This is a genomic window from Vibrio plantisponsor (assembly GCF_013041605.1).
Lineage (GTDB): Bacteria > Pseudomonadota > Gammaproteobacteria > Enterobacterales > Vibrionaceae > Vibrio > Vibrio plantisponsor.
In genome coordinates this window covers 1-57,671 of record NZ_JABEQC010000004.1, presented here as the reverse complement: position 1 = coordinate 57,671, position 57,671 = coordinate 1, and the positions used below count along the sequence as shown (strand labels likewise).

The following is a 57,671-nucleotide window of genomic DNA, read 5'->3' as shown; positions in this document are numbered from 1 at the left end:
CTTGAGGAAGAGCTTGAGCTTGAATTGATCACCAGAAGCCAACGTTTTGAAGGGTTTACCGAAGCAGGGAACCGAATTCTTGCTTGGGCGAAAACGGTATTAGCTGCGCATGACGGCTTACACGCTGAAGCGGCAAACTGCCGTGGTCAGTTAGTGGGCTCACTAAGATTGGGCATGGTTCCTTTAGCAAGTCAAAACCCAATGCAGCTTATTAAACCACTGTCAGAACTCTTTCCTGAATTGCGTTTTCAGATTATGTCTATGGCTTCTGAACAGATCATAGACCAGCTCAATCGTAACCAACTGGATTTGGGCATGTGTTATATCGATCAGGTCAATACCAGTTATTTTGACGTAGTCGAAATGAGTTCAACAGATTTAGGCGTGCTTTACGACCATCGTTATTTTGACTTTGCTGAAGACGTTGTGATGTGGGAATCCTTAAGCAGCATTCCATTGGGTTTGCTATCAAAAGGGATGCATTACCGCCACTCCATCGATTTGAGTTTTGGTAGTAAAGGACTTGTTCCGCAAACGGTGATTGAAAGTAATTCCACCTTTCACTTAATCCAAGCGGTCACCAGCGGACTTTGCTGTGCAATTATGCCGCTCAATTCTGGGTTAGCCGAACTCAACGAACAACTGCGTATCGTCCCGATTGAGAAAGCGGTGGTGCATTCACCTCTGGTTTTACTCAAACGTAAACAAGAACCCTCATCGGCGCTTGTTGATCAGTGCTTTGCTGAAGCGAAACATCTGTTTGCTAAGCCTAAATCACGCATGCAAGTGATGGAGGTGATTTGATGTCCTGCACGATAGATACTCAAACTTACAGTGAGCTGCATGATTTTAACCAAGCGCCAGCTGCACCGAGTGCGCATTACTACCGTGAGTTAACCGGTGAAAGTGAAATACTAGATGCTCCGTTAGCCAGCGAGTCTGCGTTAGCGATCAGTTACAACGGTATCAACCAAGCGGTGATGATGGTCACCCCCGGTCATCTTGAAGATTTCGTTCGCGGATTTAGCCTTAGTGCTGGCATTGTGAGTAGCTTTAGCGAAATTCGAGACATAGAAATTGGCGGGCAGGGCGACTCTCACTTCGCAGAAGTTGAAATCAGTAACCGCGCTTTTTGGAATCTGAAAAATCAACGTCGTCATATGGCAGGCACGACCGGTTGTGGTATCTGCGGAGTTGCTGCTCTTGAACAAGCTTTACCTGATTTGTCTCCACTGGATTCATCCTCAGCACCTAATCCGTTAGTCTTTGAAGGGTTGAGAGAGAGAATCGCTCAACATCAGCAAGCGGCAAAAATTTCCGGCGCGCTGCATGCCGCTTTATTTGCCAATGCAAAAGGGGAGATTGTGCTCTGCCGCGAGGACATTGGTCGTCACAATGCGCTGGATAAGCTGATTGGTGCAATGGCATCAGAGCGGCTCAATATCAAAAGCGGCTTTGCAATAGTGACCAGTCGTTGCAGTCTGGAGCTTATTCATAAAGCTGTAAGAGCAAAGCTTTCTACGTTGGTGTGTTTATCTGCCCCAACCGCATTAACTGTTGAATGGGCGAGAAGAAACAATCTGAACTTGATTCATTTGCCTCATTCGGGCTCGCCAAGGCTATATAGCCCTGCGCCATAAAATCGGTTCGGAAGTTAGATAGAAAAAGAGAAACGACTGTTAAAAGCGTTTCTCTTTTTTATGAATTGCCAATTAACTTCTAAATAAGCTTTGTTATTGCTGCGAAGTTTCAGCAGTTGCTTGAGGTACCAAATCATCTCCACCTAGGCTTCGATAAATCGTAGTGAGATTGACGAGTTGGTTGTATCGATTCTCTAACAGTGACGCTTTGGCACTGCGCTCATTGTCTTGAGCATCAAGCAAAGTGGTAATGCTAATTGCACCATACTTATACTGACTGGCGTAAATGCGAGCCGCTTCTGCTGCGCTGTCATACTGTTTCTGAAGTTTCTCTTCCTGATACTGATAGTTTTCACGAGCAGATAGGGCATTATCCACATCCTGAAACGCGGTATAGAGCGCTTTGCGGTATGAAATGATCGCAGATTCGTATTTCACTTGCGCGATATCTTGATTGATCTGCATGGTGTTCCAGTTGAGGAACGGCATCGTTAAATCAGCGCCAATTGAACCCAATGGGTCGCTCAGTAAGTTGCGAAGCTGTTCAGACGAGCCACCTAGCGCACCCGTTAAGGTTAACGTTGGAAAGTAAGCGGCATCGGCAGAATCTTTGGCTGCAAATGTAGCTTTCAGCTCATAGAGTGCTTGTTTGATGTCGGGACGACGGCTCAAAACATCTGCAGGTACACCTGATGCGATTTCTGGCAATGCTCCTTCTGGCAGTGCTTTAATCTCTTTCACCATTTGCTGTGGCGCTTGGTCAAACAAGATAGCGAAAGCGTTTTGTGCCTCTGTTAGCTGCTGCAAGTAATCACGATGTGTGGCTTCCAACCCTGCAAGGGAGCGCTCTGCTTCCAAAACATTAAGTCGAGTAACAGAGCCATTGTTGAACTGACTCTGGGCTTGCTTTAAGGTGTCCGTTGCATCGGAAATATCACTATTACTGAGTTCAATACGCTGGTTCAGATAACCGATTTGCCAATAGAGTTGCGCCGTAGTTGCAACTAAACTTTGGGCTGTCGCTTCACGTTCTTTTAAGCTCGCAAGCGCTGTCCATTCACTCTCATCTGCGGCAGCTGAAAGTTTGCCCCACAGGTCTACTTCGTAACTGACGGACAGCCCGGTTTGATAACTTTCACTTGAAACTCCGCTATCTAAATAGCGTGAGCCATCAGCGGAAACGCTGCCTGATAGGTCCGGGTAGAGATCTCTTCCGGCTAAATTAGCTTCTAAACGAGCTTGTTTTAATGTCAGCGTAGCGATGGCTAAATCGCTGTTGGTCGCAAGAACTTTCTCAACCAATTGATTGAGTTGTTCGTCGTTAAAACTTGTCCACCAATGACTGATTGCAGGAGATGCGTTTTTCGAAGACAGCTCTGAAGAAGATTGGTCATTCGACACTTGCGGTGAAGATTGCCAAGTTTGTGGTACTTGCACTTCCGGTTCAGGAAATTCTGAGCGAGTCACGCAGCCAGTGGCTAACACGACACACAGTGCAAGAGTGGAGTATTTGTATCGACGTAACATGGCTTACTCCCTAGATAACGCGTCAATTGGGTTTAGCTGTGCGGCATTCTTCGCAGGAAGATAGCCAAACAGTACGCCAATAAGGGTGGAGCACAAGAATGCAGAAACGATCGATGTTGTTGAATAAATCATAGTAAAACTACTGCCAAACGTGGCGAACGCAACGCCAATTAAATAAGCCATACCAATACCAATGGTGCCGCCACACAAACAAACTAATACCGCTTCAATCAAGAACTGGCGAAGAATGTCACTTTGTCTTGCACCAACCGCCATACGTACCCCAATCTCGCGGGTACGTTCTGTAACTGAAACCAACATGATGTTCATGACACCAATACCGCCAACGACTAGAGAAATGACCGCAATGGCAGAGATCAATAAGGTCATAGTCGCAGTGGTCTTAGTAATGTTCTGTTGAATGGTATCCGTGTTAATCGTGAAGAAATCTTCAGTGCCATGGCGCATTTTTAACAACTGAATAATTGCTTGTTCAGCGGCTTCACTAGGCGTGTTGTCATCAACACGTACTGAGATTCGGTTCAGATAGTTCTGCCCAACCATACGCGCACTGACCGTGGTGTAGGGAACCCAGATATTGAGTGAATCGCTATTACCAAATGCACTCTCTTTCGCTTTGGTAACACCTATGATACGGATCGGTAAATTACCGGCGAAAATCACTTCACCAATCGGGTTTTGATCAGGAAACAATGATTTGAGGGTATTGTTATCAATCACCGCTTCTTGAGCCATAGAAGACACGCTGGAATCATCCCAATATTGACCATTCGCCAGTTCATAGCCGCGCACACGGAAATAATCCGGTCCCACGCCTTGTACTGAAGCTGTCACGGCTTGGTTTCCATATTTCAAAGTCACAGACGTGCTCAGTGTGGGTGTAACGCTATCAATAAACTGTAAGTTCTTCAGCGCGTCAGCGTCGGCAGCGGTTAAGGTTCTCACTCGCCCTGAGCGTCGGTCACCAAAACCAGTCCCCGGCATAATGTCGATCGTGTTGGTACCCATTGCTGAGATGTTTTCGAGAATCGATTTCTGCGAACCATTCCCTAAGGCTACTACTGAAACAACCGATGCGATACCGATAATGATGCCTAGCATGGTCAGGAAAGTTCTGAGCCTGTGGTTAGACATGGCTACCAACGCCATTTTTAGCGCTTCCCACAAGTTATCGAATAGATTACGACCTTTTCCTAATACATCTGTAGCAGGAGAAGGTTTTACGCTATCGCTGTTCTGTGAAATCAGTTCTTTTTTAGTGACAGTGTCACTAATTATTTCACCATCTTTGATTTCAATAATTCGATCTGCGTGTTGAGCGACTTTCAAATCGTGGGTAACGATGATGATAGTGTGACCAAGCTGATGAAGCTCTTGCAGCAGGATCATCATCTCTTCGCCACTTTTACTATCAAGTGCACCTGTTGGTTCGTCAGCCAGTATCACATCGCCACCATTAACTAATGCGCGAGCAACGGAAACACGCTGCTGCTGACCACCACTTAATTGGTTCGGTTTGTGATCCAGACGGTCAGCAAGACCAAGGCGAGTAAGCAGTTTTTCCGCGCGTTCCTGACGTGCTTTCTTATCACTGCCCGCATAGATTGCGGGGATCTCAACGTTACCAACAGCGGTTAAATCACCAAGCAGATGGTAGCGCTGGAAGATAAAGCCAAAATGTTCACGGCGTAGCTCAGCCAGTTGGTCTGAGTTGAGTTGTGATGTATTTCGACCGTTAATCCAGTAATCACCGCTACTTGGTTGATCAAGGCAGCCAAGGATGTTCATTAATGTAGACTTACCAGAGCCAGATGTTCCGACGATAGCAACCATCTCACCACGTTCAATGGTGAGGTTAACGTCTTTAAGTACCGTTAACTCTTCGTCACCCGCGGCAAAGCTACGATAGATATGGGATATTTCAAGTAGTGGACGAGACATTAAAACATCCTCGGTGGACCCATACGGCTAGAACGCGTACCACCGGCACTTGGTGTTCCAACAATAATTTGATCGCCTTCTTCTAGTCCACTGGTGACTTCAGTAAAGATTTTGTTGTTGATACCAATGGTCACATCACGCATTTCCTGCTGACCATTGACCAATACTGGAACTTGATAACGCGGCGTTTTGCCCGGTTGTTTGAGAATGACTTGAGCTGGCACCAGTAGTGCGTTTTCAGCTTTGTTCAATACAATCGATACCTGCGCTGTCATACCGATGCGTAGCGTTCGGTCTGGGTTATCCACTTCAAATAGACCGTGGTAGTAGATGGCTTCATCGTTACTAACGGAAAGATCGCTGTCATCACCATCCATTAGTGTTGGACCCGGTTCAATCGCTCTTAAAGTTGCATGATATTGGTGGTTTGGTTTACCTAAGATTGTGAAGTAAACAGGTAGACCTGACTTAACGTTCACCACATCCGCTTCTGAAATCTGTGCTTTCACCGTCATGCGGTCAAGCTGTGCCAGTTCAATAATGGTTGGGGTAGTTTGGTTAGCGTTAACCGTTTGACCTTCTTCTACCGCGCTATAAACCACAGTGCCATCCATTGGTGCGTTGATCGTGGTGTAACCGAGGTCGATTTGTGCGCTGTCGACACTGATCTTCGCTTGCTCTAACTCTGCTTTGATCTGTTCAAGTTCCGCTTTGTAGATTGCTAGCGTTGCTTCTGCTGATTCATAGTCCGCTTGTGAGCTCGCTTTATCTGCAAGCATTGATTTTTGACGTGTATATTCAGACTGAGCTTGACGAATTTGAGCTTGCTTTGCACTTATTTGTGCTTTCAGGCTACTTAGTGACGCGTTAGCTTCTTTAAGGCTGTTTTGTTGTGTAAGGCTATCAATTTGAGCCACTAAGTCGCCTTGTTTGATCTCATCACCGAGCTTTACGCCAAGCTTTTCAATCTGACCGGAAACCTGAGCACCAACAGCAACCAGTTTAGACGCTTGCAACATACCAGTGGCAAGCACTGTGTTTTCTATGTTGCCTCTATGGACCGTTTCGGTTGCGAAACTTGGTGGCGCTTCTTTGGGATAAAAGTAGTAACCAGCACCACCGATACCAGCGATAAGCGCCAGCACGACGAAGACTTTTTTAGTTGTGATACGTATAGCCATGTGGATGAAATGATTCCGAATGATGAACAGCAGTAATGAGAACCATTTTTAAGCGAATCGCTTTTTTTAACAAGCGTTCAAAAAGTAAAACTAAGTAAAGGTAAGTCAAGAAAGGGTAGATTAGAAAAGAAAAAAGCCTGAAGAATCATCTTCAGGCTTTCATTTAACAGAGCAAAAACTCGCGATTAACAGATAACTTTAACGGCTAAACCACCTTGTGATGTTTCACGGTATTTTGCGTTCATGTCTTTACCGGTTTCCAGCATAGTTTCAATGACTTTATCAAGAGAAACGCGTGGCGCTGATGAACGGCGCATTGCCATACGGGTAGAGTTGATTGCTTTTACAGCAGCAATACCATTACGTTCAATACATGGTACTTGCACTTGTCCTGCAACAGGGTCACACGTTAGACCTAAGTTGTGTTCCATAGCAATTTCAGCTGCCATACACACTTGCTCTGGGCTACCGCCTAACAGAGCCGCAAGACCACCAGCAGCCATTGAACACGCTACGCCAACTTCACCTTGGCAACCTACTTCAGCGCCAGAGATAGATGCGTTTTGCTTGTACAAACCACCGATAGCGCCAGAAGCTGCGAAGTAACGAGTATAATCTTTCTCTGTTACTGTCTGGATGAACTTGTCGTAGTAAGCAAGTACCGCAGGGATAATGCCACACGCACCGTTCGTTGGAGCCGTAACCACACGACCACCCGCTGCGTTTTCTTCATTCACTGCGAATGCGTACATGTTTACCCAGTCAACAACGGCCATAGGATCGTTAGTGATTTTTTCAGAAGTCAAAAGCTGTTGGCGCAGAGCTGCAGCACGACGAGGCACACGCAGTGGACCTGGAAGAATACCTTCGGTGTTCATACCACGTTCCATACACTCTTGCATGGTTCGCCAAATGTTCGCGAAGTACTCTTTCACTTCAACATCAGTATGAAGGGCTTTCTCGTTCTCCATTACTAGAGTACTGATAGAAAGTCCGCTCTCTTTACACTGGTTAACCAACTCTTCTGCTGAGTTAAACGGGTAAGGAACTGATACTTCATTTTTTGCTTTTTGACCGAAATGCTCTTCATCAACAATAAAACCGCCGCCGATAGAGTAGTAGGTTTTACTGTAAACAACTTCGTCACCGTTCCACGCATGAATTGACATGCCGTTTTCGTGTAAAGACAAGAAGCTCTTATGGAAAACCATGCCACCTTCACGTGGAAAAGCAACGGTATGATTGTGCGTACCAACAGGAAGACGTTCAGTCTGCTGAACGCTTTCAATAAAACCTGGAATACTGTCGATATCAACATGCTCAGGAGTGTTACCTGCTAAGCCCATGATGATAGCAATATCTGTATGGTGACCTTTCCCTGTCAGCGATAATGATCCATAAACGTCCACGGTAATTTTGGTGATGTCTTGTAGCTTATCCATTGCGCTTAAGTCATCAACAAATTGTTTACCGGCTTTCATTGGTCCAACTGTATGTGAGCTCGAAGGACCGATGCCAATTTTATAGATATCAAACACACTAATCATAGCGATTACCTCAAACTAAGCCTCCTGTAAAAAGGAGGCTTACTACTATTATATTTTTAGTTTAATCGGACTTTACAAAGTTTGGGATTAAAACGCGCCGTAGATTACAGAACTAATCGCTGCAAGACCACAAATAACTGTGAAAATTTGCACTGGAACAGAAGTCTTGTACTTCGCCATAGCAGGAACTTTGTTCATCGCAAATACAGGCATCAAGAATAGGATAGCAGCAATCATTGGTGCGCCCATTGTCTCAATCATTCCAAGGATGCTTGGATTAATAATCGTAACAATCCAAGTTGTAACAACGATGAACAGTAGAGACGCTTTTTCAATCTTGTTTACAGGTGTTTGTGAACGCGATTTGATCAGACCAACTAGACCTTCATGCGCGCCTAAGAAGTGGCCGAAGTAGCTAGAAGTAATTGCAGCGAAAGCAACCAGAGGACCCATGTATGAGATCAATGGTGACTCATGGATGTTTGCTAGGTAAGAAAGTACCGAAATGTTCTGTGCTTTTGCTTCTGCTAGTTGCTCTGGCGACAGAGAAAGGACAACTGAGAACACGAAGAACATAACAAAGCCCATCAGCATCATAGCTGCGCCACCAGTGATTGAGTCAGTTTTCTCAACTGCGTTTTCACCGTGTTGCATACGTTGTTCTTTAGAGAACTGAGAAATGATAGGGCTGTGGTTGAAAGAGAACACAATAATTGGGATTGCTAGCCAAATAATAGAAGGCATAGACGACCAATCCGGTGCTACTTCGACCATTGAGCTGTTCCACTCTGGGATAAGGTAGAAAGACAGAGCCAGTAGGATTGCTACAAGTGGGTATACCATTGCTGAAGTTGCTTTCAGCATCAGTTCTTTACCAAACAAAACACCCGCAGTCATTGCTGCGATCAATAAGCCAGATAGTAACCAGCGAGGTATCGATTCCATACCTACTTGGTTTACTAGGAAAGAATCAACCGTGTTGGTGATACCAACGCCGTAAATAAGAACAATAGGGTAAATGGCAAAGAAGTAAGCGAAAGTAATAAGGTTTGCGCCAGTTTTACCGAAGTGTTCTTCTACAGTGTCAGTGATGTCCGCTTCAGGGTTCTTAGCCGAGAGTACAAAGCGAGCTAAGCTTTTGTGAGCGAACCATGTCATTGGGGCTGCGATCAATGCCAAAATAACTAATGGCCAAAAACCACCCGCACCCGCTTTAATGGGAAGGAAAAGTACACCTGCACCTACAGCCGTACCAAAAAGAGAGAGAGTCCATGCAAAATCTTGATAAGTCCATTTATTAGAAGATTGTTCTGATTTTTCGATAGCAATCGATGTGTTCATTTTTTATATCTCAATTTTTTATGGGAAAATAATTTCGTGCGCAATTCTCTTTGTTTGTGTTGCAAAAAAAGTTGATATAAATCACATCAACAGCGGAGTGAGCGAGTTGTTTGCTCAAAATAACAAGTAGATCACGGAAATTACGTGCCACACATGAGTTATTTTGAGTTTTTTGATTAGAAAAACTAATTCGAAAGAAGGGTTGCGTAAGTGCTGTATACTTGTGTTTAATTAATAACCAGTGTTTATGTTAATAAGTTTGATTTATTTGTGATGGATATTGATGTGACGTTGCAAAGCCTGAATGATTTGCGCCGTCATCCCCCATATGAAATGTCGTTGATAGGGGATAGCAAATATTCGATGAGGCTGACTTTTGACCTGAAAAATACCCGAATAGAGTTTGTTCTTGTCTAACAAATGATCCGCGGGCACTTCAAAGACTTCTTCTACTTCATTAGGATCAATCGTTGCCTGATAGTTAGGGTTAATAAAAGCCATGATAGGTGTGACTGAAAACTTGCTGATGGTAATGATTTCGGGCAACTGACCAAAGGTTTCTATGTCAGAGGCGTTAATACCTATTTCTTCTTCTGCCTCTCGTATCGCTGTTCTATAGAGGGTTTGATCGTCTTCTTCGTATTTTCCGCCCGGGAAACTGATTTGACCGGGATGATGTTTTAGATGTTCTGCGCGTTTGGTCAAAACAATGTTCAAACCATGCTCTCTTTGTACAAATCCAATCAGTACCGATGCTTTGCGTAGTGAATCTTTTGGGATTTTGTCGTAGCGACGCGTTGATTCAACGTGATAATCAACGGTTTGATGAAGTTGGAATCGCTGTATTAGTTCCGTTTTAGTGAGCGGTGTTGTTACTTTCATGCTGACCCAATAGTTGTTTCTATAACATTAGAAAGGCAGCCAGATAAGCAATTTCATGAAGAAGCTGCTTATCTGGCGTTCAACTTATCTTTCTAATATAGGCAAAATTCTGCTCAGTTTGTCCAATGTTTCCTGAAATTCTGAATCACATTGGCTGTCCGCAACCACACCTCCACCAGCCCAAGCATAAATTTTGTGATTGTGCGCAACTAGGGTGCGAATTGTAATGCTGGTGTCCATTTGCCCGTGTCGGCTAATGTAACCAATCGAACCACAGTAAGCGCTGCGACGATGAGGTTCGAGTTCTTCGATGATTTCCATTGCACGCACTTTCGGTGCCCCAGTAATGGATCCGCCCGGAAAGCCAGCTTTGAGTAGGTCACAGGCCGAATATTGGCTGTCTAGCTTGGCACGAATGGTACTAACAAGATGGTGAACCGCTGGGAAGCTCTCAATATGAAACAGTTTAGGAACGTGAACAGAGCCCGGCGCGGCGACACGACCAATGTCATTACGCAGTAAATCAACAATCATCAGGTTTTCGGCTTGGTCTTTCTCAGCATGAGCAAGCTCTGATGCAAAAGCGTCATCTAGTTCTTTGTCTTGGCTTCTTGGTCGGGTACCTTTGATCGGTTTGGTTTCGATCTCTTCTCCACGTAACTGTAAGAAACGCTCTGGTGAAACGCTTAAAATTGCCCCTTCTTCAGTACGAATAAATGCAGAGAAGGGCGCTAGGTTGTAGTTTTCTAACTTAAGATAGGCTTGCCATTCAGAGCCTTGATACTGAGCTTCAAAACGCTGTGCTAGGTTGATCTGATAACAATCTCCAGATTTCAAATACTCCTGAACCTTAGCAAATTTTTCAGCGTAGCTTTCCGGTGTCATGTTCGATTGCCAAGCCGTTGTAAGAGAGAATGCTTGTCTGGTTTTTTCGTCTTGGCAGTATCTGTCTTGCATTTCCAGCCACTGCTGCGCCTGATCTAAGTTAATGCCAACCCATTGAGCCGTTTTGCTGTGGTGATCGACCACAATTGCCCACTCATAAATACCCACTGCCATATCTGGCATATTGATATCGTGTTTGGCAAGGCTAGGCAGCTTCTCGACTCTACGACCTAAATCATATGAAAAATAGCCAACGGCACCGCCAACAAATGGCAGGCTCTCATTATAACTTTGCTTAGGCAGATACTGATTTTGCAAAGTGGCGAGCAATACAAATGGATCTGCTGAAGATGAAGTTACACCGGAGGGTTCAGTGATGATGGTTTCTTCACCAGTGGTTGTGAGAGTGGCTATTGGGTTCGCCACCAAAATGTCGTAGCGGCTGTCGATATGTGTCTCTGAAGCCGAGCGTAACAGCATGGCCCAAGGATGATTTTCTACCTTTGAAAAAAGCTGAGTTGCAATATCCGTATGATAGGTAAGTGCTTTTGACTGAATGATTTTTTGTTCGTATTTATTCATTTTAATAGATTGTCATTTTAGTAATTTGTGACAAAGAGACCGTTCACCGAATGGCGCGTTGAGGAAAGCAAGAGTATCATAAAGCCACTTGATGGGCTCACCAATTCCATGCAATTTCTGATTCAAAGGTAAGCTCTTTAAAAGCTCAAGGAAGCATAACAATAAAAGAGGCAAGCAATGACGGTAATTCGACAACAAGACGTAATCAGTAGTGTAGCTGATGCTCTACAATACATTTCTTACTATCACCCGCTAGATTTTGTCAAAGCCCTAGAAGAAGCCTACAACAAAGAAGAAAGCCAAGCTGCGAAAGATGCTATCGCGCAAATCTTGATTAACTCTCGCATGTCAGCAGAAGGCCACCGTCCTATCTGTCAAGACACAGGTATCGTAACTTGCTTTGTTAACATTGGTATGGCTGTTCAGTGGGACTCTACTGATATGACGGTTCAACAAATGGTGGACGAAGGTGTTCGTCAGGCATACACCAATCCGGACAACCCACTACGTGCATCTGTTTTGATGGACCCTGCTGGTAAACGTATTAACACCAAAGACAACACGCCAGCGGTTGTACATATCAATATGGTTCCGGGTAATAAAGTTGAAATTCAAATCGCGGCTAAAGGCGGCGGTAGTGAAAACAAAACTAAGATGGTAATGCTTAACCCGTCTGACGATATTGCAGAATGGGTAGAGAAAACATTGCCAACCATGGGCGCAGGCTGGTGCCCACCGGGTATGCTAGGTATTGGTATCGGCGGTACGGCTGAGAAAGCGGCAGTACTGGCAAAAGAATCCTTGATGGAACATATCGATATTCATGAGCTGATTGCTCGTGGCCCACAAAATGCGGAAGAAGAACTGCGTATTGATATCTTCAACCGTGTAAACAAATTGGGTATCGGTGCGCAAGGTCTTGGCGGTTTAACAACCGTTGTTGACGTTAAAATCAAAACAGCGCCGACACACGCAGCTTCTAAACCTGTATGTTTGATTCCAAACTGTGCAGCAACGCGTCACGTACATTTCACCCTTGACGGTTCAGGCCCTGCGGAACTAACACCACCGAAGTTAGAAGATTGGCCACAAATCACTTGGGAAGCTGGTTCAAATACTCGTCGAGTTAACCTAGATACTGTGACGGCAGAAGAAGTACAGTCTTGGAGAACGGGTGAAACGGTACTGCTTTCAGGCAAGATCCTGACAGGTCGTGACGCTGCTCATAAGCGTATTCAAACCATGCTGCAAAATGGTGAGAAGTTACCTGAAGGTGTCGATCTAAAAGATAAGTTTATCTACTACGTCGGCCCTGTTGATGCTGTGGGTGATGAAGCGGTTGGTCCTGCGGGCCCAACAACCTCAACGCGTATGGATAAATTTACTGACATGATGCTGGAAGAAGTGGGCATTATGGGCATGATTGGTAAGGCAGAGCGTGGCGCTGCAACGGTTGAATCGATTAAGAAACACAAAGCGGTTTATCTGATGGCAGTGGGTGGCGCAGCTTACCTTGTGGCTAAAGCGATTAAGAAAGCTCGTGTGGTTGCTTTTGAAGACTTAGGTATGGAAGCGATCTACGAGTTCGAAGTGGAAGATATGCCAGTAACGGTTGCGGTTGATTCTACGGGTACAAACGCACACCAAACTGGTCCGGATACTTGGCGCGTAAAAATCGCTGAAGCAGCCAAGTAATTCTTAATAAAGATAATATTGACCAATAAATCACAAAAAGTGCGGCGAAAGCGGCACTTTTTGTCTATATAATGCTTTAATAATTATTGGCTTGTTAACTTATTGAAACGTCAGGAGAGCATGATGCCTCGCTTTATAAAAATTCTTCAAATCCTCATAGCCGTGGTTATCGGTGCTTTTGTGGGCTACGACCTTATTCTTCATGGGATCAGTATCTTTGATGATAAGTACGTAACGATTACTTGCGTGCTGTTCGTGATGTTGGAAATCGCACTGTTTGTTATCTACAAGCTGATTGAAGAAGATTAACCGTTTAAAAACGAATACTAAGCCTCTGATTTTATTCAGGGGCTTTTTTATTCATCTCGTATTAAGATTAACAACGTCATGATGCGCTAAAGATTTTCTGGGAGACTGTCAATGAAGCGAATTCGCCAAGAAGTGAATGACTTAATTAATCGTGGTTTAGATGCTCATGTGAGATTAGCCGTAACGGGGCTATCCCGTGCAGGAAAAACCGCATTTATTACGTCGTTGGTGAATCAACTGCTGCATACGTCCACACATGATAATTTGCCACTGCTTGCCGCAGCGCGAGATAAGCGAATTATCGGCGCGAAACGTGTCCCACAAACCAACCTAATGGTGCCGCGTTTTGGTTATGACGAAGCAATGGCGCAACTGCAATCTATGCCCCCAGAGTGGCCGGTGCCAACTCGCGATGTGAGTGAAATTCGTTTAGCTATCAAGTACAAAACTAAGAAGCGGACCAAAAAGTTACTGAGCAGTACTTCGACTCTGTATCTGGATATTATCGATTATCCGGGTGAGTGGCTGCTTGATTTGCCGATGCTTGAGCTGGATTTTGCTGCGTGGTCTGCACAGCAATTCAATGCCATGCATGGCATTAGAGCAGAACTGGCGAAACCTTGGCTTGAAGAGCTAGACAAACTCGATTTGAATGAAGAAGCGAATGAAAAAACACTCGCGCACATTGCTTCGCTTTATACAGACTATCTGCACAAATGTAAGGAGTCTGGGTTGCATTGGGTTCAGCCGGGAAGATTTGTCTTACCCGGAGAGCTGGAAGGGGCTCCTGTACTGCAATTCTTCCCGTGCCGAAATATTGAAGCTGCGACCAAGGCGGGTAAGCACAGTGTTTTATCTCTGCTTAAAAAGCGTTATGAGGAATATCAGAACAAGGTTATTAAAGCCTTCTACAAACACCATTTCTCAACATTTGATCGTCAAATCGTGCTGGTCGATTGTCTTTCCCCGTTGAATGATGGTCACGAATCCTTTATGGATATGCGCAGCGCGCTTGAACAAATTATGCATAGCTTCCGCTATGGCAGAAATGGCTTATTGAAACGCATCTTTTCTCCCAAGATCGATAAAGTGCTGTTTGCGGCCACCAAAGCAGACCACATAACCCCCGATCAATATGGGAACCTAGTGTCGCTGCTTCAGCAGATGATTCATCCTGCTTGGCAATCAGCGGCCTACGAAAATATTGAGATGAGCTGCATTAGTATGGCATCGGTTCGAGCAACCAAGTCAGGTCATATTGATACCAGTGAAGGCAGAGTACCGGCTATTCAGGGTTTGACTGAAGCGGGAGAGTCGCTCACTTTGTATCCGGGAGAAGTGCCTAACAAGTTGCCAAATCCTGATTTTTGGCAAAAGAGCCGTTTCGATTTCACTTCGTTCCGACCTGCGAGCATGAATCATGATGAGCCTTGTCAGCATATTCGCGTAGACAAAGCTTTAGATACTTTGATTGGAGATAAGCTGCAATGAGCGATTTAAAAGCCAAACAAATCTTCACTCAGTCGTTAGACAAAGAAAATGACAAAGTCGAACTTACTGCGCAAAAACAGTTTTCCGAACAAGAGAAGTTCGTCCCTTCGGTCGCTGAGATTGAAGAAAGCAATATTGAAACGCAACTAGAACAAATAATCCGACCTAAGCGTGGTCGTCGCTGGTTGGCTTCCAGCTTATTAGTAGGCTTTGGTGGTCTAGTTACTTGGCAAGCGATAGACTCTGTGATTAAGGCTGTTCAAACATCAGACTGGTTAAGCCTTGGCTGGACAGGATTTATCGCCACGCTCGCATCGCTAGGGCTAGGAGCGATAGGTAGAGAGCTCTGGAAACTCCGCAAGTTGAGAAATCATTTTTCAACTCAGGAGCAAGCGGAAGCGTTAATGACCAAAGACGTGGTGGGTCAGGGTGAAACGTTTTGCGAGTCGTTGGCAAAACAAGGTGGAGTGATGCCTACGTCGCCTGCTTATGAACGCTGGAAAAACAGCGTTAGTGACAGTCATAGCGATGCTGAAATTTTAGATATGTATGATGCTATGGTGGTGAGCGAACAAGATAAGAAAGCTACTCAGCTTGTGTCTAAGTTCTCAACCGAAGCAGCAGCATTAGTGGCGATAAGTCCATTAGCGATTGCAGATATGTTGCTGGTGGCTTGGCGCAACTTCACCATGATTGATCAACTTGCCCAGCTGTATGGTGTTGAACTTGGGTATTGGTCACGATTGAAACTGTTTAAATCTGTATTGGTTAACATGGCCGCAGCAGGGGCAAGCGAACTGGTGATCGATGCCAGTATGGATCTGCTTTCTATGGATTTAGCGGGTAAAGTATCGGCGCGTGCAGGGCAGGGTATCGGTGTAGGCATCTTAACGGCACGTTTAGGTTTAAAAGCAATGACATTGTTACGTCCGTTACCATGGCATAAAGATCGCGCTGTAAAATTGAGCGCAATTCGCAAACAAATCGTTACAAAAGTCACCGCGTTGACCGTGAAATAGGAGAAAACACGCGACAGGCACACAGATTACTTGACGCATTTCAGCCCTTGATAGAAACTACTGTCAACTTTTCGTGACACTTTCTTATTGGGAAATCATTCTGTGCGCCTTGAAGTATTTTGCGAAGATAGACTTGGTCTGACTCGAGAACTCCTCGACATACTCGCCTCTAAAAATATCGATTTACGTGGTATCGAAATCGATATTTCCGGAATTATTTACTTAAACTGTCCAGACATTGATTTTGAAACTTTCAGTGAGTTAATGGCTGAAATTCGTAGAATTTCCGGTGTTAAAGACGTACGTAAAATTCAGTTTATGCCAATGGAAAGGCACAATACGGAACTGATTTCCTTATTGAACAATTTGCCTGATGCGGTGCTATCGATTGACCTGAAGGGCTCTGTCGATATGGCTAACCATTCTGCATTGTCTCTGTTTAACAAAGACAATGGAGATATGAATGGTGTACACATTTCAACGCTGTTACCAAGTTTCAATTTCCAGCGTTGGATAGAAGGCAGTAAGTCCCGTCTTCGCGAGGAGATCGTATTGGATGGTCTGGATTACTTAATGGAAATGATGCCTGTGTACATCACTGGCGAATCCAAAGAATCGACCTTTGCCAGCGCTATGATGATCATTCGCCCTCGAGTCACCGGTGTTGCAACTGAGACTCAGCTGTCTCTGCACAACAACCTTGGTTTCGAGCATTTCGTTGGTGTTTCAAATCGCCATAAGGCACTTATCACCCAAGCGAAAAAACTTGCGATGCTTGATCAGCCCTTGTTGATCGAAGGGGATACGGGGACAGGTAAAGAAATGCTTGCCCGAGCTTGTCATAATCGTTCAGACCGTGCTGATCATCCATTCTTAGTTTTAAGCTGTGCGTCTATGCCAGATGATGTGGCTGAGACTGAGTTGTTTGGTCATGCTCCGGGTTCGTTCAACCATGAGCAAGGTCATAAAGGTATCTTTGAACAAGCCAATGGCGGCACAGTTCTGCTGGATGAAATCGGTGAAATGAGCCCTCATCTGCAAATTAAACTGCTGCGTTTCTTGCAAGATGGCACTTTCCGCCGCGTTGGTGAAGAACACGAAATCCATGTCAATGTGCGTGTGATTGCTTCTACACGTTATAAGCTGGCTGAGCTGGCAGAATCCGGCAAGTTCCGCGAAGACCTTTTCTACCGTCTCAATGTACTGACATTGACTATTCCACCGTTACGAGAGCGTCCTAGTGATGTTCAGCCTCTGTTGGAACTGTTTATTGCCAAGCACACTGCAAAACTTGGTATGGCTAAACCGAAACTGGACGAAGGTTTGCTCGACCAACTGGCTTTGTATCAATGGCCGGGCAATATTCGCCAATTAGACAATATGGTTTTACGTGCACTTACTGAGTTGCAAGACGATGTGCTAACTGCTGAACTTTTCCATTTGCCGCAGTTGGAAAGCAACAATGTGGGTGTCACCAATATCAATCTTGATGGCTCACTGGACGACATCATGAAAGAGTATGAAGCTCAGGTGCTTGACCGTTTGTACCAGTCTTTCCCTTCAAGTCGCAAACTGGCTAAGCGCCTAGATGTGTCACACACCTCTGTCGCCAACAAGCTTCGCGATTATGGAATTAAGAAACGTTGATTGAATCGAACAGCACGCCAACGTCAGTTTATGAAACGGATGGCGAAATACTACTGGTTACCGCTCAGTTTAATGATGCTGAGCGCATTGCCCAATACTTCAAAGAGAACCGAGAACACCTAAAACCATGGGACCCTGCGCGTGAAGAAGCCTTCTTTACTACAGAAGGCTGGCAGCAGAGGTTACTTAAACTCACCGAAGTACATAAACTTTCTCTGGGCTACTATCTGCTGATTATTGATGCCAAGACCGATAAAATGCTTGGCACTATTTCATTCAGTAACTTAAATCGCTTTCCCATTTATACCTGCAATGTTGGGTATTCACTTGCCTGTGATGCACAAGGCAAAGGAACCATGACCCGCGCACTGCAAATGGCATGCAACTACATGTTTTCTGTTCAGAATATGCACCGTATTATGGCTGCTTACATTCCCCGTAATAAACGCAGTGAAAGTGTACTCGAACGTGTAGGTTTCTCACACGAAGGGCATGCCAAAGACTACATTCTGATTAACGGTAAGTGGGAAGATCACAACCTGATGTCACTGATCAACGCGCATTGGAAAGAGGAATAATATGAATCAGCGATTGCAACAACAACTCAATCTTGTTTTGGAATTGGACAGATTAAAATCTGTGTTGCGTCGTACCCGTATTCAATGTGCGGAAGACAGATTAGAAAACAGTGCTGAGCACAGTTGGCACGTCGCTATGATGGCATTGGTGATGCAAGAGCATGCAAATGAACCTGTGGAGATTAGTCGGGTTCTGAAAATGTTATTGATGCATGACATGGTTGAAATTGATGCTGGCGACACCTTTGTATATGATGCAGCAGCTTCAAAAGAGCAAGCGCAGAAAGAGCTGGCTGCTGCTGAAAGGTTGTTCGGTTTATTACCAGACGATCAGGCGGAAGATCTGTTTTCTCTATGGCGTGAATTCGAAGCCGCCGAGAGCGCGGATGCTAAATTTGCCAAAGCGCTCGACAGATTGATTCCTATGATGCTGAATTTCAACAATCAGGGAATTGGTTGGAGAGAAAACAACGTAACTCGCCAACAAGCATTAACCGTGAATCGACGTATTGACGATGGTTCACATACGCTGTGGGAATATGCGCAGCAAATGATTGAACAAGCCACCGAAAATGGATGGCTCAAAGCCTAAGGACATTTCATGTCGTATTTGCCTTTGGATGATTACCAAAGAAAATGGATTTTTACCCATCAATCTATGCCAGTTCCAGAACAGGATTTGGCACAGATAAAACCTATGACTCAACTTCGCGCAGCTCAGTATTGGAAAGAAAACTTAAGCTCGCAGAGCCCAGATGCAGAGCGTTTCAGCTCTCAAGACTGGCCGAGCAAAGCAGGCAGTTGGTCAAACGAAGTAGACTGGATGACAGAATGGGAGAGTGATGATGAAGCTCTACCACAAGCTGTATTAGAACACATTGACTGGCAAGACGATGTTACTGTCTATTTCTGTTATGAAAAATACAATGTGATTGAAACCAAATGGTCTGTATTTAAGCGTCACTGGAAGAACTTCTTATTCTACGATGATGGTCCTATTCTGCTTGGTCGCCGTCGCAAAGAAGCGCTGTGGTTTAAAACCAACGGTAAAGTAAAACTTGGTACGCATGAGTAATCTCAGTTCAATGAATCTTAAATCCGGCTTCGGCCGGATTTTTCTTTTTCTTCATCCTTCTATTTGATGAAAACGGAAACGAGTTTGTGCCTAAGCCCTCATTTTTGACATGTTGTTTTGAGGGAACACTTAATCGTTGATCTCACTCCTAACTTTTTGTTTTCTCTCTTCCATAATGTATCCGTTAGTTTGAATTCTGGTGTCATATCAAAATCTGTCATTTTTCTTTCAAGCATTAGCACTAAGTAAATCGCTTAGGGCAATAAAGAGCAGATAAGTGTTGAAGTTGTATTGATACCCCATTTGTTCAAATTGGTTTAACCAGCAGCAAGGAAGAGCAGCGATGGTACGCCCTTACTTAAAATTTATTATTCCAATTGCAATACCTTTACTTATTTTGCTTATGCCGTTGTCGGCTTTTCCATTCGACGGTTTGACGATTATTCAGCAACGTGTCATTGCGATCTTCTTACTTGCTGCTTTGTTGTGGGTTTTTGAGCCGATCCCAATTTACGCCACGTCGGTCGTCATCATTGTTCTCGAATTGCTGATGCTTTCAAACAAAGGGCTTATTCTGTTTCGTTTCAACGAATCGCAACCCGAGTTTGGGCAACTGCTTAAATACAGCGACATTATGGCAACCTTCGCAAGCCCAATTATTATGCTGTTTCTCGGCGGTTTCTTTTTGGCAATGGCGGCAACTAAGTATCGATTGGATGTCAACTTAGCTCGGGTATTGCTCAAGCCATTTGGTCAGAACCCTAAGTACGTCATGCTTGGCTTGATGCTGATCACGGGCGTGTTTTCGATGTTTATGTCCAATACTGCAACTACTGCGATGATGCTTTCTATTTTGGCACCCGTTATTGCTGTGTTTGGTCCGAAAGACCCAGGGCGAATTGCATTTGCGTTGTGTATTCCTGTCGCAGCCAATATCGGCGGTATCGGCACACCAATTGGGACACCACCCAACGCTATAGCGCTTAAATATCTCGTCGGTGACAATCTGATTACTTTTGGTGAATGGATGGCGTTTGGTGTGCCATTTGTGATTGTGATGATGGCATTGTCGTGGTTTTTGATTTGCTCATTATACAAAGCCGATCAGCAGCGAATTGAGCTGACTATCAAAGGTAAATTCCTTAAGACTCCAAAAGCTTTGGTGGTGTATATCACTTTTGCCGCGACCATATTGCTCTGGTTGGTGGGGGATTTACACGGTATGAACTCTTATACCGTGGCTTTAATTCCTGTCGCAGTATTCTCAGTAACAGGAATCATCAACAAAGAAGATTTGAAAAAGATATCTTGGGATGTGCTCTGGCTGGTATCCGGTGGTATCGCACTGGGTCTGGCGTTAGATAAAACAGGGTTAGCTGCTCTGGTTGTTCACAGTATTCCTTTCGGTGATTTTTCGCCTTACGTGGTGTTGTTTGGTGCTGCGTTGTTATGCCTGCTAATGGCAAACTTTATGTCTCATACTGCGACCGCAAACTTACTTATGCCGATAATGGCTGCATTGGGCGCTTCAATGACATCTCTTAGCGCACTAGGTGGTGAAGTTACCTTAATTCTAGTGGTGACCTTTGCGGCCTCTTTGGGCATGTCGTTACCGATCAGTACACCTCCTAATGCTTTGGCTCATGCTACTGGCTACGTGCAAAGTAACCAAATGGCAAAAGTAGGTGTCGTACTTGGACTCGTAGGGGTGTTATTGAGCTTTGTCATGGTTGCGGCTTTGAATGTGGTCGGATTCATTGGTTAGTCGGCAAATAACATGAATGAACAAGAACGCACGCTTGTAGAGCGTTACTTCAGAAACAGTGAGAGAACGATAACCCTGTCAGCGGGCAGTAAAGTGATTCAGCAAGATGGTTACAATGACCGACTTTACTATGTCCATTCTGGTGAGCTAGTGGGGGATTTTGAAGAGTATGAAGGTCGTCATGTAAAGGTGTTTTCAGCATCAAAAGGCGCATTTATTGGTGTACACAGTTTCTTTTCTGGAACCTGGACAGCTTCGTCAACGGTTGTGGCTCAAACGGAAGTAAAACTCAGTTGGATAGACAGACACTGTGAAGCTGTAGAGGTAGAAAAATTCGGCCCACTCAGTACTCAATTTATGCCGGTCATTGTTGCGGAGTTAAATCGTCGCCAGCGTCGAGCGCATCAGGAAGCGGTAGAAAAAGAGAAAGCGTTGGAAAAACTGCACTCCGCAGAACAGATGACCACATTGGCACAGCTAGCTGCGGGCATCTCTCACGAACTAAACAATGCAATTGGTGTAGTTAGCAGTAAAAGCGAACGTCTTGAAAGCCTTTTTATGGAACTGTTGGAAGAGGTTCATCCCGAGGCTAGCCAGTTCTTTGATTATGGATTAATGCATGGTCAAAAAGTCTCTTCCAGTGAAGCTAGACGGCGAGGATTGATACTTGAACGTAAGTATCAACTTCCTAAAAATGTTGCGAGAGAACTTGCACGCGCTGTACCGGAAGACGAACTGTCTTCTCATTGGATAACTAACGCGAACCTTGCCATTCGTTACTGGCAAATGGGCAGAGATTTACATGATCTACGTGTGGCGTCGAGCCATACCGTAGGCATTGTGAAGTCTGTTAAGCAGCTTGCAAGAAGTGAAGTCAATCTCGATGAAGATCTAGACATTAACGACACAATAAACCGAGCGTTGACCCTTTTGCAAAGCGACTTGCGCAGAGTTTCAGTAAGAATGAGACCGGGTAATTTACTTAAGTTAAAAGGATCGCAAACAGAATGGGTTCAGGTGTGGGTCAACATCGTTAAGAACGCTTGTGATGCCATGATGGTGACGCCGGAGCCAAGATTAGATATCCAAACCAAATATAGTAAACATCGCCTTCTCATCACCTTGACCAATAACGGCCCTGAAATCGATGAAGCGACAAGGCGGAAAATTTTTCAACCTAGCTTCACCACTAAAAAAGATGGTTTGTCGTTTGGTTTGGGGTTGGGGTTGTCTATCGTGAAGCGAATAGTTTCAAGTTATGGCGGAAGCATCGCGGTCAAAAGCGATAAAGACGCAACCATTTTCAGAATAAAGTTACCAGTAGAGGATGACCATGGAGAAACTTAATATCATATGCGTGGATGACCAGCGGGAAGTGCTAAGCGCAGTGTTACAAGACCTAGAGCCTCTTTGCTTCTGGCTGAATATCGAAGACTGTGAGTCAGCCTCTGAAGCGTTAGATCTTATGGATGAGCTCGATGCTAACGGCGAGTATATTGCTTTGGTGATCTCTGATCATGTTATGCCAGAGAAAACAGGTGTAGAACTCCTTACAGAAATTAGTGCCGATGATCGCTTTATCCATACCAAAAAGGTTCTTCTCACAGGGCAGGCAACCCATTCTGACACTATCAATGCAATTAATAACGCTGGTATTAATCGCTACTTTGAAAAGCCTTGGGGTACAAGCGAATTAGTGGAATGTGTCAGAACATTAGTCACTGAATTCATATTTGATAAAGGTCTTGATTATACTGAGTGGCAAACTCATTTAGACCAGTCGGTTGTTTTGAATCGACTGCGTTAAGGGTGGGTTCTAAAAGGCTAGGCCAAGATGAATTTCAAGTAAGTATTATCTGCAAACGAGCCGAACTTGTGACTTTTCTTTGGTGCTCCTGAACGGTGGTGGTTATTGTTTGGGAGTGCTCAATCTTTGTTTCTAAATATCTTAGTTTTCTGATTCATCCATTCAAAAATTCATATCTCTTTGGAACCCCGCCAGTTTTTTAAGCCACTCGCATAAATTTATGTGGATTTAGGTGTGTATTAATCAAAAGCGTATATTTGCTAGGTGTTTAACGCTAAGAGAAAATTCCGATGATTAGATACTGCAAACGCTGCAAAGCTTCGACAGAACATAAAGAGAGCCTAGTGCGTAAACCGTCGAGTTATGACACCGACAAATCGGTACTAGGACGCGTCACCCTGTTTATTCATGAGTTCATTAATGGCGGTCATTACTACAACATGAACCGCTATGTCACCTGCACAATCTGCGGTAAAAAGACACTTGAGAATATGGGCAATGAGCTCGAGTAACTTTCTATTGCATGTGAGTCAGTTTGAACGACTAACAGGGAGGAATCCAATTGTATATTTGGAATATTGAGCAACTCAAAAATGACATTAGAAGTAACAGGCTCACAGAAAAAGACCGCTTTATTTATCTCTTCATCAACTTGTTTTTCACGACATTTGCTTTAGAGGCAATAAGCTTCATACCTGGAAGTTATGAATTTTATGGTTGGGCTGCGATGAGCTCTATCTCTAATGTTACCTTTTTATGTATTGGAACCTATGCCGCATACAAAGCGAATGGCGGCAGCTCGGGTGACGATTTTCTCGGACGATATTTCAGTTTGAGTTTCGTTGTTTCTGTTCGTCTTGTTGTATTGCTAATTTTGATAATGGTTATTAAGTCGTTGGCTTTTTATTTCTGTTCAGATTCAGTTATTTCGGCTCATTCAGAGGTAGTCGACACTGTGATTAATGTTTTGTGGCCAGCGTTTCTATACGCGAATATTTATAAGCAGTTCAAGGCAATACAAAATTGAATGGAAGAGTTTTCAGAAACAAAAATCATCAAGTTCAGATGAGCACGAAAAATAAATGCTTATTCTTGTGCTCATCGTTTTATCTTGTTGGTCAAGCGCATTGAACTTTACGTTGCTGGTTAGCAATATAGGCATCGAACAGTATCAAACCAATAAACGAACATATAATAGCGCCTAAGCACAGAAGCAACGGTGCTTTAAACCCAAAATACTGTGAAATAACACCCATGGTGCTTGTTCCGATCATAGTGCCAACTAGCATTGCATTAGTATAAAACGCCGAAGCTTTACCTACGGCAGTTGGTGAAAAATCTTGCATGATGGTAATGCCTAAACCAACAAAAATGCCAAAAAAGAGCCCATTCAAGATCTGCAAAGCCAAGAAGATGTTTATTGAAGTATTGAAATACATACCAAGGTAAAAAGCGGCACCAGCCACAAATCCAAACCGTATCACTTGGCTTTTGCCAAAGCGCTGCGCCCAGCCAACCGCTAATAGCATCGCGGGTATTTCGACGGCTGCTGTTATTCCCAATAAGATGCCAGGGAAAGATTTCGATAAACCGAGTTCATGAGTAATAAAGAGAGGCATTGCATTGATGTATGTGCTGTTAGCAATGTTAGCGATAAGTATTACAATCCCAAGAAACCAGACAGCTGTAGGCAGCTTGACTTTAGGTTTGTTTTTAACTTTGTCTGCTTCCACGACTGGCATTTGGAACAAAAATGCAATCCAAATAATCACAAAACCTGCTATAGCAGCTGAAATATAGAAGTTGTTATCGAAACCAAATTGGTCGACTGATAAAAAAGCTAAAGGTGGGCCAAATATCCAAAGAAAAGAAACGGCAGAGCGCATTTGAGAATTGAGCTTGGCGCTGTTTTTTCCGGTTGAATCTGCATAGCGTCTTATTACGGTCAAGATAAGAGGTATAGAACTTGAAGCCACTGGCATTAAGAGGCAGCCAATAACGATAGCATGCCAAAACTCTGATGCGAGAGAGAACATGATGGCCGCAGAAAAAATACCAGCAAGTGATAGCAATAACAGAACCTTGCTTGGCACACCTTTATCAATCAATCCTGTTAGTTTCTGGCTAACAACAATCGTCATCAATGCAGTTAGGGATGTATAGAGGCCAATAAGCGCTGGTTCCGTATGAAGTTCACTAACAAGGAATAAGCTCATGATGGGCATAATAAAAGAAAAAGCGAGTGCGGTTAGTCCATTGATAGCGAACAAAACCGGAGTTTGGCTTTTAAACAACGTTTATCTCCTATGAGTGTGAGTAGTGACAAATGCTATTCCACACTCTGTAACGTGATAGTTTATATGAGCTTGGTTGTCAGTATCTCATAATGTATTGGGCTGTAAATGAATGTGCTATTTAGGTTAATGTTCAACCCACTAAGAACTGACTTACACGACCGACTTCTGCAAGAGCGATTCGGTCAGCTTCAGTTGCTACAGGCGCGTTATCAATTTCATACCAATCAACTGCGTCCGCTTCTAATGGAATAATTGCCCCTTGCCATTCAGTGATAACGTAATAGTGTAATAGCTGAAGTTCAATGGTTGGATGATAGAGTGAACATAGATATTTCGCATTTTTAGGTGTCACATCAAGTTCTTCTTTTAGTTCTCGTAATAACGCTTGCTGTTGAGTTTCACCAGCTTCTAAATGACCACCGGGTATTGCGATCATACCGGGGTCGGTTTCTTTTAACTTTGAGCGATGTTCCAATAGAACTTGTTTATCTTTCAACAGGATGAATGACACACATTCAAATACTTCCATTATCACTCCCACTTAATAATCCTTCGATTTGTTTGAAAGCATAGCATGATCATTCTGTGTCGAAGAGAGGGTTACAAAAAAAACGTGTTTACCGTTATTTGCTAAAAAAATTTATTAGGATCTTAAAACACAAAAATGTATTTGATCGAAAGAATGAACTACATAAAAGAGCTGTTTCTATATATTTGATTTGAATATTGAAAGAGTAATCGCTCTAAAATAAGTTCATTGTTTTTTTGGAATTAAAATAAGTAGATTTTGGTCACGACCTTTCTATATGATACGCGCTATATCTTGATATATAAGCAGTATCTAAAGTTAGTTATATTATTGTTTATATAGATTACTAAAATAATAATAAATTCATCTCGTCTAATGGCAATATTCTTATAATCAATAACTTAAGGACATTAGAGATGTACCATTCTGTTTCGTACACTCCGACATTGCTTGTCATAGATGATATCCCTGAGAATCTCAGCTTGATGTATAAGCTGCTAAAAGATGATTACAAAGTTAAAGGTGCCAATAGCGGAGACAAAGGTCTAACAATCGCCGCTAACGATAAGCCAGACTTAATTTTGCTTGATGTCATGATGCCCGAGATGGATGGTTTTGAAGTTTGTTCGTATTTAAAATCAAATCCTTCAACTAAAGATATCCCCGTTATATTTATTACTGCAAAGAACGAGAGCATTGATGAGCGTAAAGGGCTTGAGTTGGGTGCTGTTGATTACATCACCAAACCGATTGTGCCTGAAATTGTTAAAGCTCGGGTTAAAGCTCATTTATCTTTGAAAATGGCATCTGATCTCCTCAAAGGAGAAAATGAGTCATTAGAAAAAGAGGTTCAGAAAAGAACTCAGGAAAGCATTGAACAAATCGAAGAGTTGCATGCCATTCAGAATATCGCCTTTAATGCCATGATTTCGCTTGCGGAGACGCGTGATAACGAAACTGGCAATCATATTCGACGTACACAGTTCTACATTAAGCTTTTGGCAGAACGGCTATGCCAAGAGCCTAGCTATGCTAATCAATTGGACGACAATACCATCAATTTGCTTTTCAAATCGGCACCTCTACACGACATAGGTAAAATAGGCATTCCAGATCATATCTTGATGAAGAAAGGAAAGCTGACAGAGGAAGAGTTTGAGATTATGAAAACTCATACCACGATAGGTTTTGAAGCGCTCAACAGGGCCGAAGAGAGCAACGGAAAAGAGATGAGTTTTCTTCGTGTCGGCAAAGAAATCGCACACTCACATCACGAAAAATGGGATGGTTCTGGTTATCCGCAAGGGCTATCTGGTAAAGACATTCCACTTTCGGCACGACTGATGGCAATTGTTGATGTTTATGATGCCTTGATCAGTAAACGCATTTATAAACCTGCCTTTACTCATGATGAAGCCATCAAAATGATTTTAGATGAGAGAGGTGCTCATTTTGACCCAACCATCGTCGATGCTTTCATGGATATTCAACAAGATATCCATTCGATTGCCTTACTTTACGCGTGATCTGCTATGAATAGAGAAAACCAATTAAGCGTACAAGCATGGGTCTGGCGCTCTATGGTCAAAACCGGAATCATACCTTTGATTCTGGTTGAACTTCTGTTAGTTACCATTTATCTGATCAGTAACCATTTCATCAGTTCGGACAACATGAACTACATACGTGCTCAGGTTGATAATGAACTCTATATTGCTTCCACTATGGAAAGTGATGTAGTGCGAGAGCGTATAAATTCAGTTTCTCGACTTGCTGAAATATACAGGAACGAAACTCAACGGGTTCTCGCTGAAGAAATTCATCCCGATGACGTGGATATGTCAAATTTGGCATTCAGTGATAACGGTGTTTTACACAGCAAAGATGATAAAGGTGGTTCGGCCACCTTTTATTCAGCCTTCACAGAAAATAATGAGAAGGATTTGGATAAAATATTCAAGCTCGCCAAATTAGACTCTTTAATGAAAGAGATTAAAAACAGCGATCCATTTATTGCCGCCGTTTATTTCAATAGTTGGGATTCTTACAATCATATCTATCCTTGGTTTCAGACGTTAGAGCAGTATCCGGCGGATATGAATATCCCAGAATACAATTTCTATTACTTGGCTACCGACAAATATAACCCAGAACGAAAGGTCGTTTGGACTGATGTTTATATTGATCCCGCAGGGCAGGGTTGGATGACATCAGCGATTGCGCCTGTGTATAACGGTGACACATTGGAAGGTGTTATCGGTATTGATATTACTGTGGAGACTATTGTTACTAACATTCAAAATTTGATTGTTCCTTGGAACGGCTATGCCATCCTTGCAAACAGTGAAGGTACAATCATGGCGCTGCCTCCCAAAGGAGAGAAAGATTTTAATATCAAGGAACTGAAACAACATCACTATGACAGTGCAGTCACACAGGAGATATTCAAGCCTGAGGACTTTAACCTGTTTAAAAGAATAGATACAAAAGCATTGCAGCCTCAATTTGATGCTCAGAATCAGGGGTTAACTAAATTGGTGCTTAACAATGAAAACAAGTTGGTCTCTTGGGTAACCATTCCAGAAACAAACTGGAAAGTGCTGTTCGTTGTTGATGAAAATGAAATGTACCGTGAATCGATGGCGTTGAAAGATAAGTACCAGGGCATCGGTTACATCATGATTATGGGGTTGATTGGCTTCTATATCCTGTTCCTCGCTTTTACCTGGATGGTATCTAAGCGAATGAGCGAAACCATCGCTGCACCACTAGCTCAAATTAGAAATATGTTTAACAAGATGAGTTCGGGCAACTTCGATGTTTCTCATGAACAATTTAACCTCAAAGAACTCAATGACACGGCCAATGCAACCATAATAATGGGCAGTCGCTTAGGTAAGTTAACCAATGAACTGAAAACAGCAAAGATAGAGGCCGAAGAAGCGAATATTGCCAAGAGTCAGTTTATTTCTAATATCAGTCATGAAATCAGAACACCGATGAACTCAATCTTGGCTCTGTCAGATATGTTGCTTGCAAGCAGCGTTAATAACGATCAACGTGATTCTCTAACCAGAATCAAAAAATCAGGTGAGCACTTATTATTGGTTATCAACGATGTTTTGGACTTATCAAAAATTGAATCGGGACACCTAAACATTGAGAAAATACCATTTAGTCTTTATTCCATTGCTCAAGACGTGTACGAACTGTTTGAAGCAAAAGTGACGACCAAAGGATTGGAATTTAATGTCGATGTAGAGGAAAACATTCCGACATTGATAGGCGACCCGCTACGTATAAAGCAAGTTCTACTGAATTTTCTCAGCAACGCCGTTAAGTTTACCTCGCAGGGCAATATCAACATTAACATTTACGTAGCGGCAACCCATGCGGACAAAAAGCAAGTTCGTATTGAAGTCACTGATACTGGGATTGGGTTGACGAGTGAAGAACAACAAAAGATCTTCGAAAGCTTTCAGCAAGCCGATGCTTCAACCACTCGAAAATACGGTGGTACAGGTCTGGGGCTGACAATCTCTAGAAGTATCGCTCAACTGATGGGGGGAGAAATCGGCGTTGAAAGCAAAACAGGAGAGGGAAGTACTTTCTGGTTCGAAGTTACCTTAGATGTGAATCTTGATACCAATCCTGAGCAGCTCAATGATTCCATGCGGTTAAGCAATCACGATTGCAGAACCCAATATCAAGAGTCTGATACTGAAACATTGGAAGATGTCGATTTGGAACAGTTAATTGAAAAACTTAACTTTCTGAATCAGCTACTGAATGACAACAACCTTGCAGCTGAAGATTACTTCCTGCAGCAAAAACCTTACTTTGACAAAGTTGTACCGAATTGTAGTAATCAGTTGGCCGCGTTTATTTCAAATTGCGACTATACCAGTGCACTTGCTGCTACGGACAGAATTGAGAAATCGTTAAAAGATAAGGGATTCGTTAAAAGAGAAGGACTTGATGAGTAACGATTACCGTTAAGAACCTTCTGCGTATAATAAAAGGCAGTGACTGAAATAACCGTTACTGCCTTTCTATTGATTGCTGATGGTCTGTTACTTTTATAGCGGTTAATGGTTTACTGATGTTGAATAAACATTAATGATCACTGTTCCCATCAATATAAAACTCATGCCGACAATGGCGTAAACATCGAGTTTTTGCCCATAGACAAGCCAAGATATACTGGCAACCAGAACTATCCCGACACCGCACCAAATAGCGTAAGCGATGCCTAAAGACATAGCGTGAACCGTAACCGATAAAAAGTAGAAGGCGAGAGCATAAGTAATCAGTACACCCACTGTAACAAAGACAGAAGTGAACTGATTGGTTTTAGGTAAATACGATGTCGCGAGGACTTCTAACAAAATAGCGATCATTAATGTCGCGAGTGGAGGCAGAGCAAGCATAACTGTTCCGGTGAAATTAAGAGGTTGTTGCGTGAATAGTATGCCTACAATGTTGCGGTTTTCTTAATCTAGAGAAGCAAATATTCAGACTCTGCCATTACCTCGGATATAGTTGCCATGACTTGTTAACGCTTTGGTTTTGGTTCTTTAATCGTGTAAAGCTTTGTCTGATGCTCTTCGCATTTCGTTTCACAATTACACACTTTGTCCACGCCCACATTTGACAGACCACCACAGCTACCTTGTATCGGTTTTCGTTTCGCCATAACGCCAAGCGTCATCAGGACAATAAAAATAATAAAAGCGCCGAAGGTGATTAGATAGATCATAGTGGCTATCTCCGCTTAGTGATGAATGCATTTGAGATTGCTTATAGTCTCAGCATCAAGTTGGTTTTTGTTAGGAGCCAGTTTAGACGCTGTGATAGTTTGTTTGCCTATACAACAAGTATGGACCTTATTTCGTTTATTGACGGAAGGTTTTGCGTAAGCTAAGTCCTCAACGGGTATCAGCTGAGAGAAGTCCAATGCATGAATATCAGCACCTCTGTTAAGGCGGAATACTTTTATTCCCTGATCAAATAAAGTTGAAAGCATCGCTTCACCGATGTTTTTAATAATCACAGCTCCAACATTATGAGCAGTGAATAGAGAAAGCATCTGAGTCTTCTTGCCACAGGTTTTTGCCTTTATCGTAGGCGTCAAATCGACGATTTGTTCTTGCTTTGTAACATCATCTAAAAGCAAGAACTGAGGTGCTTTCGAATAGTGATTAAACAGCTTGTCGTTACAGATAGGGATAGCGTATTTCATAAAATTGTCCTCACGAGTAAATGACCTTCCCCGTTAAATGAAGATTTTACAGAGTTGTTAAATCTTCACATGATTTGACATGTAAAACAGGGGATAAAGAGGATAGTGAACTCATAAATGGCATATGCCAATTATTTTAAGTGCAATTTAAGTATTCAAATTTTGTTCATTTACAGGTATAACAAGGACCTCGGCGTTATCGTCTTCAAAAATCCTGCATCTTATGTGGATGATTTATATGTGATTAATTGTGTTCATATATGAATCAAATGCTATCGAAATGTGATCTGTATTACCCCTAAAACGCGAAATAGGTCTCGCTGTTACACTATGTTACGTACGAGGTCTGTTTTTGCATGTGGCCTCAAACAATTTAAACAAACCGTTACAATTGTTAATTAGCGCTAACAAAATCCTATCTAGCTCACACAATTCATCCTGTTAATCAATATACTTCAATGCGTAAACGTTTTCATTGGAATGGTAAACGTTTCCCTACACGTATATTAATAAGACAAATAGGACACTTACATGAGAAAGCTAACTGCACTTGCTATGCTAACTGCTGGTATGGGTTTCGCAACACAAACTCTAGCTGACACCACTTTGGGTTTCACAATCTACAAATACGATGACAACTTCATGTCTGTAGTTCGCCAAGCTATCGAAAAAGAAGCTGCTGGCGACAAAGACGTTCGTCTTCTAATGAACGACTCTCAAAACAGCCAATCAATGCAAAACGACCAAGTTGACGTTATGTTGGCTCGTGGCGTTCAAGCGCTTGCTATCAACCTTGTGGACCCAGCTGCAGCACCTTCTATTATCAGCAAAGCGAAAATTGATGACGTACCAGTTGTTTTCTACAACAAAGAACCAAGTGCAGCAGCACTAGCAAGCTACGATAAAGCTTACTATGTAGGTACTGACTCTAAAGAATCAGGCGTTATCCAAGGCGACCTAATCGCACAACACTGGAAAGCGAACAAGTCTTGGGACAAAAACGGTGATGGCGTTCTTCAATACGTAATGCTGAAAGGTGAACCAGGTCACCCAGATGCTGAAGCTCGTACTACTTACTCTGTTAAGCAAATCAACGAGAACGGTATCAAGACTGAAGAGCTTCACATGGATACTGGTATGTGGGATACCGCAATGGCTAAAGATAAAATGGATGCATGGTTATCTGGCCCTAACGGTAGCAAAATCGAAGTTGTTATCGCAAACAACGACGGTATGGCAATGGGTGCAATCGAAGCACTACGTGGCGCTGGTCAAAAAATCCCAGTATTCGGTGTTGACGCTCTAGCTGAAGCTCTAGCTCTAGTTAAGTCTGGCGAAATGGCTGGTACTGTACTAAACGATGCAACTTCTCAAGCGAAAGCAACATTTGAACTAGCTCGTAACCTAGCTGAAGGTAAATCAGCAACTGAAGGTACTCAGTGGGAAATGAAGGACAAAATTGTTCGCGTTCCTTACGTAGGTGTTGATAAATCAACTCTTGAGTAACAGACGTTATAATTAGGGGGCGCCCAGCCCCCTATATTTACCCGTTAATATCTTAATTAGTACTCATTAATTCTTAATTTAATAATTGATAGTTATTAATTGATATTTATTGGTTTCAAATTAAAAACAATTAAGTGATGCCATGGTAGATCAAACACATGAATTCCTGTTAGAGATGACAGGGGTGAGTAAATCATTTCCAGGTGTAAAGGCATTAGATAAAGTTAATTTAAAAGTTCGACCGCATTCAATTCACGCATTAATGGGTGAAAATGGCGCGGGTAAATCGACGCTATTAAAATGTCTATTTGGAATTTACGAAAAAGATGAAGGCGATATTATTTTCTTAGGAAAACATATTAACTTCTCCTCTTCTAAAGAAGCATTAGAATCTGGCGTGTCCATGGTTCACCAAGAATTAAACCAGGTTAAACAATGTTCAGTAATGGATAATATCTGGCTTGGTCGCTATCCAAAGAAAGGCTTATTTGTTGATCACGATAAAATGTATCGCGACACAAAAGCTATTTTCGAAGAGCTAGATATTAATATTGATCCACGAGTTAAAGTTGCGACTTTATCTGTGTCTCAAATGCAGATGTTAGAAATTGCGAAAGCATTCTCTTACGATGCAAAAATAGTGATCATGGACGAGCCAACTTCTTCTCTAACAGAAAAAGAAGTTAATCACTTATTTACCATTATCAATAAGCTGAAGGATAAAGGCTGTGGTGTGGTATATATCTCTCACAAAATGGAAGAGATTTTCTCTATCTGTGATGAAATTACCATTCTACGTGATGGTCAATGGGTAGATACACGCCCACTGAAAGGCCTAGATATGGATAAGATCATCGCGATGATGGTTGGTCGTGAACTGACTCACCGTTTCCCTGAGAAGACGAACGTTCCTAAGGAAGTCATCCTAGAGGTTAAGAACCTTACAGCGTTGAACCAGCCTTCGATTCAAGATATTTCGTTCGAGCTGAGAGCGGGGGAAATTCTCGGTGTTGCTGGACTTGTTGGTTCACGTCGTACAGATATCGTTGAAACAATTTTCGGTATTCGCGAAAGAAGTGATGGGCATATTCTTCTTCACGGTCGTGAAATGAAAAACCGCGATGCACATGAAGCTATTCGCAATGGTTTCGCATTGGTAACTGAAGAACGTCGTTCAACAGGTATTTACGGTAACCTTGATATTACTTTTAACTCACTGGTTGCAAACGTTGATGAGTATAAAACGAAAACTGGTTTGTTAAGTAATAAAAAGATGAAGAGTGATACTCAGTGGGTAATTGATTCGATGAGTGTTAAAACACCAACGCATCAAACTCAAATTGGGTCACTATCAGGTGGTAACCAACAAAAAGTTATTATTGGACGCTGGTTATTAACTCAGCCGGAAATATTAATGTTGGATGAACCAACTCGTGGTATCGACGTGGGTGCGAAATTTGAAATTTACCAACTAATGTTGGAACTCGCGAAGAAAAATAAAGGAATCATTATGATTTCTTCTGAAATGCCAGAGTTATTAGGTACTACCGATCGAATTTTAGTAATGAGTAACGGCCGCGCAGCGGGAATCGTGAATACTAAAGAAACCACTCAGACTGAAATATTAGAGCTAGCCTCTCGTTACCTCTAGGGAAACTATTATGGATGCTGTTAAGTCATTTGCATTAAAGCACTTAAAAGAAGGTGCAATTTACGCGGTTCTGTTTATTTTATTAGCGGTTATCGTTATTCAAGAACCATCATTTTTAAGTTTACGAAATTTAAGTAACATTTTAACTCAGTCATCAGTTCGCGTAATTATCGCGCTTGGTGTTGCGGGTCTTATCGTTACACAGGGTACCGACTTATCTGCAGGTCGTCAGGTTGGTTTGGCTGCGGTTATATCGGCAACCTTGCTACAGTCGATTGAAAACGTTAACAAAGTATTCCCAAGTATTGGTGATGTGCCAATCGTAGCGGTTATCCTTTGTGTATGTTTCATTGGTGCAATTATCGGTCTAGTGAACGGTGTGATCGTTGCTTACTTGAAAGTAACACCTTTCATCGCAACACTGGGTACTATGATCATCGTTTATGGTATTAACTCTCTTTACTACGACGCAGTAGGTGCATCACCAATCGCGGGCTTTGACGAGCGTTTCACGGCATTCACTCAAGGCTTTATCCGAATAGGTGGTTTCCGATTCTCGTACATAACCTTCTACGCCATTATCGCTGTAATATTCATGTGGGTTCTTTGGAACAAGACGGTATTCGGCAAAAACATCTTCGCTGTAGGTGGTAACCCAGAAGCTGCAAAAGTATCAGGTGTTAACGTACCAATGACTTTACTAAAAGTGTACGCACTTTCAGGTGTCTTCTATGCCTTCGGTGGTATGTTAGAAGCGGGTCGTATCGGTAGTGCAACCAACAACTTAGGTTTCTTGTACGAACTTGATGCAATCGCAGCCTGTGTGGTAGGTGGTGTGTCATTCGCTGGTGGTGTTGGTAGTATCGCAGGTGTTGTAACGGGTGTTCTTATCTTCACCGTTATCAACTATGGTATGACTTACATCGGTGTTAGCCCTTACTGGCAGTACATCATCAAAGGTTCAATCATCGTATTCGCTGTAGCATTAGACTCAATGAAGTACGCAAACAAGAAGTAAGATTAATCTTCGATTCGTACATAGCGCTGCCTTGGCAGCGCTTTTTTTATTTAAACAAAGATAACCCAGTTCAATAAAACGGCACATAAGTACTGAGGCAAAGAGTCGCTTTCTTGACTCAGCTTGTCTAAATGCACTAATCTACGCCCATCACTTCTGTAGGAGATTACGCCAATATGAATAACTAAACCTGTTATCCATTTTTCATTTTATTTTTTGGATTCACAGGGTTAGTAGGCGTAGCTCACTTTCCGATATTTTATTGCGACCATGTTTTAGGCAAATACCTTGCCTGAATCTTAGTGTTTGCAACGATTTCATCTCTAGATATTTATGCTACGGCCTTGTCCCTGTTAGACAGGAGGCAACGTATGCCAGTTTTACAAGCAAATAATTTAAGCTTTCAATTTGATAACGGAGAGGTGTTGTTTCAGCAGGTCTCATGTTCTATGACGAAGCAACGTGTTGGGTTGGTCGGGCGCAATGGTATCGGAAAATCGATACTCGCATCGTTGTTGTGCGGAGAGAAACAACCCTCCAGTGGCAGAGTATCAACACCTAAATCTTACGCAGTTTATCGTCAGCAACCCTCTCATTTGTTATCGGGCGATTTCACCATTGCGCAGTTTTTAGCTAAAGACAACATACTGGAAGCTCTTAAGCAGATTCAATCTGGGGATTGCTCTGAGCACTGGTTCGACATTATCGGTGAACAGTGGGACATTTCAGAACGTCTCAGTCAGCAACTCAAGGATTTGGGTTTACCACCAGAGCCAGAGTTTCCTTGTGCGCAACTCAGTGGCGGGCAGTTAGCCCGCTTACAACTTTGGCAACTGCTGGAAAGTGACGCTGAGTTGTTAATTCTTGATGAGCCATCAAACCACCTTGATAGCGATGCAAAGCAGTGGTTAATTGACTCAATGCGCGTTTTCGAAGGCGCTATTTTGCTTATCAGCCATGACCGCGAGTTACTCCGGGAAATGGAAGAAATTTGGGAGCTGTCAGGGTTAGGTTTGCAGGTGTTCGGTGGCAATTACGATAATTACTCTGAACAGAAGCGAATCGAGCTGCAAGCTGTAGAGAGACAACTCGCGAGTGTTGATAAGCAGAAAAAGAAACTAGAAGAACAAGCACAGCGAAATCGGGAAAAGGCGGAACAAAGAGCAGCACAAGGCAACAGGCTGCGGAAAGAGGGCAGTCAGCCTAAAATTTTACTTGATGGTAAGAAAGACAAAGCAACGGCGAGAGCAGCAAATCGCAATAAAAATGAGCAGCAACGTCAAACTTATCTGCAAGAGAAAGAGCAGACATTGCAAGCGAGAAAAGAGACATTGAAAGCTCAAAAACTCCATCTGGCCGACAGCCAAAGTCGCTTGCGAAAAGTGGTGTCAGTGCTTGAAGGTGTATTGCCTTTTGGTTGCTCTCAGCCCATCACACTGCAAATTTTCGCCGATGACAAAATCCATCTCACCGGCAGAAATGGTTGTGGTAAATCTACCTTTTTGAAAACGCTATTAGGTCAGTTCTCACTTAGCCAAGGGGATCTGCAATTAAATACGCCCCTATATTATCTTGATCAGCACTTCGGAACGATTCACCGTGACTTGTCGGTGTTGGATAACTTGATGGAGTTGTGTCACGGTATCAAAGAGAGCGATGCCCGAACTTTACTTGCCGGGATTGGATTTCGTCGTGACAGTGTTTTTCGTCTAGGGAATACGCTTAGTGGTGGTGAAAAGATGAAGTTGGCCATGTTGATTGTTAGCCATCAACCAGAGCAGCCTTTGCTGTTGCTTGATGAGCCCGATAACCACCTCGATCTCGATTCGAAAATCATGCTTGCACAGGCTTTGTTGAGTTACCGAGGCGGCTTCATTCTCGTTAGCCATGATTATGACTTTGCCATTGAGTCAGGAGTGAATCGGGAAGTGAGTTTGTAAACTGAGAATTCCTGCAATCAACTAGCCAGAACTGCTTGGTAGTTGATTGCAGATTAATTTGTGTTTATTGAACGTTGTTAACCCACTTATCAGATTTGAACCATTTGTCATGGATACGTTGATAGGTGCCGTCACCTTTAATTTGACGCAGATAATTGTTCAGGAAGTTTAAGAAATCTGGGTCTCCCTGACGTATCGCCCAGCCTAGTGGTTCAAAAGTGAAGCTTTCATCTAGGTGTACAACAGTATCTTTGTGTTGTGCTTCGTACATAGCGTTGTAAGGAAAGTCATATACGAAAGCGTCTGCCTGGCCATTTGCAATTTGCAGTGCCGCATCCGCAGAGGTTTCGTAAAGGTCGATTTTTGCGTTGTATAAGTACTTTTTAGCTGCTTCAGCACCTGTAGTACCCATTTGGGTAGCCACTGTATATTGACCATCGTTTAGTTCACGGAAAGAGTGAACTTTGCCAGCCAGTTTAGGTGAAATTAGTATGGTCTGGCCAACTTCAATGTATGGATCAGCGAAGTTGGCACTTAAATTACGCTCCGGCGTGATCGTCATACCGCCGATAAAATCGCATTTTCCGGTCTTTAGAGCTGGAATAATGCCATCCCAAGCCGTATTTACTGGAACAAATTTAACGTTGATAGCGCGTGCCATCTGTTTGGCTAAATCGATATCAAATCCAACATAATTTCCATTTTTATCCGTCATTTCGAACGGGATATAACCCGACTCAAAACAGAATTTAAGCTCACCAGAGCTTAAAATTCCATTCAGTGCTGATTCAGCAGCGTTTGCATTTACTGGGGACAAAAGAGTGAAAAGCGCAACTGAAGAGGCAAATACACCTCGAACTTGTCGTTTAAAAGGTTTTAACTTCATTTTATACATCCAAATATTTTTTATTTTTCTATTGTTGTGTTTGATCTGAGAACGTCAGACGGTAAAGCCCATGAATGATGAAGAATTTACACGAATAATCAATACATTATTCTTTATAAGATATTCTTATTTTATTGCCGTCTGAGTGAGTGCCTACAAGGTATCACTAATGGCTGAAAAACTTGCTTTTGGGCTGAGAACTGCACAATGGAAGCTCAAATGTTTTTGGCGACGACTTAAATCTTCCTTTGGCGATCGCTAGCCTGATGATTGCGCTTAACGGTTCAGTGCAATACGATGAACAACAAGTTTGGATGTGGGGAGTAGCGAGTTGTGGCAGAGACTGTTCGAGATGTAAATCAGCGTTTTTGGAAGAATAAGGACATTCCCTATTTAACGATCCGCACCACTTGTAACAGTACACAGAGTTATAAAGCTCATAGTCATCGTGAATTATCGATTGGCATTATTGAGTCGGGCGAGACTCTGTTATCACTACCCAACGAAAATGTGGTTCTGAAAAATGGCGATATCATCCTAGTAGCACCGAATGTTGTTCATGCTTGTAATCCCTTAGCGAACAAGCCTCGCAGCTACCATATGCTGTATCTCGATGATGAATGGTGCTGTAAGGTTTTGTCTAAGATCTACGGATACGAGATTAAGCAATATCATTGTGAGCAAAAGTTGCATGCAGCGTTGCAGGGTAATCTCAATCTATCGGATTTGATTTTCAAGCTATTGAATAGTCCTAACAACGACGTTGTGGCAACGGTGGAGAGCAGTTTACTGAATATGGTTAGCCGTTACTGTGTGCCACAAACTCATAACGAAGACGAAAGTGAGTTAGTCGCACTGTTACGCGAGCGACTGCTTCAGGATATTGCTTGTGCGCCATCGCTGGATCTTGTTTCTCAGGAACTGGGTCGACCCAAAGAAACATTGATTAGACTATTCAAAAAGCAGCTTGCTATTACGCCCAAGTCATTTTTGAACAACAGTCGCATCGAAAAAGCGAAGATCTTACTTAAGTCAGGGATGAACATTGTTGATGTTGCAGCAGAAGTCGGTTTCTCAGACCAAAGTCAGTTACATCGTACATTCGTTAACTATACCGCCTCAACACCACGTCAATATCAGCAAGTAACGTCAATTTTCGACAATAATTGTTAAGTTGGAAAACCTATAGTCTGACGACAGTTTTGGCTATAGGTAAATATTCATGTCACTTTCAACGCTTTTCCCCGTCGCTTTTCCAGCATTGGCACTGGCTCACTTTGCTGCGCTTTTAAGCCCAGGACAAGACTTTTTCTTAATTGTTGGTCACTCAATTCGTCATAGATTGCAAGGCAGTCGGTTTATCTGCCTTGGCGTCGCTTTAGGCAATGCACTTTATATCGCATTAGCCATACTGGGCTGGACCAACATTCGGGACAATCAGCTGGTTTTTTCCTTCGTGGAAATTTTGGGGGCTATCTATCTTTTGTGGATAGGGCAACGGTTACTGAGAAGTCAAAAAACAGAGACACTAGTCGAGGCTGAACACGAACAGGAGAAAGCTCCATCGGCTATTAATCAGCTGTTCCTTGGTTTGAACTCAGCATTACTCAACCCAAAGAATGCTCTGTTCTACATGAGCCTAATGACCGTTATTCTGGGTAGTGAAGTTACATTGATTCAGCAAGTATCCTGCGGAGTATGGATGTTTTTTGCGGTTTTACTCTGGGATCTATTTATCGCATCTGCGATTGGGCGTCCACGAATTCAGATGCAACTCAAAGCGGTGATACACATTATAGAAAGAGTGGCTGGATTGGTGCTGATCTTCTTTGGAATAACGTTATTTGCTGGTTACTTAGCCTAACAATTCCATTGAGGTAGCGGTTAGTTATAGGGGGACGCTATCGAGCTTAAGACTGCCTATATCCCCTTTGTCTGAAGAACAAAGTAAAGTGTGCAATCATTGCCACTGGTTGAATAACATCAGGCGCTGTGTTCTATTGGAGCTGATAGAGAAACAGTTTCTTAACCGCTAACGAACATCGCCGAGGTTATTATGGCAATTACGAGTAAGTCAGATACTGAAATTTTACAGATAGCCATTCCTATGATTGACCATGTAGTTAAAGCATCCAATCAACGCAATTGGTCGCAGTTCTCTGCATACCAAACCGAGCAAGAAGCCAACGACCCCAACAATAAGGCCAGTGTTGAAAGGCAGTGGAGTGAGCAAAAATTTCTCACATCATTAAGCCTTGATAGGGACATTCTTGGTGTATTACGCAGAGAAGATGTTGCGATGATCGTATGGAAGCAAACCAGTACGGAAGTAGAAGGTGATTATTTGGCTATTTATTATCTGAAAGAGATCGACCAAGAAATAAAAGAAGTGGGATTCGTTATTAAATAACGTGACTATTCTTGGTCTCATTTCTCAGCTTTGCAAACGGTTTCAATATGCAAATGCTTAATATCTGAAAGCGAGGTTAAAACCCTCGCTTTTTCCAGAACTGTCCTTCATCGCGGGCAACAACTTTGAATGTCTTCTCGGCAATGGTTTTGCCTTCCATTTCTAGCGTCATGCGCCATTCGCCGTAGTTGCTCTCTAGTCCGTTAATCGGGCAGAGCACTTGAATCGTGTCGCCAAGATAGAAGTTCCAATCATTACTGCGAACATACACTTCACCATCAAATGGTGCCAAAATTTGTCCTTTCTTGTTGATAATGCCGGGATGGTAGATACAAAACTGAAGAAGCTGACCTTTGGCTTTTTTAATATTGACGATAAAACCAAATTCAATCTCTTCCTCTGCGGTAATCACCTGAGTGAACTCTTTAATCTTCGGCAGTTCTTTGGCTTTGGCATCCCAATGGGAATAGATACCATAGGAAGTCATTTCTATCACAGGTGTATGTTTTGCCACAGGCTTATGCTCGTTATATGAATGTGTGGCGATTCTACTTAATTACCGATTTGTGTTCAAACGAGGCCATGAGCGAAAAAGATAAGCAAAAAAAGCGCCCGTTGAAGGGCGCAAAGATAACACAGTGATAAACATCATTTATCAATCAAGAACGACAGCTAGCGAATAAATCCATATCAGGGTTGTAGGCGTTAGTGCTCACGTCCATGATGCCAAGCAACGAATGGAACACGTTATCTTGTGAGTACTGATGGCTTGTTGCGTTTTTCTTCAAACAATCTGTTTTTAGGTGCTTCTCTTGTTTAAAGCCATCAGACAGCCAAACAATAAGCGGCACATGGGTTTGGTTATTAGGTGCTAGGCCGTAAGGCATACCATGTAAAAACATGCCGTTTTCACCTAAGGACTCACCATGGTCAGAGATATAAACCAGGGCGGTGTTGTATTTGTCTTGTAATGCCTTCAACTTATCGATGGTTTGCGCTACTACGTAATCGGTATAAGCGATGGTGTTGTCGTACGTATTGACGATCTGATCAACACTACAGTTTTCGATATCGCTACGAGGGCAATCCGGTTGAAATGCTCCCATCTCTTTTGGATAGCGTTGGAAGTAAGTGGGACCATGGCTACCAATAAGATGCATCACCATCATGCGGTTGCCTTTTAACTCGGCCACTTTCTGGTCGAAGTTCTCCAGCATTGCCATGTCATAGCAGGTTTCGCCGTTACACATATCATCAACGCGCTTGCGGTTAACTTCGGTTTTCTTAATACGTTTAGCCACTTGTTTGTCGCCACCATCGTTTTCTTGCCAAGCGACGTCTACGCCTGCGTGGCTAAGAATGTCCAGAACGTTGTCTTGGTTGTCAGCTACATCACGACTAAAGCTGCCTTTGTCCATCGCCGAGAACATACAAGGTACTGAAACTGCAGTTGCTGTGCCACATGAGCTGACATCTTTAAATGAGATTACGTTTAGGTCTCGAGTGTATGGGTTAGTTGGGCGATCATAACCATTTAGCTCATAGTTGTATGAACGAGCAGTTTCACCCAACAAGAAGACAAACAGTGTCGGTTTGGACTCCGCAGCGGCTAATGCTTCTGGTGATTGCTTTGCATCTAGGCCAAGCTCTTTATAAATAATCGGCGTAGAGAAGTATTTCTGCTTAACAAATTTGGTTGTACTGTAAACAAATTGAGTCGGAATGATCAGCTTTTTCAAATAGCTATTGTTACGACCTACAGACGCATAATCTTGATAGTACATCATGGCAATCACACCAATAACCACCAAAGAGGCCATCATGGAGCCAAGCTTTCTCAAGGTGAAGTTTAGCCATGAGCGTGGCTTGCTGATTTTGGTAAACGCTAACAACGTTGCTGGCAGGAAGCCAAGTAGCGCAACCCAAACGAGAGAATAAAGACTTAAGTAAGAGCCGGCTTCGCTGGTATCGGTTTCAACAATATTGTTAATCATCTCTGTATCAAACAGCGTACCGTAGTTATAGCTCGCGTAGCTTACAAAGCTAGAGACAATGATTAATGTGATGAAGAAAGGTTTAGTAATATACGGCCAGCTAAATAGGTTGAACAAAAAGTTCAACGCGGCAGCGAAGAAAAATGGCAAAGAGATGATGAAGCCAATTTTTACGCTATCTAGCTTACCGAAAATACCGACCAGCGCAGAGTACACAGGTAGATTCATGACCAGCGCGAAAAAGGTGGCAAGTACTAAGGTGATACCAGCATAAGAAAGTGAGATGTTTGGTTTAGTCAGTTTCATCGTGTTACACCAAAATAATTAGCCAAGTAAAAGCAGCAAATGCCAAAGCAACAAACACCGCAGCCGAGCCAATATCTTTGGCGCGTCCGCTGAGTTCGTGTTTTTCACTACCAATGCGGTCAACTACAGCCTCTATCGCTGAGTTGAGGAGTTCTGCGAGCAAAACCAGTGTTAAAGAACCCACCATAGCGATGCGTTCCAGATTAGTGACAGGGAGAAAAAACAGACTGATGGTAAGCAGTGCAGAAGCCACCAATTCCTGACGGAATGCGGCTTCATTGATCCATGCAGCTTGAAGGCCTTTCAATGAATAGCCTGTTGCGAAAATAATGCGTTGAATACCTGTTCTACCTGGCTTCACGGTTTGTACCTCTGAGAGTATTTGTATCTATAGCGCAGATACTACGAGTACAAGCGTGAAATTTATGTCGACAAAAAATCGAAAACTCATCCTTAAGTTTATTTTCTTCAGACAAAAAAAAGCCCAGTGATAACACTAGGCTTTAAGAGGTAAATACAAAAAACTGGTTATGAAACTTTGGCTGTTTGTGGACGACGGAATCGCTGTGCAATTGCCACCACGACTGGGCTAGTGAGCACTATTACTGAAATAACAGTAAATGCCAGTGTAATCGGACGCTCCCACAAGAAGCTGATTTCACCATCTGAGATCATTAAAGCGCGGCGTAAGTTCTCTTCCATCAAACCACCTAAGATAAACCCAAGTAGTAGGGGAGCTAACGGGAAGTTTGCTAGACGTAAAGCAATAGCACCCATAGCGATAAGAATCATAATGAACACATCCATCGTGTTAAATGAAACTAAGTACACACCTGTGATTGAGAAGAACAAAATCATAGGCAGAAGCACGGTTCTTGGTACTGCCAGCAACTTCGAAATGTATGGGATCAGCGGTAAGTTCAGAATAAGCAGAACAATATTGCCGACATACATTGAGATGATCACAGACCAAAACACATCCGGATGCTCAACAAACAGTCTTGGACCCGGTTGAATGCCGTAAGCGATCAACGCGCCAAGCATAATCGCTGTGGTGCCAGAGCCTGGGATACCCAGTGTAAGTAGTGGAACAAAAGACCCACTTGAAGCCGCGTTGTTTGCCGATTCCGGAGCAACCAGACCGCGTAATGAACCTTTACCAAACTCTTCACGTTTGTTCTTTGGTGCAAGGTTACGTTCCATACCGTAGCTCAGGAAGGCTGCAATGGTTGCACCCGCACCCGGTAAAACACCGGTAAAGAAGCCAAGCAGTGATGAACGCAGTGCCACAGGTGCAGCTTCACGCACTTCTTCTTTAGTGACTTTCATACTGCCGATGTTGCTTAGCTTATCGCTCTCTTCATTTCGCGTATCCAGCTCGGGCTTTAATATTCCCATTAAGGTTTCACCCAGCGCGAAAGTAGCCATTGCCAATAGCAGGAAGCTAAAACCATCCATTAAATCGGTTAAACCAAAGGTAAAGCGTTCAACACCAATGCCTTTATCGATACCCACGGTTGATAGCATCAAACCAAGAATGGTCATCATCCATGCTTTAAGTACTTGCCCTTTACCGGCAAATGCAGCCACGGCAGAAAGCCCCATCATCATCAGTGCAAAGTAATCAGAAGACTGGAAGCTGAGGGAGACTTTTGCCAACGCGGGCGCTGCAACCAGCAACATGATAGCTGATAAGGTACCGCCAGTGAACGAGGCATAAGCGGCAAGAGCAAGCGCTTTACCTGCTTGTCCTTTTTGCGCCATTGGGTAGCCATCAAAAGCGGTAACTACAGTTGCAGAACAACCCGGCGCGTTGATTAAAATCGACGATGTTGAACCACCGAAAATCGCACCGTAGTAGACACCTGCCATTAAAATCAGGCCTGAAGAAGGGTCTAAACCATAAGTGATAGGGATCATCAACGCTATAGCTGAAATTGGTCCTAAACCCGGCAACATACCAATGAAGGTACCGACAAAACATCCGACGATAACCATCAATAAATTAAATGGCATTACGGCGGTAGAGAGTCCTTGTAAAATTCCGTCTAACATAATCCGTTCCTACCAAATAGTGAAAATAAGACCGGGCTCTAGATAAACATCCAGCCCTTTGGTTAATAACAAATAGAAAGCGACAACAAACGGGAAAGATGCGCCAAACAGCACAGACTTACGACGTTCGCCCAGTAAGTAGAAACCGGCTAAAAGGAACAATCCTGTTGCCAGCACAAAGCCTAAATAGGTTAAACCAACGCCGTAAAGCGTCATTAGCACTAGAAAGCCAATCAGAAGTTTCCAGTTGAAATCCAATACCGCGCCGCTTTTCTTGTCAGGTTGGCCCGCTATCAGCAGAAGAAGCGATAATCCAACCCCGATATAGGTCAGGATTGTTGGTAGTGTTCTGGCGTTGAAGGGTTCATATTCATCGCCGGGAAACATAGGGATCTGAGAGGTTTGATACCCATAACAAAGGCACAGCACCAGAAAAACCATCGCGCCCACTCGATCGCGGCACAATAAGTTCTCTTTGCTGAATAAATTCGTTGGCGACTCCGACATATCCAACTCCATGTTTTACGTAGTAGTTAATCTAGGAAAAAAGAACCGTAATTGAGCAAGGTAATGAACATCATTAACCAAAAGTAAGTCATTCGCTGCTAGTCGAATTTCCAACCAATAAACAAAGGAGTTATAAGCACACTCAATTACGGGGAAAATTTGGGGCAAGGATGAGTTGCCCCAAGGGAGAGATTATTTCAGGAAGCCGAGTTCGCGCATTAGGTCACCCATTTGCTTTTCTTGATCTTCCAAGAATGCAAAGAACTCTTTATCCGCTTTGTAAGTGTCGATCCAACCGTTACGGTCACGAACCACTTTCCACTCGTCCGTTGTGTACATTTTGCTTAGTGCCGCATTCCATTCATCCACTTTCTCTTGGCTTACACCCGGAGCTGCGAAGAAACCACGCCAGTTAGCAAATACGGTTGGGTTATTGTAGTCACCCAGAGTTGGAATATCAGGCGCCGACTCAAGGCGTTTAGGTGCAGTAATAGCCAGAACTTTTACCTGACCATTGCGAGACATTTCCAGCACTTCACCCAAGCCAGTAGATAGCAGTTGAGTTTCACCAGAAAGCAGCGCTGCCATAGCTTTACCGCCAGCATCATACGCTACATAACGTACCGCTTTAGGATCTAGTCCCTGACCTTTAAACGCCGCTGCTGCAACCAAGTGGTCCATACTGCCACGTGCCGAACCGCCAGCGATTTTCACGTTTTTAGGGTCGTTTTTGAAATCAGCAACGACGTCTTCCCAAGAGTTGTATTTGGAATCTCCAGATACAACCAGCGCGCCGTAATCCGCTACTGTTGCTGCAACGGGTGTTAAATCACGGAATGATTGAGGGAATACACCAGAAAGGGAGCGAACAACGATAGGAGTAGAGTTCACCATCAAGGTGTCTTCTTGACGATCGGCTGTTTCAATAAGGTGTGCAATAGCTTTACCACCGCCGCCACCTGAAAGGTTTTGGTAAGAAACACTGTCGATAAGGTGAGTTTTCATTAATACGTCACCGGTACCACGAGCTGTCATATCCCAACCACCGCCAGCGCCACCAGGAATTAAAAAGTGAATTTTCTCTAGCTCTGCTGCCATGCTAGGTAGTGAGAACATAGCCGCAAGAAGCGACGCAGTAAGGGTTGGTTTGATATGTTTTAACATTTTCACGTTCCTTATGTTTCCGCATCACCCAGTCAGAATGACGCTTATAGTTATGTTTCCCGCCTGTAGGGCATAAAGTGCTTAACGGGTAGTGAAATGTTATGAGTGTGTTAACGATAAGTCTGTAAAGACGAGATAAAAATAATATTGTCTATTGTGTCGATTTTGTTCATAAAGTTCACGAGCATTGAGTGAGAAGGTGGAGTTAAGAGGGCTGATCATTCATTTGCTTATAAAGTGCGATAACTCACTGTGCTTGATAGTAAATATGTGGCTTAATTTATCGTGTCTAAAATAGTGGAGAACACAACATGGCAGTTAGGTTGTATCTGGGAGGCGCTCGCAGTGGGAAATCGGCTTATGCAGAGCAGCAAGCAATAAGATTGTTAGAAGAAGGCAAGAGCATTCACCCTCAGACATGTCTCCATTATGTTGCAACAGCAGAACCATTCGACGATGAAATGAAAGACCGCATTTCATTGCATCAAGCTCGCAGAGATGAAAAGTGGAACAACCATGAATGCCCTGTAGAGTTAGCACAATTGCTGTCTAAGTTTGAAGCGCATGATGTGGTGCTGGTGGATTGTCTGACGGTTTGGCTGAACAATGTGATTCACTATTTAGGGGATAACGCGAACAGTGAACAAATAAAGCTGAAATTGAATGAACTCACTCACGCGTTGGCCGAAACTCAAGCCACTATACTTTGTGTTTCAACGGAAGTAGGGTTGGGCGTTGTACCTATGGGCACATTAACCAGATTGTATGTCGACCATAGTGGATGGATGAATCAAGCGGTGGCAAAAATTGCTGAGAAAGTCGATTTTGTCGTCGCAGGAATGCCAATGACTCTGAAGGGGGAACAATGAGTTTAAGCCAAAACCAGTTTAACCTTTACCTCTTGAGGCATGGGAAAACCAAGGGAAAGCCCGCGCTGAATGGTCATAAAGACGTGGTGGTTGATGACTCCATTCAGAACGCTATCGCTCATCGTGTTTTAGAACAATATTCGTTTAGCAAAGTTTATGCTTCGCCTCTGATTCGATGTCAAAGAGTGGCAGAGCTAGTCACAGGGCTTAATCCGACACTTAAGCTGGTGATCGAACCGCGTTTAAAAGAGCAGAGTTTTGGTGACTTTGATGGCATACCTTTCGATGACTTAACTCATGAGTGGAAAAAGCTAGAGCAGTTCTGGGCGAACCCTGCACAAAACACTTTACCTAACGCGGAGCCTCTGCAAGTAGGGTATGAGCGTGTCACCGAAGCTTGGGAACAGATTGTTCAGCATTGCGAGCAAGATACGCTGATCGTCTCTCACGGTGGTCCTATTCGCTTCATTCTTGCTCATGTGCTTGGGCTTGACTGGCAAAACCCTCAGCTATACACCTCTCTCTCTATCGATAATCAGAGCATTACTCATATTCAAATCAGCAAGTTTGCTGGCAAAGTCTTTTTCTCTGTAAAAGCAATTGGTATTCCATTGATTTAATAGTGCTATACCACTGGTTTAATAAGAAATTCTCTTTTTTATGTGATGGATTGGATGCGTTTACAGTGTTTTTATTTTCAATCTGTTCATTTTATATCCTCTAATTTTTAACCTTTCAGATACTTAGCCTCGAAGCCACCTAGATTAAGGTGGCTTTATGGTTAATCTCTAATAATTAGCTGCTTTCTGTTCAGTGTTTGTAATAAAAACAGTTATTTATATTGTATTTTCGTACTCGTTGTAGTTTCTGTGAAAGCAAAAAATATAAAGTTGAAAGCCTCAAAGTGGCTGCGCTGTTAGAAATTAATGCTTAGACGATCACGAAAATGAGGGTTAGATCTTACTTATTCATGATGGTGAATGTTAACCTGAATTGTAAACGTTTCCATATTGCTTTAATGAATGATGAACACGGAATGTTTTCATCGTGCAAATCAGTGGTTGGTTGAAGTGATATGGCACCCTACTCATAAAAAAGAGAATGTGATTATGAATAAGAAAATGCTTAAGAATATGCTTGTAACCTCGATTGGTTTGGCGTGTTTCAGTAATGCAGCACTTGCCGACGAAATTACCGTGTGGGCTTGGGATCCAAACTTTAACGTTGCGATTATGGAAGAAGCAGCGAAGGTTTATATGAAAGACCACCCAGAAACCACGTTCAATGTGGTGGACTTTGCTAAGGCTGACCTCGAGCAAAAACTGCACACTATGCTTGCATCAGGCGTTACGTCATCACTTCCTGACGTGGTTCTTATTGAAGATTACAACGCTCAAAAATACCTTCAGTCATACCCAGGTTCTTTTGCGCCTATGACAAAAGATGTTGATTACAAAAACTTCGCACCATACAAAGTAAACCTTATGACGCTGAACGGTGAAGTTTACGGCTTACCTTTCGACACTGGTGTTACAGGTATGTACTACCGTACAGACTTGCTTGAGAAAGCAGGCTTTACTGCGAAAGATTTAGAGAACATCACTTGGGAACGTTTCATCGAAATTGGTAAGCAAGTGAAAGCAAAAACGGGCGTTGCCATGCTGGGCATGAACCCAGATGACCTTGGCCTAGTGCGCGTGATGATGCAATCAGGTGGTGAATGGTACTTCAATAAAGATGGTTCTTTGAATATCACCAACAATGAGTCACTAATAGAAGCACTAAAAGTATTTAAAGAGTTAATGAGCCCAGAAGTCTCTCGCCCAACAATTGGTTGGTCTGAGTGGGTAGGTTCATTAAACCGTGGTCAAGTGGCTTCTATTGTTACTGGTGTTTGGATTACGCCATCGGTTGAAGCTGGTAAAGATCAAGCGGGTGAGTGGGCTGTAACAGCGACACCTCGTCTGCAAAAAGCTGGCGCGGTGAACGCATCGAACTTAGGTGGTTCAAGCTGGTACGTACTAAACTCTTCGAAAGAGAAGCAAGAAGCGATTAAGTTCCTTAATGCAACCTTTGGCTCTAATGTTCCTTTCTATGAAACCATTCTTAAAGAGCGTGGCGCCGTGGGTTCATATATGCCTTCTGGACAGTCAGCGGCTTATCAGTACAGCAATGAGTTCTTTGGTGGTCAGAAAATTTATGCAAACTTCACGGATTGGCTAGGTCAGATCCCAGAAGTGAACTACGGCATCTACACCTATGAGGTTGATGCAGCATTAAGCTCTATGCTACCTGCGATTGTTCAGGGTGCACCAATCGAGAAAGTGTTGGGCGATGTTCAACAACAACTTGAGTTCCAACTACGTTAATTGTCTTCCTTAGGCACCTTTATCGGTGCCTAAGTGCCTTGTTTTCAATGCTTTCTTGGTTTGTCTTATGGATACTTCTACTGCCATCAGTAAAAAACAGAAAAAGAGCAAAAAAAGCTATCACCGCTTTTACGATATTAACGGTTGGTCGTTTGTTCTTCCTGCTGTCGTTCTCGTCAGCCTCTTTATGATTTACCCGATTTTGAGCTCGCTTTGGATGTCGATGCATTCAGGACGCGGCGTTATGATGCAGTTTGTCGGCTTTGACAATGTACTGCGTCTGTTCAACGACCCATTTTTCCTTAAATCACTGAAGAACACCTTCATTTTCCTCGTGGTTCAGGTGCCAGTCATGATTCTACTTTCACTGATTCTTTCTTCATGCCTGAATGCTCCGAATCTTAAGTTCCGTAGTTTGTTTAGACTGGCGATTTTCTTACCTTGTGTTACGTCATTAGTGGCGTATTCGATTCTGTTTAAGAGTATGTTTTCGTACGAAGGGATCATTAACTCATTTTTAATGTGGACTCACATTGTCAGTGAGCCAATCCCTTGGTTGTCCGACCCTTTCTGGGCGAAAGTGACGATTATTATTGCGATCACTTGGCGCTGGACGGGTTACAACATGATTTTCTTCCTGTCTGCAATGCAAAATATTGATAAGTCCATCTACGAAGCCGCGCGTATGGAAGGGGTTAGCCCAACTAAGCAATTCTTCTTCATTACTGTGCCATTACTTAAGCCAGTGATTCTGTTTACTACCGTGATGTCGACGATTGGTACGCTGCAACTGTTTGATGAAGTAGTCAACATTACTGCTGGTGGTCCAGCGAATGAGACCATGACGCTTTCGATGTACATCTACAACTTATCGTTTAAGTTCGTGCCAAACTTCGGTTATGCCGCGACAGTGTCATACGTCATCGTATTCTTTGCTGCAGTGCTTGCGATTATGCAATTTAAGATCGCTAAGGATAAATAAAGATGGATAAGAACAAACTTAACCGCGCATTGATGTATCTGTTCCTAAGCGTGTTCTCCTTGATATCGTTATTTCCTTTCTACTGGATGGTGGTATCAAGTACCAATACCGCAACAGATATTAACAAAGGCAAGTTCAGCTTTGGTGACCAGTTATTCGCCAACATCAGTCGTTTGAGCGAGCAGGTGGATCTGGGACTTATCTTCTGGAACACCAGCAAAATCGCCATTATCAGTACCTTGGTAACGCTATTGATCTCTTCAATGGCAGGGTACGGTTTCGAAGTGTACAAAAGCAAAGTGCGCGACCGTGTTTACGGCGCATTACTGCTGACCATGATGATACCGTTTGCCGCGTTGATGATTCCGCTATTTACTTTAATGGCGAAAGCTCAACTATTAGATACCCATGCAGCAGTGATGTTGCCTACCATCGCATCAGTATTCATCGTTTTCTACTTCCGCCAATGCACCAAAGCATTCCCGCATGAGCTGATTGATGCAGCTCGTGTGGATGGCGTGAAAGATTGGAAAATCTACCTGTTTGTTTACATCCCGGTGATGAAAACCACTTATGCCGCAGCGTTTATCATCGTGTTCATGACATCTTGGAATGCGTTCTTGTGGCCTTTGATCGTGCTGCAATCTGCCGAATTAAAAACAATTAACCTCGTTTTATCATCTTTATCGTCTGCCTATTTCCCTGATTTCGGAATCATCATGGTAGGAACCGTTATTGCAACGCTTCCGACTTTGGCTGTGTTTTTCGCAATGCAGAAGCAATTCGTTGCAGGTATGACAGGTTCGGTGAAATAAGTCTGGAATAATAAAAATGAGAACATTTGAACAAATTATTAGTGCTCGCGAATGGGAAAATCAGCATGTAACACATCACAATGTGCTTGCTGCTCATGCGCCGCTTAAAGCTTACGCAAATAAAGAAGCCGCATTAACAAAACAAGATTCTGAGAATCAGCTATCACTGAACGGTGAGTGGAAATTCAAGCTGTTTGACTGCCCAGAAAGCGTATTAGCGGCATCGGTTGAATCGGATTTCGATGATTCCGCGTGGGACACAATTGCTGTACCTAGCAACTGGCAGTTACAAGGTTTCGACAAACCTATTTACACCAATGTGAAGTATCCGTTTTCGGATACACCTCCTTATGTACCAGAGGAAAACCCAACGGGTTTGTATCGCCTAAACTTTAACCTGCCAAAACACTTCGCTGGTAAGCGTCAAACTATTACGTTTGATGGTGTGAACTCTGCATTCCATCTTTGGTGTAACGGCAAGTGGGTAGGGTATTCACAAGATAGCCGCCTAGCCGCTGAGTTCGATTTGACGGACTTCTTAGTGGAAGGTGAAAACCAGCTTTCAGCCATGGTGATTCGTTGGTCTGACGGTTCTTATCTGGAAGACCAAGACATGTGGTGGTTAAGCGGCATTTTCCGCAATGTCACATTATTAGCTAAACCACAAATCTCTATTCAAGATGTGCAAATCTTAACGCCACTGGATGCGTGTTACCGCGATGGTTGGTTGAATGTAACAACCAGTATTAGCGAGAAAAATGCAGCGAACCGTGTTGAGGTAGAGCTATTTGATGCGCAAGGCAACTCAGTGTTTGGCGTGAAATCCGTAAACTGTGGGCAACGCATCATCGATGAAAAAGGCCCTTGGCTAGAGCGTGCAGAGCATAACATCTACGTTGAGAACCCGCATAAGTGGAGCGCGGAATCGCCTTACTTATATCGTTGCGTTGTCACTTTATTTAATGGTGACGAGCAACTTGATTGCGAAGCCTACAATGTGGGTTTCCGTAGTGTAGAAATCACCGATGGCCTGCTTAAGGTCAATGGCAAAGCGATTCTGGTTCGAGGTGTTAACCGCCACGAACATCATCCAGAAACCGGTCATACCATGAGCCGCGAAACTATGCTGCAAGATATCAAACTGCTTAAGCAGCATAACTTTAACGCAGTTCGTACCGCTCACTATCCAAATGATCCGTTGTGGTACGAGCTATGTGACGAATACGGTTTGTATTTGGTTGATGAAGCGAACATTGAAACACACGGTCAGTTTCCGATGTGCCGTCTTTCTGATGACACCACCTGGCTAAATGCCTACATGCGCCGTATTACTCGTTTGGTTGAACGCGATAAAAACCATCCGTCTGTGATCATTTGGTCTCTCGGTAACGAGTCGGGTATTGGTGGCAACCATCATGCTATGTACCAATGGACCAAACTGCGTGACCCATCACGCCCGATTCAGTACGAAGGTGGCGGTTCAAATACAGCCGCGACTGACATCATTGTGCCAATGTATTCACGTGTCGATAAAGACCAAGTGCATCACATCGACCCAACGGTGACTCCGAAATACGCATTGAAAAAATGGCTGGGTTTACCGGGTGAGGATCGTCCATTGATTTTGTGCGAATACGCGCATGCTATGGGGAACAGCTTGGGTAGCTTCAACAAATACTGGCAAGCCTTCCGTGATTACCCACGTCTGCAAGGCGGTTTCATTTGGGACTGGGTTGACCAAGGTATTACTAAAACCGATGAAAACGGCACTAAATACTGGGCATACGGTGGCGATTTCGGCGATGAAATCAACGACCGTCAGTTCTGTATCAATGGTTTGATTTTCCCAGATCGCACTTTGCATCCAACTGTTTTAGAAGCGAAACACGCACAGCAGTTCTACCAATTTAAATTGCTTGGTACTGAACCATTAATCATTAAAGTGACCAGTGAGAACTTGTTTACCTCTTCAGACAATGAACAGCTTTCTTGGACGATTACAGAGGATGGCGCAGTTATTGAAAGCGGTGAAATTCCGCTGGCTGTGGATGCTGAGCAGTCTATTCAGTTGCAACTTACTAAAGCGTTACCGGAAGTTAAAGTCGGCAAGTCGTATCATTTGAACCTTAAGGTTAGTTTGATTGGTGATACAGCGTGGGCACAGGCGGGTCATGCTACGGCTACTCATCAATTTGAATTGCCGTCTGCATTATCACTGGCATTAAAGAAAGCAAAACCAAGAGGTGTTTTGACTTCATCAATGTTTGCGGATAACTCAATGATAAGCGGTGAAGATTTTTCTATACGCTTCAACAAAGAAACCGGTGTGATTGATAGTTGGATTGTGGGTGGTGAAGAGAAGTTAGTTTCTGGACCAAAAGACAACTTCTACCGCGCACCGCTGGATAACGATATCGGTGTGAGTGAAGTTGATCGCGTCGATCCGAATGCATGGTCTGCTCGTTGGGATGCAGCAGGCATTAATCAGCTTGATGTTGAATGTGTTGAATTACAACTGTTTGATAAAACGAATGCAGTTGAGGTTGTGACTCAGTTTGCACACAAAAACTCGCACGGCGTATTAATGGCTACAGTATGGACATATCACATTTACGCAGACGGAACGGTATCAATAGATGTTGATGCTCGCGTCGCGAAAAGCGCACCACCGTTGGCACGTGTAGGTATGGAATTGGCGTTACCGCAGAAACAGCAATCGGTAGAGTGGTTTGGTCGTGGCCCACATGAGAACTACCCAGACCGTTTGGATTCAGCGCACATTGGTCGCTACACCGCATGCCAAGACGAGATGCACACTGGATACATCTTCCCATCAGACAGCGGTTTACGTTGTGATGTAAAAGAAGCGCAAGTTGGCGAGCTTACTGTACAAGGTGACTTCCATTTATCTGTTAGCCGTTTTGCTCAAGACAACATTGCTCAAGCAAAACATACCAACGAACTGAAAGACAGTGGCAACTTGTTCGTGAGAATAGATGGATTCCATATGGGTGTTGGCGGCGATGATTCATGGACACCAAGCGTGCATGACGAATTTAAACTCGACCGCGAACGTTACCGTTACCAAGTTGAATTGAAGTTTTAACCAGATGCCGTCTGTGCTGGCAGTTCAGTTGCCAGCGCATTATCGGTAGAGAGCTACCTATTGCTCTCTAAAGAAGCAAATTTAAGGATGTAAAGATGGCAAATATTAATCTTTCCAATGTTGTTAAGCGCTATGGCGAACATACGGTGATTCATGGTGTTGACCTCGATATTAAACACGGTGAATTCGTGGTGTTTGTTGGCCCGTCTGGTTGTGGTAAATCAACATTATTGCGCCTTATCGCTGGCTTGGAAGACATCACAGATGGCGTGTTGTGCATTGATGATGAAGTGGTAAACCATGTTGACCCTGCAGAGCGCGGCATTGCGATGGTATTCCAGTCTTATGCTCTCTACCCACACTTAACGGTGGAAGAGAATATGGGCTTTGGCATGAAAATGAACGGTTTTCCAAAAGCTGAAATCAAACAACGTGTCGATGCTGCTGCAAAAGCGCTGCAGCTTGACCATTTAATGGATCGTAAACCGAAAGATATGTCAGGTGGTCAACGTCAACGTGTTGCTATTGGTCGTGCCATTGTGCGTAACCCGAAAGTGTTCTTGTTTGATGAGCCGCTATCCAACCTTGATGCTGAACTGCGTGTAGACATGCGTTTGCAAATATCCAGCCTTCATCGTGAACTTGCCACGACCATGATTTATGTTACTCACGATCAGGTAGAAGCCATGACGCTGGCTGACAAAATCGTAGTGTTGAGAGATGGTCGCATTGAGCAAGTTGGTTCACCGCTTGAACTCTATAATCGCCCAGCGAATGAGTTCGTTGCAGGGTTTATTGGTTCTCCAAAAATGAACATGTTACCGGCAAAAGTTACCCATATTGGTGAAGATTGCGCAACCCTCAAACTGCCGGACGGTCAATCCGTTACTTTGCATATTGACCTTTCGAAAGTTGCGGTAGGAGATAAGCTGACCTTCGGCTTGCGCCCTGAGCATCTATCCGTCGGCGGAGAAGGTGACTATTCGCTTCATTTTAAAACAGACGCAGTTGAACGGCTTGGTAACAGTACCTATCTGTTTGGTGTGATTGGTGGATATGAGAACAATAAAGTCCACCTATCAGGCGATGTTGCGGTGAAGCGTGGTGAAGAGATTGAACTCACGTTCAACCGAGAGAATTGTCATGTGTTTAAAGATTCTCTGTGTATTTCTAACCTCTAGTGGTTGAGTTTTAATCACATTGTAAAGGCGGATGCGGTTAAACGATCCGCCTTTTTTATATACCTAAATTGGACAAAGGGCTCTTCACTCCGCTAGCTCCACGATTGATAACGTGCGTGTAGATCTGTGTTGTTTTAACGTCTGAGTGGCCGAGTTGTTCTTGGACGGTACGAATATCACTGCCTGACTCAAGTAAGTGAGTTGCAAATGAGTGCCTAAACGTGTGGCAGGTGATGTTTTTATGTGTATCCATATTCGTTGACGCCTTTCTGATGATTTTTTGTAGTGAGTTTTCATGCAGGTGGTGTCGATACCATCCTGTATCTGTACCAAATTGACTGAGATGTAACGACGGAAATAAAAATTGCCACTCTAAACTCTTGGGGGCGTATGGATATTTCTCTGCTAATCGGTAGGGTATGGTGGTTCCTGAATATTCTGGTGTGCTGAGGTCTTGTTGATGAATCAGGCGCACCTTTGCAATTTGGTTGTACAAAGGGGTATGAAGTTCTTCAGCCAAGGTAACGACTCTACTTTTCCCGCCTTTACTGTTATGTATGCGTACAGCGCCATAGTCAAAATCGATATCTTTCACTCTAAGGCGAACGGTTTCCATCAAACGTAATCCAGAACCGTACATTAATTGAAAGGGCAAACGTGATTGAACCGGAATGAGCTTAAAAACCTGCACTATTTCTTTAGGCGTTAGAACGACAGGTAGCTTTTTGTTCTTCGACGACTTTTGGAATCTCATATCCAAATCAAGAGGTTTAGAAAGAAAATCTCGATATAAAAAGACAAGGGCGTTTAAAGCGAGAGATTGTGTTGCGACAGAAACCTGTAACTTAACGACCAGATTAGTTAAAAACGCTTCGACTTCTTCTCGACCTAACTGGTTTGGATGTTGATTATTGTTAAAGCGAATGAATTGAACAATCCAGTAACAGTAAGTATGAATCGTAGTTTTTGCATAATGCCTCACGATCATAAATTCAGTTAAGTCGTTTAGAAATGGAGACTTCATACTCTTACCCTAGAAGTAAACGGTAGTTTTCGATATGAAACCATGATGTGGGTAGATTAACAGGAGTAACTCCACATTTTGAGAGGAGACTTTAAGTAAATAATGCAGAACTCATTATTTTTTATTAAGTTAAGGAACATCATGTAGTAATGAGATACAGGTTATACAGAACAGTTTTAAAAGAATCGTTCCGTATAAGAACTGTTAAGTGAAGGGAATGTATTTCAAGATCGTTGAACAATTTGGGCCTGAATCTGGTGATAGCTGGAATGAATATCTTGAGTGGAGAAAAATATCATTCGAGAGATTTGATTCTGTCGATAGCATGATGAGGCCAGACTTGTTTGAGCCTAAAACATCGAAAGATTGGGATAATTGTGTAAACGAAGATTATAGGCTTAATCTTTTAACTAGCCTGGATTTCGCCAAAGCTAGCGCAAGAGAGCATTCTAACTATGAGATTGTAGGTGTCGAGATTGAGTTAGAGAATTCACCATCCGAAGTTGAGGGATTGTTAGGTTTCGACATCATCGATAGCTATTGCGCAACGTCTCTTTTAACAAATTGGGGAATTGATGACTTGGGCTTCATTAATGAAAAGCTTGGCAACAACGGCTTAATCTCCAACTTTTCGGATGCTAAAGCATTAAGGGATCGTCTAAGGTCGGAATTCTGGGAAGATTCACATGCACATGAATGTAGCGTTTGGGCTATTTATCGTACAACCACTTAACAAGCAGCAGCAACGGACTGTCAAACCTATCACTCAAATTGCTGCGCAATTAGTGCCAGCTTTGCCAGCCGCTGTGCTGGGCGTTATATGCTTCCGTCAGTAGAAGGAATAGAGCTTATGTCACTTTATGAGAAACGAAATAGCAATGCGCAGC

General features: G+C 43.2%; 52 protein-coding genes (1 of these 52 running past the window's edge). 32 read left to right on the top strand and 20 right to left on the bottom strand.

From position 1 onward, the window contains the following. Nucleotides 1–804, top strand: the 3' portion of a protein-coding gene (locus HKI82_RS07145; protein ID WP_102942490.1) for a LysR family global transcriptional regulator AcsS. Its footprint begins 114 nt before the window's first position; only the last 804 of its 918 coding nucleotides appear in the window; its start codon lies off the left edge, out of view; it ends in the stop codon at nt 802–804. Further along, the gene (gene fdhD / locus HKI82_RS07140) at nt 804–1,640 is read left to right on the top strand and encodes a formate dehydrogenase accessory sulfurtransferase FdhD (protein ID WP_171137613.1); all 837 of its coding nucleotides are present in this window, start codon (nt 804–806) and stop codon (nt 1,638–1,640) included. Before HKI82_RS07145 ends, fdhD begins: the two co-directional genes overlap by 1 nt. Nucleotides 1,641–1,733: 93 nt before the next feature. Here fdhD and HKI82_RS07135 read toward each other — a convergent pair whose 3' ends face one another. From HKI82_RS07135 to pabB, 7 genes are all read right to left on the bottom strand, one after another. After that, on the bottom strand, nt 1,734–3,167 hold the full coding sequence (locus HKI82_RS07135; RefSeq protein WP_171137612.1) for an efflux transporter outer membrane subunit: 1,434 nt from the start codon (nt 3,165–3,167) through the stop codon (nt 1,734–1,736). Between the two features lie 3 nt (nt 3,168–3,170). Continuing rightward, nucleotides 3,171–5,129, bottom strand: coding sequence for a MacB family efflux pump subunit (locus HKI82_RS07130; protein ID WP_171137611.1), 1,959 nt, complete (start codon nt 5,127–5,129; stop codon nt 3,171–3,173). Next, entirely contained in the window at nt 5,129–6,310 is a 1,182-nt protein-coding gene (locus tag HKI82_RS07125; protein ID WP_171137610.1) for an efflux RND transporter periplasmic adaptor subunit, read from the bottom strand. Before HKI82_RS07125 ends, HKI82_RS07130 begins: the two co-directional genes overlap by 1 nt. Nucleotides 6,311–6,495: 185 nt before the next feature. Continuing rightward, nucleotides 6,496–7,857: an L-serine ammonia-lyase gene (locus tag HKI82_RS07120; RefSeq protein ID WP_102942495.1), complete on the bottom strand. Its 1,362-nt coding sequence runs from the start codon at nt 7,855–7,857 to the stop codon at nt 6,496–6,498. Nucleotides 7,858–7,944: 87 nt separating this feature from the next. Next, the gene (locus tag HKI82_RS07115) at nt 7,945–9,198 is read right to left on the bottom strand and encodes an aromatic amino acid transport family protein (protein WP_171137609.1); all 1,254 of its coding nucleotides are present in this window, start codon (nt 9,196–9,198) and stop codon (nt 7,945–7,947) included. 264 nt (nt 9,199–9,462) lie between these two features. After that, on the bottom strand, nt 9,463–10,080 hold the full coding sequence (locus tag HKI82_RS07110; protein ID WP_102942497.1) for a CoA pyrophosphatase: 618 nt from the start codon (nt 10,078–10,080) through the stop codon (nt 9,463–9,465). A gap of 84 nt (nt 10,081–10,164) precedes the next feature. Next, nucleotides 10,165–11,547, bottom strand: coding sequence for an aminodeoxychorismate synthase component 1 (pabB, locus tag HKI82_RS07105; RefSeq protein WP_102942498.1), 1,383 nt, complete (start codon nt 11,545–11,547; stop codon nt 10,165–10,167). Nucleotides 11,548–11,724: 177 nt separating this feature from the next. Between pabB and HKI82_RS07100 the strand changes: the two genes are divergently transcribed. The 13 genes from HKI82_RS07100 to HKI82_RS07040 all read left to right on the top strand — a co-directional run bounded on the left by HKI82_RS07100 (nt 11,725) and on the right by HKI82_RS07040 (nt 23,960). Further along, entirely contained in the window at nt 11,725–13,242 is a 1,518-nt protein-coding gene (locus tag HKI82_RS07100; RefSeq protein WP_042487602.1) for a fumarate hydratase, read from the top strand. A gap of 123 nt (nt 13,243–13,365) precedes the next feature. Next, nucleotides 13,366–13,551 carry a hypothetical protein gene (locus tag HKI82_RS07095; RefSeq protein ID WP_042487601.1) on the top strand — a complete coding sequence of 62 codons (186 nt, stop codon included), beginning with the start codon at nt 13,366–13,368 and terminating at the stop codon, nt 13,549–13,551. Nucleotides 13,552–13,662: 111 nt separating this feature from the next. Then, nucleotides 13,663–15,042 carry a YcjX family GTP-binding protein gene (locus tag HKI82_RS07090; RefSeq protein ID WP_171137608.1) on the top strand — a complete coding sequence of 460 codons (1,380 nt, stop codon included), beginning with the start codon at nt 13,663–13,665 and terminating at the stop codon, nt 15,040–15,042. Next, entirely contained in the window at nt 15,039–16,061 is a 1,023-nt protein-coding gene (locus HKI82_RS07085; RefSeq protein ID WP_171137607.1) for a YcjF family protein, read from the top strand. Before HKI82_RS07090 ends, HKI82_RS07085 begins: the two co-directional genes overlap by 4 nt. 102 nt (nt 16,062–16,163) lie before the next feature. Then, nucleotides 16,164–17,708, top strand: a complete 1,545-nt coding sequence (tyrR, locus tag HKI82_RS07080) for a transcriptional regulator TyrR (protein WP_171137606.1) — start codon at nt 16,164–16,166, stop codon at nt 17,706–17,708. Continuing rightward, the gene (gene rimJ, locus HKI82_RS07075) at nt 17,708–18,286 is read left to right on the top strand and encodes a ribosomal protein S5-alanine N-acetyltransferase (protein ID WP_261881167.1); all 579 of its coding nucleotides are present in this window, start codon (nt 17,708–17,710) and stop codon (nt 18,284–18,286) included. The genes tyrR and rimJ overlap by 1 nt, the downstream gene beginning before the upstream one ends. Before the next feature lies 1 nt (nt 18,287). Then, nucleotides 18,288–18,878, top strand: coding sequence for an HD domain-containing protein (locus HKI82_RS07070; RefSeq protein WP_102942502.1), 591 nt, complete (start codon nt 18,288–18,290; stop codon nt 18,876–18,878). A gap of 9 nt (nt 18,879–18,887) precedes the next feature. Beyond that, a complete protein-coding gene (locus tag HKI82_RS07065) occupies nt 18,888–19,361 on the top strand; it encodes a DUF2947 domain-containing protein (protein WP_171137604.1) in 474 nt (157 codons plus the stop codon). A 343-nt stretch (nt 19,362–19,704) separates the two neighbouring features. After that, nucleotides 19,705–21,126, top strand: a complete 1,422-nt coding sequence (locus HKI82_RS07060) for an SLC13 family permease (RefSeq protein ID WP_171137603.1) — start codon at nt 19,705–19,707, stop codon at nt 21,124–21,126. 12 nt (nt 21,127–21,138) lie between these two features. Further along, nucleotides 21,139–22,473 (top strand): ATP-binding protein, encoded by a 1,335-nt coding sequence (locus HKI82_RS07055; RefSeq protein ID WP_171137602.1) that lies wholly within the window; start codon nt 21,139–21,141, stop codon nt 22,471–22,473. Beyond that, the gene (locus HKI82_RS07050) at nt 22,460–22,933 is read left to right on the top strand and encodes a response regulator (protein WP_102942506.1); all 474 of its coding nucleotides are present in this window, start codon (nt 22,460–22,462) and stop codon (nt 22,931–22,933) included. The genes HKI82_RS07055 and HKI82_RS07050 overlap by 14 nt, the downstream gene beginning before the upstream one ends. A 290-nt stretch (nt 22,934–23,223) precedes the next feature. After that, the gene (locus HKI82_RS07045) at nt 23,224–23,445 is read left to right on the top strand and encodes a hypothetical protein (RefSeq protein WP_171137601.1); all 222 of its coding nucleotides are present in this window, start codon (nt 23,224–23,226) and stop codon (nt 23,443–23,445) included. A gap of 50 nt (nt 23,446–23,495) precedes the next feature. Continuing rightward, on the top strand, nt 23,496–23,960 hold the full coding sequence (locus tag HKI82_RS07040) for a hypothetical protein (RefSeq protein WP_171137600.1): 465 nt from the start codon (nt 23,496–23,498) through the stop codon (nt 23,958–23,960). Nucleotides 23,961–24,051: 91 nt separating this feature from the next. On the opposite strand, the gene HKI82_RS07035 is transcribed toward HKI82_RS07040, so the two are convergent. Both HKI82_RS07035 and HKI82_RS07030 read right to left on the bottom strand, forming a co-directional pair. Beyond that, nucleotides 24,052–25,227 carry a sugar efflux transporter gene (locus HKI82_RS07035; RefSeq protein WP_171137599.1) on the bottom strand — a complete coding sequence of 392 codons (1,176 nt, stop codon included), beginning with the start codon at nt 25,225–25,227 and terminating at the stop codon, nt 24,052–24,054. A gap of 133 nt (nt 25,228–25,360) precedes the next feature. After that, nucleotides 25,361–25,759: an NUDIX hydrolase gene (locus HKI82_RS07030; RefSeq protein ID WP_102942510.1), complete on the bottom strand. Its 399-nt coding sequence runs from the start codon at nt 25,757–25,759 to the stop codon at nt 25,361–25,363. Nucleotides 25,760–26,175: 416 nt separating this feature from the next. Here HKI82_RS07030 and HKI82_RS07025 point away from each other — a divergent pair, with 416 nt between their 5' ends. Next, nucleotides 26,176–27,285: a response regulator gene (locus HKI82_RS07025; protein WP_171137598.1), complete on the top strand. Its 1,110-nt coding sequence runs from the start codon at nt 26,176–26,178 to the stop codon at nt 27,283–27,285. Nucleotides 27,286–27,291: 6 nt separating this feature from the next. Beyond that, nucleotides 27,292–29,745 (top strand): sensor histidine kinase, encoded by a 2,454-nt coding sequence (locus HKI82_RS07020; protein WP_171137597.1) that lies wholly within the window; start codon nt 27,292–27,294, stop codon nt 29,743–29,745. A 102-nt stretch (nt 29,746–29,847) separates the two neighbouring features. On the opposite strand, the gene HKI82_RS07015 is transcribed toward HKI82_RS07020, so the two are convergent. The 3 genes from HKI82_RS07015 to HKI82_RS07005 all read right to left on the bottom strand — a co-directional run bounded on the left by HKI82_RS07015 (nt 29,848) and on the right by HKI82_RS07005 (nt 31,001). Further along, nucleotides 29,848–30,189, bottom strand: a complete 342-nt coding sequence (locus tag HKI82_RS07015; RefSeq protein ID WP_102942513.1) for a DMT family transporter — start codon at nt 30,187–30,189, stop codon at nt 29,848–29,850. Nucleotides 30,190–30,314: 125 nt separating this feature from the next. Then, nucleotides 30,315–30,518 carry a (Na+)-NQR maturation NqrM gene (nqrM, locus tag HKI82_RS07010; RefSeq protein ID WP_171137596.1) on the bottom strand — a complete coding sequence of 68 codons (204 nt, stop codon included), beginning with the start codon at nt 30,516–30,518 and terminating at the stop codon, nt 30,315–30,317. Between the two features lie 15 nt (nt 30,519–30,533). After that, a complete protein-coding gene (locus HKI82_RS07005) occupies nt 30,534–31,001 on the bottom strand; it encodes a NifB/NifX family molybdenum-iron cluster-binding protein (protein WP_102942515.1) in 468 nt (155 codons plus the stop codon). Between the two features lie 531 nt (nt 31,002–31,532). Here HKI82_RS07005 and mglB point away from each other — a divergent pair. The 4 genes from mglB to HKI82_RS06985 all read left to right on the top strand — a co-directional run bounded on the left by mglB (nt 31,533) and on the right by HKI82_RS06985 (nt 37,116). Then, nucleotides 31,533–32,507, top strand: a complete 975-nt coding sequence (gene mglB / locus HKI82_RS07000) for a galactose/glucose ABC transporter substrate-binding protein MglB (RefSeq protein WP_102942516.1) — start codon at nt 31,533–31,535, stop codon at nt 32,505–32,507. Between the two features lie 142 nt (nt 32,508–32,649). Continuing rightward, the gene (mglA, locus tag HKI82_RS06995; protein WP_102942517.1) at nt 32,650–34,158 is read left to right on the top strand and encodes a galactose/methyl galactoside ABC transporter ATP-binding protein MglA; all 1,509 of its coding nucleotides are present in this window, start codon (nt 32,650–32,652) and stop codon (nt 34,156–34,158) included. Between the two features lie 10 nt (nt 34,159–34,168). Then, nucleotides 34,169–35,176: a galactose/methyl galactoside ABC transporter permease MglC gene (gene mglC / locus HKI82_RS06990; RefSeq protein ID WP_102942518.1), complete on the top strand. Its 1,008-nt coding sequence runs from the start codon at nt 34,169–34,171 to the stop codon at nt 35,174–35,176. A gap of 371 nt (nt 35,177–35,547) precedes the next feature. Further along, complete coding sequence (locus HKI82_RS06985) at nt 35,548–37,116, top strand: ABC-F family ATP-binding cassette domain-containing protein (protein ID WP_171137595.1); 1,569 nt, start codon at nt 35,548–35,550, stop codon at nt 37,114–37,116. 64 nt (nt 37,117–37,180) lie between these two features. Here HKI82_RS06985 and HKI82_RS06980 read toward each other — a convergent pair whose 3' ends face one another. After that, nucleotides 37,181–38,002 carry a transporter substrate-binding domain-containing protein gene (locus HKI82_RS06980; protein ID WP_171137594.1) on the bottom strand — a complete coding sequence of 274 codons (822 nt, stop codon included), beginning with the start codon at nt 38,000–38,002 and terminating at the stop codon, nt 37,181–37,183. Nucleotides 38,003–38,335: 333 nt separating this feature from the next. Here HKI82_RS06980 and HKI82_RS20650 point away from each other — a divergent pair, with 333 nt between their 5' ends. From HKI82_RS20650 to HKI82_RS06965, 3 genes are all read left to right on the top strand, one after another. Further along, the gene (locus HKI82_RS20650) at nt 38,336–39,175 is read left to right on the top strand and encodes an AraC family transcriptional regulator (RefSeq protein ID WP_171137593.1); all 840 of its coding nucleotides are present in this window, start codon (nt 38,336–38,338) and stop codon (nt 39,173–39,175) included. Nucleotides 39,176–39,224: 49 nt separating this feature from the next. Beyond that, nucleotides 39,225–39,866 carry a LysE family translocator gene (locus HKI82_RS06970; RefSeq protein ID WP_171137592.1) on the top strand — a complete coding sequence of 214 codons (642 nt, stop codon included), beginning with the start codon at nt 39,225–39,227 and terminating at the stop codon, nt 39,864–39,866. A 192-nt stretch (nt 39,867–40,058) separates the two neighbouring features. After that, nucleotides 40,059–40,412, top strand: coding sequence for a hypothetical protein (locus HKI82_RS06965; RefSeq protein ID WP_102942523.1), 354 nt, complete (start codon nt 40,059–40,061; stop codon nt 40,410–40,412). A 76-nt stretch (nt 40,413–40,488) separates the two neighbouring features. On the opposite strand, the gene HKI82_RS06960 is transcribed toward HKI82_RS06965, so the two are convergent. From HKI82_RS06960 to HKI82_RS06935, 6 genes are all read right to left on the bottom strand, one after another. Beyond that, nucleotides 40,489–40,926 carry a DUF3859 domain-containing protein gene (locus HKI82_RS06960; protein WP_171137591.1) on the bottom strand — a complete coding sequence of 146 codons (438 nt, stop codon included), beginning with the start codon at nt 40,924–40,926 and terminating at the stop codon, nt 40,489–40,491. Between the two features lie 145 nt (nt 40,927–41,071). After that, nucleotides 41,072–42,712 (bottom strand): phosphoethanolamine transferase, encoded by a 1,641-nt coding sequence (locus HKI82_RS06955; RefSeq protein WP_171137590.1) that lies wholly within the window; start codon nt 42,710–42,712, stop codon nt 41,072–41,074. Nucleotides 42,713–42,716: 4 nt separating this feature from the next. Continuing rightward, a complete protein-coding gene (locus HKI82_RS06950) occupies nt 42,717–43,073 on the bottom strand; it encodes a diacylglycerol kinase (protein ID WP_102942526.1) in 357 nt (118 codons plus the stop codon). Between the two features lie 167 nt (nt 43,074–43,240). Next, the gene (locus HKI82_RS06945) at nt 43,241–44,767 is read right to left on the bottom strand and encodes a tripartite tricarboxylate transporter permease (RefSeq protein WP_102942527.1); all 1,527 of its coding nucleotides are present in this window, start codon (nt 44,765–44,767) and stop codon (nt 43,241–43,243) included. Nucleotides 44,768–44,776: 9 nt separating this feature from the next. Further along, nucleotides 44,777–45,274, bottom strand: a complete 498-nt coding sequence (locus HKI82_RS06940; protein ID WP_042487513.1) for a tripartite tricarboxylate transporter TctB family protein — start codon at nt 45,272–45,274, stop codon at nt 44,777–44,779. A gap of 192 nt (nt 45,275–45,466) precedes the next feature. Beyond that, a complete protein-coding gene (locus tag HKI82_RS06935; protein WP_102942528.1) occupies nt 45,467–46,438 on the bottom strand; it encodes a tripartite tricarboxylate transporter substrate binding protein in 972 nt (323 codons plus the stop codon). Nucleotides 46,439–46,749: 311 nt separating this feature from the next. Between HKI82_RS06935 and cobU the strand changes: the two genes are divergently transcribed. The 7 genes from cobU to HKI82_RS06900 all read left to right on the top strand — a co-directional run bounded on the left by cobU (nt 46,750) and on the right by HKI82_RS06900 (nt 55,760). Next, nucleotides 46,750–47,307, top strand: coding sequence for a bifunctional adenosylcobinamide kinase/adenosylcobinamide-phosphate guanylyltransferase (gene cobU / locus HKI82_RS06930; RefSeq protein ID WP_171137589.1), 558 nt, complete (start codon nt 46,750–46,752; stop codon nt 47,305–47,307). Then, complete coding sequence (locus HKI82_RS06925) at nt 47,304–47,927, top strand: histidine phosphatase family protein (protein ID WP_171137588.1); 624 nt, start codon at nt 47,304–47,306, stop codon at nt 47,925–47,927. The genes cobU and HKI82_RS06925 overlap by 4 nt, the downstream gene beginning before the upstream one ends. Before the next feature lie 489 nt (nt 47,928–48,416). Continuing rightward, nucleotides 48,417–49,676 carry an extracellular solute-binding protein gene (locus HKI82_RS06920; RefSeq protein ID WP_171137587.1) on the top strand — a complete coding sequence of 420 codons (1,260 nt, stop codon included), beginning with the start codon at nt 48,417–48,419 and terminating at the stop codon, nt 49,674–49,676. 67 nt (nt 49,677–49,743) lie between these two features. Next, nucleotides 49,744–50,658, top strand: a complete 915-nt coding sequence (locus tag HKI82_RS06915; RefSeq protein WP_171137586.1) for a carbohydrate ABC transporter permease — start codon at nt 49,744–49,746, stop codon at nt 50,656–50,658. A 2-nt stretch (nt 50,659–50,660) separates the two neighbouring features. Further along, nucleotides 50,661–51,473: a carbohydrate ABC transporter permease gene (locus tag HKI82_RS06910; protein WP_042487499.1), complete on the top strand. Its 813-nt coding sequence runs from the start codon at nt 50,661–50,663 to the stop codon at nt 51,471–51,473. A gap of 16 nt (nt 51,474–51,489) precedes the next feature. Continuing rightward, complete coding sequence (locus HKI82_RS06905; RefSeq protein WP_171137585.1) at nt 51,490–54,579, top strand: beta-galactosidase; 3,090 nt, start codon at nt 51,490–51,492, stop codon at nt 54,577–54,579. Nucleotides 54,580–54,674: 95 nt separating this feature from the next. Further along, nucleotides 54,675–55,760: an ABC transporter ATP-binding protein gene (locus HKI82_RS06900; protein ID WP_171137584.1), complete on the top strand. Its 1,086-nt coding sequence runs from the start codon at nt 54,675–54,677 to the stop codon at nt 55,758–55,760. Nucleotides 55,761–55,815: 55 nt separating this feature from the next. Here HKI82_RS06900 and HKI82_RS06895 read toward each other — a convergent pair whose 3' ends face one another. Further along, nucleotides 55,816–56,784: an integron integrase gene (locus HKI82_RS06895; RefSeq protein WP_171137583.1), complete on the bottom strand. Its 969-nt coding sequence runs from the start codon at nt 56,782–56,784 to the stop codon at nt 55,816–55,818. Between the two features lie 217 nt (nt 56,785–57,001). Between HKI82_RS06895 and HKI82_RS06890 the strand changes: the two genes are divergently transcribed. Further along, nucleotides 57,002–57,517, top strand: coding sequence for a hypothetical protein (locus HKI82_RS06890; RefSeq protein ID WP_171137582.1), 516 nt, complete (start codon nt 57,002–57,004; stop codon nt 57,515–57,517). Nucleotides 57,518–57,671 lie beyond the last annotated feature (154 nt).

What these genes read in the sequence shown, in the direction of transcription:
- fdhD (WP_171137613.1), top strand. Translation starts at nt 804, where the DNA reads ATGTCCTGCACGATAGATACTCAAACTTACAGTGAGCTGCATGATTTT.
- HKI82_RS07135 (WP_171137612.1), bottom strand. Translation starts at nt 3,167, where the DNA reads ATGTTACGTCGATACAAATACTCCACTCTTGCACTGTGTGTCGTGTTA.
- HKI82_RS07130 (WP_171137611.1), bottom strand. Translation starts at nt 5,129, where the DNA reads ATGTCTCGTCCACTACTTGAAATATCCCATATCTATCGTAGCTTTGCC.
- HKI82_RS07125 (WP_171137610.1), bottom strand. Translation starts at nt 6,310, where the DNA reads ATGGCTATACGTATCACAACTAAAAAAGTCTTCGTCGTGCTGGCGCTT.
- HKI82_RS07120 (WP_102942495.1), bottom strand. Translation starts at nt 7,857, where the DNA reads ATGATTAGTGTGTTTGATATCTATAAAATTGGCATCGGTCCTTCGAGC.
- HKI82_RS07115 (WP_171137609.1), bottom strand. Translation starts at nt 9,198, where the DNA reads ATGAACACATCGATTGCTATCGAAAAATCAGAACAATCTTCTAATAAA.
- HKI82_RS07110 (WP_102942497.1), bottom strand. Translation starts at nt 10,080, where the DNA reads ATGAAAGTAACAACACCGCTCACTAAAACGGAACTAATACAGCGATTC.
- pabB (WP_102942498.1), bottom strand. Translation starts at nt 11,547, where the DNA reads ATGAATAAATACGAACAAAAAATCATTCAGTCAAAAGCACTTACCTAT.
- HKI82_RS07100 (WP_042487602.1), top strand. Translation starts at nt 11,725, where the DNA reads ATGACGGTAATTCGACAACAAGACGTAATCAGTAGTGTAGCTGATGCT.
- HKI82_RS07095 (WP_042487601.1), top strand. Translation starts at nt 13,366, where the DNA reads ATGCCTCGCTTTATAAAAATTCTTCAAATCCTCATAGCCGTGGTTATC.
- HKI82_RS07090 (WP_171137608.1), top strand. Translation starts at nt 13,663, where the DNA reads ATGAAGCGAATTCGCCAAGAAGTGAATGACTTAATTAATCGTGGTTTA.
- HKI82_RS07085 (WP_171137607.1), top strand. Translation starts at nt 15,039, where the DNA reads ATGAGCGATTTAAAAGCCAAACAAATCTTCACTCAGTCGTTAGACAAA.
- HKI82_RS07070 (WP_102942502.1), top strand. Translation starts at nt 18,288, where the DNA reads ATGAATCAGCGATTGCAACAACAACTCAATCTTGTTTTGGAATTGGAC.
- HKI82_RS07065 (WP_171137604.1), top strand. Translation starts at nt 18,888, where the DNA reads ATGTCGTATTTGCCTTTGGATGATTACCAAAGAAAATGGATTTTTACC.
- HKI82_RS07060 (WP_171137603.1), top strand. Translation starts at nt 19,705, where the DNA reads ATGGTACGCCCTTACTTAAAATTTATTATTCCAATTGCAATACCTTTA.
- HKI82_RS07055 (WP_171137602.1), top strand. Translation starts at nt 21,139, where the DNA reads ATGAATGAACAAGAACGCACGCTTGTAGAGCGTTACTTCAGAAACAGT.
- HKI82_RS07050 (WP_102942506.1), top strand. Translation starts at nt 22,460, where the DNA reads ATGGAGAAACTTAATATCATATGCGTGGATGACCAGCGGGAAGTGCTA.
- HKI82_RS07045 (WP_171137601.1), top strand. Translation starts at nt 23,224, where the DNA reads ATGATTAGATACTGCAAACGCTGCAAAGCTTCGACAGAACATAAAGAG.
- HKI82_RS07030 (WP_102942510.1), bottom strand. Translation starts at nt 25,759, where the DNA reads ATGGAAGTATTTGAATGTGTGTCATTCATCCTGTTGAAAGATAAACAA.
- HKI82_RS07025 (WP_171137598.1), top strand. Translation starts at nt 26,176, where the DNA reads ATGTACCATTCTGTTTCGTACACTCCGACATTGCTTGTCATAGATGAT.
- HKI82_RS07020 (WP_171137597.1), top strand. Translation starts at nt 27,292, where the DNA reads ATGAATAGAGAAAACCAATTAAGCGTACAAGCATGGGTCTGGCGCTCT.
- HKI82_RS07015 (WP_102942513.1), bottom strand. Translation starts at nt 30,189, where the DNA reads ATGCTTGCTCTGCCTCCACTCGCGACATTAATGATCGCTATTTTGTTA.
- nqrM (WP_171137596.1), bottom strand. Translation starts at nt 30,518, where the DNA reads ATGATCTATCTAATCACCTTCGGCGCTTTTATTATTTTTATTGTCCTG.
- HKI82_RS07005 (WP_102942515.1), bottom strand. Translation starts at nt 31,001, where the DNA reads ATGAAATACGCTATCCCTATCTGTAACGACAAGCTGTTTAATCACTAT.
- mglB (WP_102942516.1), top strand. Translation starts at nt 31,533, where the DNA reads ATGAGAAAGCTAACTGCACTTGCTATGCTAACTGCTGGTATGGGTTTC.
- mglA (WP_102942517.1), top strand. Translation starts at nt 32,650, where the DNA reads ATGGTAGATCAAACACATGAATTCCTGTTAGAGATGACAGGGGTGAGT.
- mglC (WP_102942518.1), top strand. Translation starts at nt 34,169, where the DNA reads ATGGATGCTGTTAAGTCATTTGCATTAAAGCACTTAAAAGAAGGTGCA.
- HKI82_RS06985 (WP_171137595.1), top strand. Translation starts at nt 35,548, where the DNA reads ATGCCAGTTTTACAAGCAAATAATTTAAGCTTTCAATTTGATAACGGA.
- HKI82_RS06980 (WP_171137594.1), bottom strand. Translation starts at nt 38,002, where the DNA reads ATGAAGTTAAAACCTTTTAAACGACAAGTTCGAGGTGTATTTGCCTCT.
- HKI82_RS06970 (WP_171137592.1), top strand. Translation starts at nt 39,225, where the DNA reads ATGTCACTTTCAACGCTTTTCCCCGTCGCTTTTCCAGCATTGGCACTG.
- HKI82_RS06965 (WP_102942523.1), top strand. Translation starts at nt 40,059, where the DNA reads ATGGCAATTACGAGTAAGTCAGATACTGAAATTTTACAGATAGCCATT.
- HKI82_RS06955 (WP_171137590.1), bottom strand. Translation starts at nt 42,712, where the DNA reads ATGAAACTGACTAAACCAAACATCTCACTTTCTTATGCTGGTATCACC.
- HKI82_RS06945 (WP_102942527.1), bottom strand. Translation starts at nt 44,767, where the DNA reads ATGTTAGACGGAATTTTACAAGGACTCTCTACCGCCGTAATGCCATTT.
- HKI82_RS06940 (WP_042487513.1), bottom strand. Translation starts at nt 45,274, where the DNA reads ATGTCGGAGTCGCCAACGAATTTATTCAGCAAAGAGAACTTATTGTGC.
- HKI82_RS06935 (WP_102942528.1), bottom strand. Translation starts at nt 46,438, where the DNA reads ATGTTAAAACATATCAAACCAACCCTTACTGCGTCGCTTCTTGCGGCT.
- cobU (WP_171137589.1), top strand. Translation starts at nt 46,750, where the DNA reads ATGGCAGTTAGGTTGTATCTGGGAGGCGCTCGCAGTGGGAAATCGGCT.
- HKI82_RS06925 (WP_171137588.1), top strand. Translation starts at nt 47,304, where the DNA reads ATGAGTTTAAGCCAAAACCAGTTTAACCTTTACCTCTTGAGGCATGGG.
- HKI82_RS06920 (WP_171137587.1), top strand. Translation starts at nt 48,417, where the DNA reads ATGAATAAGAAAATGCTTAAGAATATGCTTGTAACCTCGATTGGTTTG.
- HKI82_RS06915 (WP_171137586.1), top strand. Translation starts at nt 49,744, where the DNA reads ATGGATACTTCTACTGCCATCAGTAAAAAACAGAAAAAGAGCAAAAAA.
- HKI82_RS06910 (WP_042487499.1), top strand. Translation starts at nt 50,661, where the DNA reads ATGGATAAGAACAAACTTAACCGCGCATTGATGTATCTGTTCCTAAGC.
- HKI82_RS06905 (WP_171137585.1), top strand. Translation starts at nt 51,490, where the DNA reads ATGAGAACATTTGAACAAATTATTAGTGCTCGCGAATGGGAAAATCAG.
- HKI82_RS06900 (WP_171137584.1), top strand. Translation starts at nt 54,675, where the DNA reads ATGGCAAATATTAATCTTTCCAATGTTGTTAAGCGCTATGGCGAACAT.
- HKI82_RS06895 (WP_171137583.1), bottom strand. Translation starts at nt 56,784, where the DNA reads ATGAAGTCTCCATTTCTAAACGACTTAACTGAATTTATGATCGTGAGG.
- HKI82_RS06890 (WP_171137582.1), top strand. Translation starts at nt 57,002, where the DNA reads ATGTATTTCAAGATCGTTGAACAATTTGGGCCTGAATCTGGTGATAGC.